The sequence below is a fragment of the Nesterenkonia flava genome, from assembly GCF_031432335.1.
GTDB classification, from domain to species: Bacteria; Actinomycetota; Actinomycetes; order Actinomycetales; family Micrococcaceae; genus Nesterenkonia; species Nesterenkonia flava.
Map to the genome: position 1 here is coordinate 1 of NZ_JAVKGT010000022.1, position 50,786 is coordinate 50,786.

The following is a 50,786-nucleotide window of genomic DNA, read 5'->3' on the forward strand; positions in this document are numbered from 1 at the left end:
TATCGGAGGTCTCCGCTCACGTCACGGACTGTTCACAACGTGTCGAGGAACTACACCTAGATCTCATCTGGTGCTGCTGTTCTCGTCGGAATAACCCGAAGAAGCGACGAAAACGGCAGCACTGGATGCTTGTGCGTAGCTTCTGGCCCGATCTCAGTACTGTGTAATGTTCTACTGATCGTGTGACGAATCGTTGTTCGGTTCCTGCTGATAGAGGCCATGCTGGACCTGCAGAAAAAGGGGTTCGTTGATCCGGTGCGCAATAAAGGCTTCCGGGTCACCGCGGTGGAACCGGCGGACCTGCAGGAGCTGATCATGCTGCGCAGCTGGCTGGAGGTCCCGGCCTTCCAGAGGGCAGCACGGACCTTCCCCAAAGAGCGGATCGGGGAGTTCCGGGAACTGGCTGATGCCATCGTGGCGGCCGTGGACCGCGGCGACATGGCCACCTGGCTCACTGCCGATGACGAGTTTCACCTAGCAGTGCTGAAGCTGACGGGCAGCAAGCGCCTCATCGAGATGGTCTCGACCCTGCGCCAACAGACGCGCATGGTCAATCTGGTGGAGATGGTGGGCACCTCTGCGGTGCGCCGCTCCGCCACCGAGCATCATCAGATGCTGGATCTGCTGATGGAAGGCGATGAGGAGGGACTCGGCCGCCTCCTGGTCTCACACATCAGTCTAGTTCTCGAAGAGCGGGCTGAGGGGGCTGCTCCACAGCGCGCTTGACCCCGTGGACCACGAGCGTGCCCGGCACCACCTCGGCGTGCACGGCGGTCACCTCCCCCACGGGATCTCCGTCGATCTGGAAGGGCATCGGCTCAGCCATGGTCACCCGCGTGGTCCGGGCCTGCCGCACCTTCATCACCGGAATATCGGAGGAGAAGCGCAGCGCCGTTTTGGCTAAGATGCGTGCCCAGTCCAGCGCGTGGCGCGGGGTGAACAGGACGGTGTCCATATGGCCGTCGTCGAACTTGGCCGAGGGCACCAGCACCATACCGGCCTGCAGTGACCCGCAGTTGGCCAGCAACACTGAGCGCACGCGGAAAGTTGCCGGTTCGCCGTCGTCGAGCCTGACGGTGACGGACTTCCGGGCACCCATGACATGGCGCAGGCCTGCCTCGCCGTAGGCCAGCCAGCCGGCGCGCTGCTTGAGCACGTCGCGAGTGTCCTCCATGACTTCCGCGTCCAGCCCGCCCCCGGCGATGACCAGGGAGACTTCCTCATCGGTCCGGCCCCCGGGACGCTGCAGCCGCAGGTGGAGGGTGTCCACCCGGTGAGACTGACCGTGGATGGCCTCGTCCACGCAGGCCTCGAGGTCCTGGTAGGGCAGTCCGATGTTGCGGGCAAATAGATTGCCGGTGCCCAGCGGCACCACTCCCAAGGCCACTTCGCTGCCGGCCAGAGTGGCGGCTACGGCGCGCACCGTTCCGTCGCCTCCGGCGGCGATGACGACGTCGGCGCCTGCTTCCACCGCGCGCTGGGTCATGAGGTAACCCGGATCCTCCGCGCTGGAGGCCATGATCAGCGGTGCGGGCATTCCGGCCTGGGAGCAGGAGGTGTGGACCAGGCGGACCACCTCATCGGCGTCGTCCTTGGTGACGTTGACGACCACGCCGACGAGCCGCTCCTCGGGCTTCTTCGGGTGAGCAGCCACCGCGGAGGCCACTTCGATGCTGTGCTCGAGCTCTGCGATGCGTGATCGCTGGTGCTGTGCCACCACCGCTAGGCGCACCACAATCACCAGCAGCACGGCAATCACCGCAGTGATGCTGATCCACACCCACCCCAGCTCGTCGGCACTCATGAGGGCCAGTGTAATCAGGGTCGCAATCCTCCCGAGCTGCTCTCAGCCTGCATCCAGGTTCTGCGGCTTGGATGCCGAAGTGGACGCGGCCCGCTCTCGCGGCTGCCAGACGTGAAGGAGCACCGTGGCGCAACTTGAGGACTTCACCCGTGGCGGACCTGTGCGCCCGGAATCGCTGGAGCCCGGGGGCCGCTGGCACCCGAGGGTCTGGTGCAGCTGTGGCGCCAGTATGGGACCGGGACTCTCGGGACTGACGCGTTTATCCGATTCCTGGACCCGCTGTACGTGGAGGAGAGACTTCGCGGAGTCTTCTCCGTTCCCTCGACGGCTGTGGTCGTCGCGGTCACCGGCCTCTCAGACCTGATCGCCTATGACCAGGGTGCCTACCTCCTGGTGAGCTTCCGGCGGGGGCTCATCGAGCCGCTGCCGCCGCAGACCTGGGAGGAGTTCCTTCCGGGGGCGGTGCGGCCGCCCGGTGGCGGGACAGCCTGGGGCCTAGGATTCCTGGCCTACCTTCCGTTCCCGGTCATCAACGTGCTAGCCGCCCTGCTGGGTGTAGGGATCTGCTTCCTCATGGCCAAGCAGCCGGTGACCTCGGCGACGGTTCGCTCGCAGGCGCGCAGCTCGCTGAACTGGCATCTCACCCTGACATTGTTCACGCTGGTGCTGCCGCCGGTGCTGGGCGTCCTGAGCTGGATCATCGCCGACGCCGCTGGCCAGCCTGACTCAGGCAGCATCGGCGCCATGATCGGGCTCATCTCTTTTTACGTGTTCTCACTGGTGGGCGGGATCTGTCATCTGGTGCTGTGCATTCGCGGACTCATCTTCGCGGGCCGTGCCGAGGTCTATCGGCCCGTGCTGGCCATCCCCTTCCTGCGCGAGCGCTGATACTTCCCTGGCTGCCCGAGCATGGCGGGCCGTATCCAGCACGTGCCCGAGGCTGTGGGCGGGATAGGCTGTAGTCGTGATCGATATCAAGGACCTCATCGAGAATCCGGAGAAGTACAAGGCCAGCCAGCGAGCCCGGCAGGCCGACGAGTCCGCGGTGGACCAGCTCATCGCCGCCTCCGAGGCGCGGTCGGCTGCGATCACCCGCTTCGAAACGCTGCGTGCCGAGCAGAAGAGCTTCGGCAAGAAGGTCGCCCAGGCCCAGGGTGATCAGAAGCAGCAGCTGCTGGCCGAGGTGAAGCAGCTCGCGGAGAACGTAAAGGCCGCTGAGGCTGAATCCAATCAGGCGCAGGATGAGCTGCGCCGCCTACAGGGGGCGTTCCCCAACCTCATCCATGAGGGCGTACCGTCTGGCGGTGAGGAGGATTCGATCACGCTGCGCCATGAGGGCACTCCTCGTGATTTCGCCGCCGAAGGGTTTGAGCCCAAGGACCACCTCGCTCTGGCCGAGTCTCTCGGAGCGGTCGATATGGAACGCGGAGCCAAGGTCTCCGGCGCCCGGTTCTACTTCCTCACCGGTATCGGCGCCCGCCTGGAGCTGGCCATGATGCAGATGGGGCTGGACCAGGCGGTTAGGGCCGGCTTCACGCCCATGATCACCCCTACTCTGGTGCGCCCGGAGACTATGGCCGGCACCGGCTTTGACGTGGAGCACGACGACGAGATCTACCGTCTCGAACGGGACGACCTCTACCTGGTGGGCACCTCCGAGGTCGCCATCGCTGGTTTCCATGCCGATGAGATTCTCGACCTCAGTGCCGGGCCTGAGCGCATTGCCGGCTGGTCCACCTGCTACCGGCGCGAGGCCGGCTCCCACGGCAAGGACACTCGCGGCATTCTGCGCGTCCACCAGTTCAACAAGCTGGAGATGTTCATCTACTGCTCCCCGGAGGACTCGGTCACCGAGCATCAGCGGCTCCTCGCGTGGGAGGAGGAGATGCTGCAGAAGATGGAGCTTCCCTACCGGGTGGTGGACATCGCTGCCGGTGACCTGGGACTGTCCGCCGCGCGGAAGTTTGACTGCGAAGGCTGGGTCCCATCGCAGTCCACCTACCGAGAGCTGACCTCCACCTCTGACTGCACCACGTTCCAGTCCCGCCGGCTGAACATCCGCGAGCGGACCACCAAGGATGACGGCAGCAAGGGCGCCACCCGGCCGGTGGCAACGCTGAACGGCACGCTGGCTACGACTCGGTGGCTTGTCGCCATTCTGGAGAACCACCAGCAGGCCGATGGCTCGGTACGGGTGCCACAGGCGCTGCGCCCCTACTTGGGCGGGCTCGAAGTCATCGAACCGCTGCGCTGAGAGCCTTTCTTCATATGGGTCAGCGTCCAGGTGACGGCCCGAAAGTACTCAGGCTTTACTCACCTTTCCTCGATTAGGTGAAGGTAGAGGAACTTCAGTTGTTCCGACGGCATGAGGACAGGCTTCTCTTGCTGGCGGAGCTTTTTCTGAGTTCTTAAGATTAAGGCGTCACGTAGTTCGTGGCACCTGCTGATCCCCATCAGCAGCCTCACCTCTCGAAGGAGTGTTGACATGACTGAGAAGTACTCCGACTACACCGTTCCTGGTCTGGCCAAGGAGAACGGCCACGAGGTCGCCGGCCTCCTTCAGGGCCGCCTGCATGCTCTGAACGACCTGCACCTGGTGCTCAAGCACATCCACTGGAATGTCGTGGGCCCCAACTTCATCGCCGTCCACGAGATGCTGGATCCCCAGACCGAGCTGGTCCGCGGCTTTGCCGATGAGATCGCTGAGCGCATCGCCACCCTGGGCGGAGCCCCCTCGGGCCTCTCCGGCGAGCTGGTGGACTCGCGCACCTGGAAGGATTACCCGCTCTTCAAGGCCGACGCGGTGACGCACTTGGCCGAGCTGGACAAGGTCTACAGCGGTGTGATTGAGGACCATCGCGACGTGCTGGGGAAGGTCGGCCAGATCGACCCCATCACCGAGGACCTGATCATCGGACAGGTCAAGCAGCTCGAGCTCTTCCAGTGGTTCATCCGCAGCCACATTGAGCGCTCCTAAGCCTCTTCAATCTCCGCGCTGAGCCCGGCGCTCGCCTCGTTCTGGGGCGGGCGCCGGGCTTTTTGCATCCTGGAAGCGGTGGTCATAGTGTGGTTCCTGCCACACAAGAAAGCGGTTTCACCGAGGCTGGCGCCTAGCGCCCCACATCCCAGGAGCACCCCTCCATGTCTGCCAATACCTCCCTGTCCTCTCCCGTCACCGGCCCGTGGAGCGACTCCACGCTGCCAGTCGCCGACCGCGTCGAGGCCCTGCTGGCCCAGATGACGCTTGAGGAGAAAGCTTCCCAGCTCGGCTCCTACTGGGAGCAGGTCGCGCCCAAGAAGGACGACGCCGGAAGCGCATCCGGCGAGAAGAAGATCGGGGAGGCAGCTCCCATGCAGGACGCCATGAGCGCGTCCCAGCTGCCGTGGGATGAGGAAATCGTCGACGGGCTGGGCCAGATCAGCCGTGTGTTCGGCACCCGGCCGGTCACCGCCGCGGAAGGCGTGGCCGCTCTGCGAGCACGCCAGCAGGAGGTTATGTCCTCCAACCGCTTCCGCATCCCTGCACTGGCCCATGAGGAGTGTCTCACCGGATTCACCGCCTTCGGAGCCACGGTCTATCCCACGTCCCTGGCCTGGGGGGCCACCTTCAACCCCGAACTGATCCGGCAGATGGCCGAACGCATCGGCGAAGACCTGCGGGCCGTGGGCATCCAGCAGGGACTCTCTCCTGTGCTGGACGTGGTCACCGACGCGCGCTGGGGGCGGGTGGAGGAGACCATCGGCGAGGACCCCTATGTCATCGGCACGCTGGCCACTGCCTATGTGCAGGGTCTGCAGAAGTCCGGAGTCATCGCGACCCTGAAGCACTTTGCCGGCTACTCCGCCTCCAAGGGTGCCCGCAACCATGCACCGGTCCACATGGGCCGACGTGAGCTCATCGACCAGATCTTCTACCCCTTCGAGCTGGCGGTGCGCGAAGGCGGTGTGAAGTCCGTGATGAACTCCTACGCCGACATCGACGGAGAAGCTCCCGCGGCCTCCCGCTGGCTGCTCACCGAGGTGCTGCGCGAGGAATGGGGCTTCGAAGGGACCGTTGTGGCTGACTACTTCGCGGTGTCCTTCCTGCAGAAGACCCACCGCGTCGCCGAGACCCTGCCTGAGGCAGCGAACAAGGCGATCAGCGCGGGTCTGGACGTGGAGCTGCCGCAGACTGCCGGCTTCCGCACGCTTCCGGAACAGGTCCGCCGTGGCCTCCTGGAGGAGGAGGTCCTCAACACTGCGGTGCGCCGCCATCTGCTGCACAAGGCCGAGCAGGGCCTGCTCGACCGGCCTGAGACGGAGCATGGCAGCAGCACGGACTGGGAGCCGCAGGTGCAGGAGAGCGTGGACCTGGACTCGGCGGAGAACCGCGCGCTGGCCCGGACCATCGCGAGCAAGTCTCTGGTGCTCCTGAAGAACGAGGCGCCTGAGCGCTCTGCTTCCAAGGCAGCCCCGATCCTCCCGCTGGATGCCGGTGCCCTGGCTGGCCGGCGGATCGCTGTCATCGGTCCCTCCGCCACCACGGGGCGGACCATGCTGGGCTGCTACTCCTTCGCCAACCACGTGATGTCCAAGTACAAAGACGACGAACTCGGCATCCACCTGCCCACCCTCCTGGAGGAGGCCCACTCCCGCCTGGGCGGCGCTGGGGTGGAGGTCACTGCTGCTGCAGGCTGTCCCATTGTGGGCTATGACGACGCCGGAATTCCGGCCGCCGCTGAGACGGCCGCGGCTGCTGACTTCGCGGTAGTCACGGTAGGGGATCAGGCCGGACTGTTCGGCCACGGCACCTCCGGTGAGGGATGCGACGCCGAAGACCTGAAGCTGCCCGGCGCCCAGCAGGAGCTCATCGAAGCTGTCGCGGCCACCGGAACGCCGGTCATTCTGGTGGTCATCTCCGGGCGTCCCTATGCCCTGGGGGCGGTGGCGCAGAAGTGTGCCGCGATCGTGCAGGGGTTCTTCCCCGGCCAAGAGGGTGCCCCCGCCGTGCTGGATCTGCTGCTCGGTGAGATCGAGCCCTCCGGCCGCCTCCCTATCGGCATCCCGCAGCACCCCGGTGGCCAGCCTGCCGGCTACATCGCCCCCAAGCTGGGGCAGCGGACCAAGGGCGTCTCCAACTTGGATCCGACTCCGCTGTATCCGTTCGGGCACGGCTTGAGCTACACCACCCTGGAGTACTCGAACCTGGTCATTGAGGCCCCCGGAATCGCGGTGGACGGAACGGTCAACATCTCGGCAACTGTGACCAACACCGGCAGCCGGCCCGCGGATGAGGTGGTGCAGCTGTACTTCGGCGACCGCGCGGCCCAGGTCACCCGGCCGGTCCGGCAGCTACTGGCCTATGCCCACGTGGAGCTGGCCCCGGGCGAGTCCAGAGAGGTGACCTTCTGGGTCCACGCAGACCGCTTCAGCTTCACGGGACTGGACTACCGGCGGATCGTGGAGCCCGGTGCTATCGACATCTGGGTGGGCCCCAGCTCCGGGGACCTGCCCCTGGAGGGGGAGCTGACCCTGGTGGGCGAAACCCGCGAGGTGACCGGTCATCGCGTGATGACGACCCCCGCGCGTGTGAGCTGAGCGCACTGCGCTCACTGCTGCACGGCCATCAAACGGCTGCTGCTGTTTTCGTCGGAATCGCCTGCAGTTCCGACAAAAACAGCAGCAGCGGATGCCTCTAGCCCAGGAGAGAGCGCAGCACGGGAACCAGGCCGTCGTTGTCGACGTCGGCGGTGACCTCGTCGGCAGCGTCCACCACCTCATCGACCGCCTGACCCATGGCCACGCCGCGGCCGGCCCAGCGCAGCATCTCGATGTCGTTGCGCCCGTCACCCACGGCGACGGTCTCCTCCTGCGGAATGCCCATCTGTTCGCGCAGGGTGTTCAGCGATGAGGCCTTGGTGACCCCCGCGGCAGAGACATCGAGCCAGGCGGACCATCCCACGGCGTAGGTGACGCCGTGCAGGCCGATGTCCTCCACGGCCCGGGCGAACTCCTGGGCGGTGGAGTCGGTGGAGTTCACCACCAGCCGCACCGCCTGGGCGTCCTTCATCTGCCGGAAGCTCACCGGCTGGGCGGAGAGCCCGAAGCTCATATCCTCGAAGCGTTCGGTGGAGAGGAATGTCCCGGCCGAGGTTTCGATGGCGAATTTCGCGGTGGGGAGCCGCTCGCTCAGCGCCTCCAGCGCCGGGGCGGGATCAAAGATCCGGCGGTCCAGCACCTCATAACCGTCTTCGAGGGAGCGGTCCACGCGCAGGGTCACCCCGCCGTTGGAGCACACGGCATACCCGTGCTCAATGCCGAAGAGCTCGATCACCGGCAGCGTCGCCGGCAGTGAACGGCCGGTGGCAATCACCACGGTGTGACCATCGGCGACGACGGCACGACCTGCCTCCTTCACCGCCTCGGACATGTGGCCATCGTGATTGACGATCGTGCCGTCCACATCCAGGCACACCATCTTCTTGCCTGGCTCATAGGCGAAGCTGCCGCCGGAGCCGGCCGCCGGGACGGAAAAGTCGGGCTGCCGCTTGTCAGCGGAGGTCTCAAGAGGGGAGTTCATGATCGTCGTCGCACTTTCCTCGTCGCTGGATGGAAGTGAGCTGTCCATTATGCCGCACAATAATCTGCCACGACTGAACGGATTCAAGACGCTGAAACTACCCATCTGATGAGGGGTTTGGATAGTGTTGAGGCGGCCTTAACCTAACGTTTGCCCTGCGGGTCCGCCCGCAGTTCCACCGGAGACCAGCCAGGAGACCAGGAGGCACTTCCATGACGTCCCCCACGGTGACGATTACAGGCGGCGGCTATGAGGCCGAGATCGCCCTGCGCGGCGGCCAGCTGCTGAGCCTGACCAGTCAGGGAGAGAACCTGGTGGTTCCGGCCGCTCAGGCCGAAGGAGCTTTTGCCGGAGCCGTGCTGGCTCCCTGGCCCAACCGCGTGGCCAAGTCCACCTACGTCTACGGCGAGAAGACGTACGAGCTGACCACTAATGAGGAGGAGACCGGCGCAGCGATGCACGGCCTGCTCTACGACCGGGAGCTGACTGTACAGTCCCAGCGCGAATCTGAGGTGCACCTGGCCGGCACCATCGAAGCCTCCGAGGGGTATCCCTTCCGCCTGGAGATCGTGCTGATCTATCGCGTGGCAGCAGATCTGGGGCTTTCCACCACCCTGATGGCCCGCTATGCGCCCGAGGTTGAAGAACTCGAGGGTGACGCCGTGGCGCCGGAGGAAGCGGTTCCCGCACCGTTCGGTGCAGGTTTCCATCCGTACCTGACCGCCGCCGGCGCTCCACTGAACACCTGCCGTTTGCGTCTTCCGGCGACGACCGCCGTCACCACCAAGGCTTCAGGCAAGGTGGTGGACCGCGCCCCCGTCTCCGGAGACCTGGACCTGACCAACGGGCCCCTGCTGGCCGGACGCAGCATCGACCACCCCTTCACGGGCCTTCCGGAGGAGGGGTGGACCGCCGAGCTCATCCACGGTCCCTCCGGCCTGGTGGTGCGTATGATTGCCGACACCCCTTGGGTGCAGGTCTACACGGGGGAGCGGATCGACCGCGCTGGCGTGGCGGTGGAGCCCATGACGTGCCCGCCGAACGCGTTCAACTCCGGCGAGGACCTCATCCACCTCACCCCCGGCGAGTGGTTCCGCGTGGGCTATTCGATTGAAGCCATCCGGCTGTGAGGTTCCGCCGGCGCGCGCAGGTCGCGCCGGCTCTCGGCGAGCTGCCGCTCGCCATCACGCCTGAAGGTCGCGTGTTACATGTGCGCCGGGTGTGGGGTGAGCCGGCTGAGAGGTGCCCCCGCAGCCGGCTGCAGGGGCACAGGCGTATCCTCTCGGATTTACGGTGCCTGACGCGGGCCGCGCACTGAAAGGGCGCCGCTAATCCGAGAATCCGTGGCCCGGTAGCCAATGCCCAGCCTGGGGATTCAGGCCGCCGGCACCCAGAGCTGCGGGGCGTCAACGACGCCGCGCAGGGCGCGTAAGGCTCCGCCGTTGACGGCGGGGGCGACGCCGGCGCCCGCCTCGCGGACGCGGACGCTCGCCCACTGGGCAGCCAGCACCCGCTGGTGCAGCTGTGCTTCGATATGCGGGCGCAGCAGATGGGTCAGCGGCCCGAATTCTCCGCCGAGCACCACTTCGTAGACATCGACGAGGTTCATGGCCCCGGCGAGTGCCACTCCGAGTGCCTCCCCTGCGCGGACCACCGCGTCCTGTGCGCGCTTGCCGTCGTCGTCGTCGTGCTGACAGATCGCCAGCAGCTCATCGACCCCCGCGTGGACGGGGAGCCCGGCGGCCTCCATGAGGCCCCGCTTGCCGGCGTAGACCTCGAGACAGCCGGTGGCCCCGCAGCCGCAGCGGGGACCGGACGGCTCCACCGTGAGGTGACCGATCTCTCCGGCCCACCCGTGCGGGCCGGCTTCAACCATGCCGTCGACGACGACGGATGAGCCCACGCCCATCTGCCCTGAGACGTAGAGAAACGTCTGCTCCTGGCCTTCGGCGACCGTGAGCTCCTGAGCCACGGCTAGGGCGGCAAGCTTGGCCTCGTTGCCTGCGGAGATGAAGCCCCCGAACTCGGCGTCGCGCTGGTTTCCCTCCCCCTGGCCTTTCTCAGGCCGGCACAGCAGGTCGACGAGGTCGATGTGATGCCACCCCAAATTGGGGGCGCGCAACAGAGAGCGTTCGTCCCCGGCGACCAGGCCCGGGACGGCCAGTACGGTTCCGACGATCTGGGCACCCAGCTGCCGAGCCTGCACGGCAACCTGCAACGCCATGGACCCGGCGGCTGGAAGCACCTGCTCCGGGTCAGAGCTGCGGTGGTCGCCCTCCAGAATCTCCTCGGCCAGCACCTTGCCCGTCAGATCCAGTGCCCGGGCGGCGGTGAAGTCCACATTGACCTCCACGCCGAGGCCGGCAAGGGTGCGCGGAGCAGGACTGAGGGGCACGGCGGGACGGCCACGGGTATGCACCGACACGGGCGAGCCCTCTCGCACAATGCCTGCCGCCAGGAGGTCATCGACCAGGCGGGAGACCGTCGAGCGCGTCATCCCGGTCCGGATCGACAGATCTGCTCGAGACAGGGGTTCAGCCGAGGCGAAGATCTCCTCCGTGATGAGCATCAGGTTGGCCTCACGCAGGCTCTCCTGACGTGCTCCGGGGCGCAGCGCCTGGTCATGCACCGGCCGGTCCCGGCGCTGAGGCCGTCGGAAGTCCAGTGGCGCGTTCGCTCCGGAGGCACCGCTCAGGGACCCAAAACCTCTGGTCAGCGAGCGCCTGCCCAGGCGCATCATCGAGCCGGGTGCAGCGCGGAATCGCGCGGGGGAGGCGCCGGCGTCGTGGGAGGACGCGGCGGAGGGCGCAGGCTCGGAGGTGGCGTGGGTCACGGACTTGATCTTAGCCGCCGCAGGCTTTAAGTTTCATCTAGAAACAAATTGAGGGGTGCGTCACACTCTGACCGCCTTCCGCCTCGAAATCCTCAGGAGACACCATGGCATCGACGCCTGCATCCGAGTACAAATTCTCCTTCGGTCTCTGGACCGTCGGGTGGGCCGCCCGCGACCAGTTCGGCGAGGCTTCCCGCCCCGAGTTTGAGCCGTGGGAGTACCTGCCCAAGCTGAAGGAAGCCGGCGCCTCCGGTGTGACCTTCCACGACGACGACGTCGCACCCTTCGGCACCGACGACGCTGAGCGGGAGAAGTACTTCTCCAAGTTCAAGCAGGTCGCCGACGAGGTGGGCCTGAAGGTGGAAATGATCACCACCAACACCTTCTCCCACCCGGTCTTCAAGGACGGCGGCCTGACCTCCAACGACCGCTCCATCCGGCGCTTCGGCCTGCGCAAGCTGCTGCGCAACGTGGACCGTGCCGCTGAGTTCGATGCAGAGACCTTCGTGATGTGGGGCGGCCGTGAGGGCTCCGAGTACGACGGCGCCAAGGACCTCTACGCAGCCCACGAGCGCTACGCCGAGGGCATCGACACCGTGGCTGCCTACATCAAGGAGAAGGGTTACGACCTGCGCATCGCGCTGGAGCCCAAGCCCAACGAGCCCCGCGGTGACATCTTCCTGCCGACCATCGGCCACGCTCTGGGCCTGATCGCGAAGCTGGACAACGGCGACATCGTCGGCCTGAACCCCGAGACCGGCCACGAGCAGATGGCGGGGCTGAACTTCACCCACGGCATCGCTCAGGCTCTTTGGGCCGGCAAGCTGTTCCACATCGACCTCAACGGTCAGCGCTCCATCAAGTACGACCAGGACCTGGTCTTCGGTCACGGCGACCTGACCTCCGCCTTCTTCACCGTAGACCTGCTGGTCAACGGGTTCCCCGGCGGTGGACCCAAGTACGACGGCTGGCTGCACTTCGACTACAAGCCCTCCCGCACCGACTACGTCGACGGCATCTGGGACTCCGCCAAGGCCAACGTCGAGATGGTTACCATGCTCGCCGAGAAGGCTAAGGCCTACCGCAACGATCCTGAGGTGCAGGCTGCATTCAAGGAGTCCGGCGTCTTCGAACTGGGAGAGTCCACGCTGGCCGAGGGAGAGTCCTTCGCCGACTTCCTGGCTGACAAGTCCGCCTATGAGGAGTTCGACGCCGAGAAGGCCGCTCAGCGCAACTTCGGCTTCGTGAAGCTGAACCAGCTGGCCATGAAGCACCTCATCGGCTGATTCCGCCAGCCTTCCACGCTGTCCTGCACGTGGTGCCCGAGCTCAGTCACCGAGCTCGGGCATCACTGTGTTCCGACTCACATAGACTGATTCCAGATGCAGCCCCTCCCGAAGGAGACCCCCATGGCACTCGTCGCCGGCATTGATTCCTCCACCCAGTCCTGCAAGGTCGTCATCCGCGACGCCGAAACCGGCGCCCTGGTGCGCTTCGGATCAGCCAAGCACCCCGAGGGCACCGAGGTGAACCCCCAGGCCTGGTGGGATGCGCTGAACATCGCCCTCGAGGAGGCTGGCGGACTGGCCGACGTTGCCGCGGCAGCCGTGGGCGGACAGCAGCACGGGCTCGTGGCGCTGGATGCCGACGGGGAGGTCATCCGCGACGCGCTCCTGTGGAACGACACCCGTTCCGCCGACGCCGCCGAAGCGCTTATCGCCGAGTACGGCGGCGGGACGGACGGCGCAGCCGAGTGGGCGCGCATGACGGGATCCGTGCCGGTGGCCTCCCTGACCGTGACCAAGCTGCGCTGGCTGGCTGACGCCGAACCGGAGAACGCCCGGCGCGTCGCCGCGGTGGCGCTGCCGCATGATTGGCTGACCTGGAAGCTCTCCGGCGCTGCCCGCTTGGAGGATCTGACCACCGACCGGTCCGAGGTCTCGGGCACCGGGTACTTTGACACCGCCCTGGGGGAGTACCGCTATGATCTGCTGGCTCGCGCCCTGCGGATCTCTGAGGAGCTGGCACGCAGCATCGTCCTTCCGCGGGTCCTCGGCCCGCGCGAGCAGGCCGGCACCGGTGATGCAGTCCGCGGCTGGGGTCACCTGGTGCTGGGTCCCGGCGCAGGCGACAACGCCGCGGCGGCGCTGGGCCTGGGTATGACCACCGGCGACGTCGCCATCTCCATCGGCACCTCGGGTGTGGTCTCCGCGGTCTCACCGCGGCCCATTCAGGACCCCTCCGGCCTGATCGCCGGTTTTGCCGATGCCACCGGGGAGTTTCTGCCCCTGGCCGTGACCCTCAACGGTTCCCGGGTGCTGGACGGTGCCGCCCGGATGCTCGGAGTGGATCACGCCGGTCTGGCTGGGCTGGCGCTTGCCGCAGCTCCGGGGGCCAATGGGCTCACGCTCGTGCCTTATCTTGAAGGTGAGCGCACCCCCAACCTGCCGCGAGCCACCGGAAGCTTCGTGGGTCTGTCCCTGGCGTCGATGAACCCGAATGATGTGGCTCGTGCCGCCGTGGAGGGTCTGCTGTGCGGACTTGCCGACGGGCTGGAGGCCATGACCGCTCACGGAGTACCGGTGAATTCGATTCAGCTCATCGGCGGCGCGGCGCGCTCGGCTGCTGTGCAGCAGATTGCCCCGACGATCTTCGGTCGAGACATTCAGGTGCCGGAGCCGGGTGAGTATGTGGCCGACGGTGCAGCGCGGCAGGCAGCCTGGGTGCTTTCCGGCTCTGATGCGGCACCGGAGTGGACCACTTCGGCCGTGCAGACGTTCAGCGCCGCACCCACCCGCGAGGTGCGCGAGGCCTACGCCGCCCGCCGGCACCTCTTCGCAGAGCGGGGTTAAAGGGCGGTCTTGTACTCGCTGACCAGCAGGTGAACGGCGTCGACGTCCTCCTCCACCTCAGAGAACCGGGGGAGTTCTTCGAGGAAGACGTTATCGGCGTCGTCGTCGTTCACGCCTGAGACCTCGCCGGCCAGCACCTGGCTGCCCTCAGCCCAGAAGCGATGGAAGACGCCGGTGGGCAGATGGATGCTCTGCCCCGGAGCCAGGCGCACCTGCTCCTGCGGGCCCACCGTGCGCGGCAGGCCGTCCACGAGAACCTCCATCGGCGCATCGCCCAGTTGCTTTCCCTCGGCCGGGCGGACCTCCAGGACCAGTTCCCCGCCTCCGCGGTTGATGATGTCCTCCGCCTTGCGCTGGTGGAGATGGAACGGGGTCTCCTGGCCCACGCCCACGCTCATGAATTTCTCCGCGTAGGTCTGCCCCTCGCCGCGGTCGCGATCGGCGAGGCTGCCGTTGCGCAGCGTGTAGAGGCACAGGCCCCGGCGCGCAAAGTCGCCGCCGCCGAAGTCAGTCACATCCCAGCCGATTCCACGTTCGATGAGAAGCCGCGCCTGCTCCTTGTGCTCGCGCCAGTCCTGGCGAGACCAGGCGGCGGTCGGCGGCAGCTCAAACCGGTGGGCCTCCGCCAGAGCCTTGGCAGCGGCGATGATGCTCTCAATCTCGGAACGCTTCATGGGCACAGAATAGCGGGCCGGCCAGGCCTGGCCCTGAACTCGCCAGACGCACTCGATCTGCTTGTCCTGCGCGGACGCAGAACGGTCCGAGCATCCTGCCAGCTTGCTTCAAGGTCCGCGTGGTCACGTCGTTTCTAAGCGCCGGGGACGCAAGCACCATACGAAATACCGCTTCACGTACACCACTGACCGCCTAGACCACACGAGCAAAGGTTGCACCCGCATGAGCTCACGCCCTGCCCCCGCCTCCGTTCAGAATCCCCTGCCTAAGGCCACCGCGTGGGAGACCCTTCAGGTTCTCCGCGATGTGGAGCTGCCCATGATCGCCAAGGGCCCGATCATCCGGCGGCCTAAGGTCGTGGGCGCGGTCGAGCGCCTCGGCATTGAGGGTCGGGCGGTGAAGCGCATGCAGGCTGTCAGCGAGAAGTACGGACGTGGCCCGCTCATGCTGGCGGTGCCCGGCAAGAACATGGCCACCGTGCTGGATCCCGACGACGTGCACCGGATCATCGAAGAGACTCCCGAGCCGTTCGCCACCGCGGAGACGCTCAAGCGCCACGCGCTGAAGCACTTTCAGCCCAAAACTTCCCTCATCTCCCACGGTGAGGAACGCACGCAGCGCCGGCAACTCAATGAACAGGTCCTCGACAATGGTCACCCCATCCACCGCATGGCCGAGAAGTTCGTCCCGGTGGTCCAGGAGGAGGCTGACGAGCTGCTGCGATTAGCCGACTCCAAGGGCGGCACGCTGACCTATCCCGACTATCTGGATGCCTGGTTCCGTGTGGTGCGCCGCGTAGTCCTCGGTGACTCCTACCGTAACGACAAGCAGCTCACCGAGCTGACGGAGCGCCTCCGCGCCCGCGGCAACTTTGCGTTCCTGCGGCCGGAGGACACCGAGGGGCGCGACGAGCTCATCCGCCAGATCCGCGCTGCCCTGGAGAAGGGCGAGCCCGGGTCCATCGCCGAGTTCATGAACAACGTGCCCAAGGGCGACGACGCCGTCCCGGAGCAGCAGGTGCCCCAGTGGCTTTTCGCCTTTGACCCCGCGGGGATGGCCAGCATCCGCGGACTGGCCCTGCTGGCCTCACACCCGGACCGCATGGCGGAGGCCCGAGAGCAGATCCAGCAGGAATCTCAGGAGAAGGCTCCTCTGCTCCAGCGGCTGCGCGGTACCGTGCTGGAGTCCCTGCGCCTGTGGGCGACGACGCCCATGATCCTTCGGGAGACCACCACCGAGGTCGAGTTTGAGCACGGCGTCATGCCCCAGGGCACCACCGTGCTGATCTTCGCTCCCTTCTTCCACCGCGATGACCGCAACCTCGAGTTCGCCCACCGCTTTGCCCCCGAAATCTGGGACAAGCCCCGGACCCGTGAGGACTGGCCGCTGCTGCCGTTCTCCGGCGGAACCGGCATCTGCCCCGGCCGGCACCTGGTGCTGCTGCTGACCAGCAACTTCCTGGCCACAATCATCAGCAAACGCCAGGTAGAGCTGACCAGCCACAGCCTGGAACCGGGCAACCTCCCGAGCCTGCTGAACAACTACCGGCTGGAGTTCCAGCTGCGGCCCTGAACCCTGCGGTCACCGCCGGGGCCTGAGGGCGCGCCCTGTCCTGCAAGGCCGTAGGACCTGTTCGGTCATATGTCCAACGGGCGCGGGGACTGCTTGCGGACCGGTAATGTCGTGAGGCATGACCGAGAGCTTCCGCGTGCGCGCTGCCGACCCGGATCAGGACCTGGAGGAGCTGTGGCCACCGTTCGGCCTGCGCATCGTCTCCCCGCGCCTGATGCTACGGGTGCTCCGAGAGGCAGACTTCCCGCAGTACGTGGCGGCGGCGACCGCAGGGGTGTGCCGCACGGAGCGGAACCCCTTCTCCTACGCCTGGAATGAGAAGACCCCGGCGGGGCTGGTGCGCAACTCCTTACCGTTCATCTGGTCCACCCGAGCCAGCATCGGGCCTGAGGACTGGCACCTTCCCCTCGGTGTCTTTCTCCGCGAGGAGGGGGCCGAGGGGGGAACCCTCATCGGTATGCAGGACTGCTTTGCCCGGGACTGGACCGTCCTGCGGCGCATCAGCTCCGGAAGCTGGCTGCGCACCGATCAGCAGGGCAGGGGGTATGGGACAGAGATGCGCGCGGCCATGTTGCTCTGGGCCTTCGATTACTTCGGCGCCGAGCACGCAGAGTCGGCAGCGTACGACTGGAATGTGCCCTCACACAGGGTCTCTGAAGCCCTGGGCTATCGAGTCACCGGTACCCGGCGCGTAGTCGATGCCCACGGTGAGGAGCCTGGCGTCGAGCAGATGTTCGCACTGACCCATGAGGATTTCCTGCGTCCTGACTGGTCGGTCCAGGTCACCGGCAGCGACCGGCTGACGAGCTTCTCCTCCTACTGAAGCTCTACTGTGCCGCAGGCTGCCCGGCGTCCGGAGCCGGTGCGACGGTGAGGAGGTCTCCTGGCTGACAGTCCAGGACGTGGCACAGAGCCACAAGAGTGGAGTAGCGGATGGCTTTGGCGCGGTTGTTCTTCAGCGCGGAGAGGTTGGCGTAGGTAATGCCCACCCGTTGGGAGAGCTCGGTGAGTGTCATTCCCCGGTCCTGGAGCAGCCGGTCCAGGTGGCAGACCACCATCAGACGAGCCCTTCCAGTTCATCCTGAGCCTGTTTCCCCTGACGCAGTGTCTGGGCTATGACTGTCAGGACACCGATCAGGGCGATGCCCACCACAAAGTGGTTGCCCCAGACTCCGCTGAAGACGGGAGCCTGCGCGTCCAGGTCACGGGCCACCATATTCGCGCCCAGGTGCAGCAGCCCCAAATGTCCGATCCAGGTTGTCAGAGCTACGGGGGTGAGCCAGAAAAAGAGCTTCAGGAAGAACTCAACCAGGTGGAAGCTGAGGAATATCACCGGCAGGAGCATCCACAGATAGGTCGCGGGATGTGGTGCGGGCTTGCGGGTGAATGGAGTCTGGTGCGGCAAGGGAGCCTCCATCTCATATCGTTCTTCGATATATCGCTCTTCGATACTCTATCGATTGTCGATATAAGTCAAGAGTGGTGCGCTCTCCCTGTCCAGGGCGGGTGGCACACTGTGCTCATGCCCAGCACCACTGTCACCGTCACGCCTGAGTGGGTGCGCACCGCCGTTGTGGCCGCCCAGCACATCCCCGACCCGGCAGGCCCGGGCTCCTACCGCAGTGCCGCCGAGGTGCTGCGCGGCATCGGGCTCATTCAGCTGGACCCGTTGATGCGGGTCTCGACGGCCCAGCGCCTGACCTCGCTCACCCGACTGCCGCGCAGTCATCGGGCGGAGACGGTGGACGCCGCGCTGTGGCCTGGCAGTGTGGAGGCTCCGGCGGCGCCGGTGTCCTTTGAAGCGTTCACCAAGGTGGCGTGCGTCTTTCCACTCCAGGACTGGCCGCTGCTGCAGCTGCGCCGTGAACGGGTCCGCGAGCAGGTGGGGCAGACGCTCACGCCCGGGCTGCGCGAGCAGATTCTCGAAGTGGTGGCCTCCCAGCCCCGCGGTGTCCAGAGCGGCACCATCGAATCCGCGGTGGGAACGGGCCGCACCACCGGCTGGAACTGGTCAGAGGTGAAGAAGGCCGCCGAGCTGATGGTCCGCACGGGAGACCTCGTGATCACTGCCCGTGAGGGGGTGGCGCGCCTCTTCGACCTCCCCGAACGAGCCCTTCCCGCGCCGCTGCGGGAGGCTGAACACCTGCCGCCTGATGAGCTGCGGGCGGCTCTGGCCCGCAGGGCTGCAAGCACGCTGGCCGTGATGACCGTGGCGGACTTCGCCCATCACTACCACCTCAGCCGGGCGGACGCGGCCCTGGGTGTGGATCTCGCTGGCCTCACCCCGGTGGCCGTGGAAGGCTGGAAGGACACCGCTTATGTCCTGCCGGAGCTCCTTGAGGCGGAGTACGACGACGTCGGCATCGACGCGGTGCGTCAGGCACGGCTCATCGGACCGTTCGACCCGCTGCTGCGCGAACGGGGCCGCGCTCGCCGTATCTTCGGATTCGACTACACCTTTGAGGCCTACGTGCCGCGTGAGAAGCGCGTCTACGGACACTACGTGATGGGGGTGCTCTCGGGGACTGAGCTCATCGGGCGGGTCGATCTGCAGCGCAGCGGCGAGGTGCTGCAGGTCAATGAAGTCTGGGCGGAGGCCGATTACGCTCCACGCAGCGTGCGCGCACGCGCCAAAGCGGCCGCCTCGACCCTGGCCCGGCAGCTGGGTGTCTCCGTGCAGATGCCGGAGTGAGCGCCCGGACGATTCACCGCCGGACTAGGCTGAGTCCATGGACTTTGCCGCCACCCCGATGATGGAGAACGACTGCGTCCGGCTGGAGCCGTTGGACCATGCCCACGCGGGGGCCCTGGCCGAGGCTGTCGCCGAAGGTGAACTCTGGCGCACCTGGTACACCCGTATTCCCTCTCCCGAGGCGATGGGTGAGGAGATCCAGCGCCGCCTGGACCTCCAGGAGCAGGGACGCATGGCACCCTACGCCGTGGTGACCCCCGACTCCGGGGCCGCGGTGGGCATGACCACGTTCATGAACCTGGACCCGCAGAACCGGCGCCTGGAGATCGGTTCCACCTGGCTGGGCAGAGCCAGCCAGGGTACCCGCATCAACCCCGCCGCCAAACTGCTGATGCTTGAGCGGGCTTTCGATCAGCTGGGATGCCTCGCCGTGGAGTTCCGCACGCATTGGTTCAACCACCAGTCTCGCGCGGCGATCGCCAAACTGGGAGCCAAGCAGGACGGAGTGCTGCGGCGCCACATCATTCTGCCCAACGGCACGGTGCGCGACACCGTAGTCTTCTCCATCATCGACGCCGAGTGGCCCACCGTTCGCGTCAGCCTCGAGCACCGGCTCGGCCTGCGCGTTTGAGCGCAAAGGTCCGGCAGGAAGCGCCGTCCCCGACGGCGTCGTAGTAGTCTCAGAGGCGAGTCAACACAGACGTATACCCAGGAGGAAACGTGGCTATTGTCCGCGACGTGACCATCGAGATCCCCGCCGGATCCCGTGTGAAGTACGAGATCGATCACGAGACGCACCGTCTGCGTCTGGACCGCGTACTCTTCACCCCCATGCAGTACCCGACCCACTACGGGTACTTCGACGACACTCTTGGTGAGGACGGCGACCCGCTGGACGCCCTCGTCTACATCCCAGACGTGGACCTCATCCCCGGCGTGGTGGTCGAGGCACGCCCCATCGGCGTGCTGAACATGACTGACGACGGTGGTGGAGACGCCAAGCTCATCTGCGTCCCTGACGACAAGCGTTTTGACCACATTCAGGAGCTTGAGGACCTGGGCGAGTTCCTCAAGCAGGAGATCGAGCACTTCTTCACTCGCTACAAGGATCTTGAGCCGGGCAAGTGGGTCAAGATCGACGGCTGGGCCGGACGCGAAGAGGCTGAGGCCGAGCTGAAGCGGTCCATCGAGCGCTTCAGCGAGTAAGCAAGGGCTGACCAGGGAGGGCCTCTCCGTCACCACGACGATGGCGGGGCCCTCCCTGTGCGCTCTACTTGGGTTTGCGGGCCACCACGATGATCTCGGGGGAGTCTTCCTCCAGAGGGCTGCGGTCCCAGTCTCCCCACACGGATTCCACCTCGAACCCTGCTTCCCGCAGCGATGACTCCAGAATCTCCCAGGGGCGGTACCGCAGAGTCTCCTCTGCGGTGAGGTGCCGACCATCAGCGGTGAGGTGATGAGCGCGGCAGGTGATGAGTTCGCCGTCGTCGTCGGTGACGACCCCAGTCACCTCCAGCCACGAGGTCATCTCCCCGCCCTCGGGATGCGGGGAGGTCTCGCGGGTGTTCTCCTCACTCCAGAGCTCAAGATCCACCGCGCTGGGATTCTGCGACTCGAACGCCAGCCGACCACCCGGTACCAGGGCTCGGAAGCACTCGGTTAGGGCGTGCTGCCAGTCCGCGCGCTGAAGGAAGTACTGGGCGACGTGACCCACCATGAGCGCCGCATCCGCCGACGACGACGCCAGCTCGGCCGCCGTGCCCTGAGTCAGGCCTACGAGCGAGGAGACCTCAGCGGCGGCAACCCGCTCCCGTGCCACCTCCAGCATGGCGTCGGCCGGGTCCACGCCCTCGACCTGCACGCCGCGACGCGCCAGCTCCACGGCGAGCACCCCGGTGCCGCAGCCGACGTCGGCCACTCGCGCTGCCCCCAGCTCCCGCACCAGCTCCAGATAGAAGCCCACGTCCTCTAAGCCCTGGTTCTCGAGGTCATAGATCCGCACAAACTCCGGATCCTCGGTCCACGGACCCTGAGTCGTGCTTGCAGAAGGCTCGGAATCGGCGCCACTGGCCATGCCGGGGAAACTCATAGCGCCCAAGCCTACGCGGGCCCCTGCCGCCTGTGATGTGATGGACGCATGACTGCCGAGCAGACCACGTCCACCGAGGCCGCAGATCTGATGATCAACTGGGAGCTGGTGCGCACCACGGCCGCCACTCTCGCCGCCCCCGGTCCGCGACTGACCGCGGCGGAGGCCGCCGCCGAGGTCCAGGCGCTGCGCAGCGCGGCGGCGGAGGCCGTGGGGCATGTGCACCGCATCACCGGGATCGACGCGGCCAAAGGTCTCGGCGAGGACCTCAGCGATGTGCTGATCGTGGACCGCGCCGGCTGGTCCGCGGCCAATGCGGAGAGCTTCCGGCGCCTGCTGGCACCGGCTCTCAGTGTGGCCCTGGCCAACAAGCCTGAGCTGGGCAAGGAAGGCTCTACCGCGCAGGTCTTCGGGTCTGCGGCCGCCGGGGCTGAGCTCGGGGCCATCCTCGCCTACCTCTCCGCCAATGTGCTGGGGCAGTTTGAGCCCTTCCACCAGTCCCGCCTGATGCTCGTGGCCCCGAACGTGGTGGACATCGCCGGCCAGCTCAACGTGGAGCGGGCTGACTTCCGACTGTGGGTATGCCTGCATGAACAGACCCACCGCGTACAGTTCGCCGCTGCTCCGTGGCTGGCCGATCACCTGAAGACTAAGATCACGGAGCTCTCGGTCAGCACCATGGGACAGGCCGATTCCCTGCCCCAGAAGCTCGCCGAGGCCGCCAAACAGCTCGGTGCTGAGCTCAAAGGCAGAAAGTCCGACGGCGAGACTGCCGCCGCAGAATCGGATCAGCCCCGTCGCAATCGTCTGCTCGAGGCCCTGCAGTCTCCGGAGGACCGCGCCACCATGTCGCATCTGACTGCGGTCATGAGCCTGCTCGAAGGCCACGCCAACGTGGTGATGGACGCGGTGGACTCCTCCATTGTGCCGACGGTCAAGACCATCCGACGCCGGTTCGAGGACCGTTCCGAGCGCCGGAGCCCCCTGCAGAAGCTGATTCGACGGCTGCTGCAGCTGGATGTCAAAGCGGCCCAGTACCGCGACGGTCAGAAGTTCGTGGGGCACATTGTTGAAGCCGTTGGAATGGAGCAGTTCAACCGTATCTGGGAGGCCCCGGAGTACCTGCCCACCGAGCACGAGCTGCACCACCCCCAGGAGTGGATCGAGCGCATGGAGCTGCGGTAGTGGCCGCACCCGCAGCGCTGCACGCGGCCCGGCGTGCGGTGGGCCAAGTGCTGGACCCAGAGGGTCTGACGCTGGTGGCCTGCTCCGGCGGGGCCGATTCGCTCGCCCTGGCGGCCGCAGCGGCCTGGTGCCAGCAGCGCGAGGCGGCTGAGGCCACCGGCGCCAGGGTGGGTGCCGTCGTCGTCGACCATCACCTGCATCCTCGCAGCGTGGAGGTCTCTGGCCGCGCGGTCCAGCAGCTCAAAGGACTGGGTCTGGATCCGGTGCGGATCGTCCCGGCCTCCGTGGACCCGGATTCCCCCGACGGGCCCGAGGCCGCGGCGCGCACCGGGCGGTACCGGGCCTTCGCCCAGGCGATGAAGGACCTTGGGGCCAACCGTGTGCTGCTGGCCCATACCAAGGACGATCAGGCCGAGCAGGTGCTGCTGGGACTGGCCCGTGGTTCCGGCACACGGTCGCTGGCGGGGATTCCACCCCGGAGGGGCCCCTACCACCGTCCGCTGCTGGGGCTGAGCCGGCGGGACACCGAGGCGATCTGCGCTCACCACGGACTCACTCCGTGGGACGACCCGGCCAACCGCGATCCCCGCTTCCTGCGCTCACGCATCCGCACCCGGATCCTTCCGTTCCTCGAGGAGGAGCTGGCGCCGGGAATCCGTGATTCCCTGGTACGCACGGCTGCGGTTGCCGCCGACGATGCCGCCTATCTGGAGGACGTGGCGCAGCGGAGATTCTCAGCGCTGCTGGAGGACTCGCGTGAGGACGGTGCCCTGCAGCTGCGTCTGGACCCCCTGCGGGAAGAACCCCCCGCGATCAGGCGCCGAGTGATCGGACGCGCCGTCGTCGCCCTCGGGGCTCCGCCGCCGAGCTTCGAGCGACTCTGTGCCGCCGAGCGCCTGGTGACCGGTAGCGCCTCGGCCGGGCCCGTGCAGATGGAGGGTCACGTGAGTGTCTTCCGCGGCGCGCGAGGATCCGCAGAGTATGGGAAACTGGTCATCGTCCCCGCCACGCCGTCATTGTGAATATCAAGGAGCAGCCCAGGCCCATGGATGCCCAGGACGTCAAGAACGATCTCACCGAGGTGCTCTACACCGCCGAGGAGATCGACGCGAAGATCAAGGAACTTGCAGCCCAGATCGACCGCGACTACGCAGATAAGGACGTCCTGCTGGTGGGCGTGCTCAAGGGAGCCGTCATGGTGATGGCCGACTTGGCCCGCGCCATGCACATCCACGCCCCCATGGACTGGATGGCCGTGAGCTCTTACGGCTCCGGGACCAAGTCTTCCGGCGTCGTGCGGATCCTGAAGGACCTCGACGCCGACCTCACCGGCCGCCACGTGCTGATCGTTGAGGACATCATCGACTCCGGCCTGACGCTGTCCTGGCTGAAGGCAAACCTGGAGTCCCGCGGCCCTGCCTCGGTGGAGATCTGCACCTTGCTGCGCAAGCCCGAGGCCCAGAAGGTTGAGATCGACGTGAAGTACGTCGGCATGGACATTCCCAACAAGTTCGTGGTCGGCTACGGCCTGGACTTTGCGGAGAACTACCGCAACCTCGACTGCATCGGCATTCTCGCCCCCCACGTCTACGAGTAGAACTCCTCTGCGGCAGCGCGGGTGGGCGCCCGTGCCCTTGGTGCATACCGGCGTCCGGTCCGCGACTGAGGCGCACGTCACACCCTGATAGGATGCGGGTCAATCCGCCGTCCACCTCGGGAGAGTGTCCGTGAGTCCTGCCGCCGTCCAGCCGGTGAGCAAAGCCGCCGCCGCCTACACCTCGCTGCGGCGCAGCATCCTCACCGGCGAGCTTGCCCCTGGGCAGCGCGTGACCCTCAAGGAGCTCTCTGAGCTGCTGGGCATGAGTCTCACGCCCGTCAGGGAGGCTCTGAGCCGCCTGGTGAGCGAGGGTTACGCCGTCCACGATCCACATCACGGAACATTCATCGCCGAACAGACCGCTGAACGGATCGAACAGATCTACCGTCTCCGCGGGGTGCTGGAACCTATGGCGGTCCGGCTCGCCGCGGAGCGGATCGCAGGTCTTCCCGAGGCGGAGCTCGAGGGCGCTGCGCAGCTGCGGGATCTCCTGGACCGCAGCGCCTCTCTGACCGATCCGGTGGCGCGCACCGAGCTCAACGTGGAGCTGCACTTCGCGCTCTATCGGCTCAGCGACGATCCGCTCCTGCTCGGGTTCATCGAACAGCTCTGGGCCGGTATGCCCTATCCCTCTCAGCGCATCTACCTCGATGCGTCCCAGGGGGAGGCCTCTCGTGCCGAGCACCAGCGCGTGGTGGAGGCCGTTCTCGCCGGTGACCCCGACGCCGCCGACGATGAGATGAGTCAGCACATTGAGCGCGGACGTGAAGCCGCGCTGCGCAGATTCCACACCACCTGAGGCGAGCCTCGCCCTGCCTCTTCTGGCGCCTTGGCGTTTGACCTTTTATAAAATACAAACTACTGTAACGCGGGTCACTCACCGTGACCTGGGCAACATCGCCTGTGTCACATCCGCTGATGAAACCATGAGGAGACCCGTGAGCTCTCAGTCCGTCGAGCAGCCCCGCGCTGCTGAGAAGACCGAGCAGCCGGACGCTGCACCCCAGGCCGCCACGGCGGAGTTCGACAAGCCCGAGAGCTGGACCCGCATCATGGGCCTGCCCATCGGCTGGTTCGCTCTGCTCTTCGCCATCGTGGTGGCCACTGCCCTCCTGGGCGCTCTGCCCAACGCCATGCTCGCCGGGTTCGCCGTCGTTATCCTCATCGGCGGCTTGCTGAACTGGCTCGGGGGCCGCGTGCCGGTGCTGCGCAACTACGGGCTGCCCACGGTGCTGTGCATCTTGGCTCCTGCGATCCTGCTGCACTTCGGGCTGTTCCCGCAGTCGTTGGCGGAGAACATGGAGATCTTCACTGACGGCTCCCAGATCGGCTTCATCGACTTCTACGTGGCGAGTCTCATTGCGGGATCCATCCTCGGCATGCCGCGCGCCCTGCTGCTGAAGGCCGGCGCCCGCATCGCCGTGCCGCTGCTGGGCACCATCGCCGTGGTCTTCATCGGACTGGGCGTCGTCGGTGCAGCGCTGGGCTACGGCCTGCGTGAAGCCGTGCTCTTCGTGGCGGCCCCCATCATGGGCGGCGGCGTGGGCGCGGGCATCGTGCCGATGTCCCAGATCTATGAGTCCCAGATGGGCGGCGAGGCCTCCTCCTACGTGGCGACCCTGATCCCCGCGGTCATCATCGCCAACGTGCTCACCATCTTCTGCGCCGGTATCTTCAACGGCATCACCTACAAGGGCCAGCAGTTCTTTGTCGGCTTCAACGGCAACGGCCAGATCGTGCGCGTCGAGGGCAAGGCCGCAGACTTCAAGGCCAAGCCCAAGCCCACCGGCGGCACCTTCAACGTTCTGGCCATCGGTCTGACCACCGCTGCGGTGCTGTTCCTGGCCGGCAGTCTCATCGCCGAGTTCGTGCCGGGACTGCACGCCTACGCCTGGACCATCCTGCTGGCCGCGGCCATCAAGATCTTCGGCCTGCTCCCGGAACCCTTCGAAGACGCCGTTTCCACCTGGTTCGGCTTCGTCTCCGGCACACTCACCCCGGCGCTGCTGGTGGGCATCTCCATCACCTTCTTCGAGTTCGACGAACTCGGCGCGCTCCTCTCTGACTGGCGTTACCCCGTCCTGGTGGTCCTGGCCGTGCTGCTGGCGGTCACCGTCTCCGGCGCGCTCGGCTGGCTCGTGAAGATGTACTACGCCGAAACCTCGATCGCCGTGGGCATGGGCATGACCGATATGGGCGGCACCGGTGACGTGGCGGTGGTCTCCGCGGCCAACCGCCTCGAACTCATGCCGTTCCTGCAGGTCTCCTCCCGCATCGGCGGGGCACTCGTGCTCCTGCTGGTCAGCCTCCTCGTTCCGGTGCTGGGAGGCTAGCCCCAGCCGGTCGGCCGACCCATCCGTTCGGTGATGGATTGTGAGGCTATCTGGGGGCCTATTGGCCCCCAAATACCGCAAAAATCCAGCACCGAACGGTGAGGTGGAATCCTGCCTGGGTTCCTGAGAGCCGGGTGAGGAGTGCTCAGCCGCTCATGGTCGAGGACCAAGCGGCATGCAGCTTGGAGAAGTAGCCGCCGGCGGCGATGAGCTCCTCGGGCGCGCCGTCCTCGACCACCTCACCGGCATCGATCACCAGCACCCGATCGGCGATCGCCACCGTAGAGAGCCGATGGGCAATGATGAGCGCTGTGCGGTTCCCCAGCAGCCGCTCGAGCCCTTCCTGGACGAGCGCCTCCGAGGGAAGGTCCAGCGACGACGTCGCCTCGTCCAGTATGAGCACCGCCGGATCCGCCAGGAAAGCCCGGGCGAAGCTGATGAGCTGCCGCTGTCCCGCGGAGAGACGGCCGCCGCGCTTGTTCACGTCCGTGTCATAACCCTCAGGCAGCGCGAGGATGAACTCATGAACCCCCACCGCCTTGGCGGCGGCGACGATCTCCTGCTCCGAGGCGTCGGGGCGGCCTAGCGCAATGTTCTCCCGGATGGTGCCGGAGAACAGGAAAGCCTCCTGAGTGACCATGGCGACGTGCCGGTGATGGTCCTCGGCAGCCAGCTCGCGCAGGTCCACCCTGTCCAGAGTGACGGTTCCGGATGTGACGTCGTAGAACCGCGCCAGCAGCTTTGCCAGGGTGGTTTTGCCCGCACCGGTGCGTCCGACCACGGCCACGGTCTGCCCGGCCGGAATGTGCAGGTCCAGCTTCTTCATCACCAGCGGCCCGCCGGCCTGGTATCTGAACTCCGCTTCCCGGAACTCGATCTCGCCGCGGCACTCGGGCATACGCACCGGATTCGGCGCCTCGGTGACCTTCGGCTTCTCCTCAAGCAGACCGGAGACCTTCTCCAGGGCGGCCACGGCAGACTGCAGGGAGTTGTAGAACATCGCGATCATGTCCAGGGGCTGGAAGACGCGCTTGGTCGCCAGCACTACGGCCACCAGCACGCCTACGCCCAGATCGCCGTCGAGAACCCGGAAACCGCCCCAGAGCAGAACAGCCGTGACGCTGAGGTTGCCCACCAGCACCAGGGAGGGCTGCAGAATGCCGAACAGGCCGATGGAGCGGACCATGTCATCGCGGTAGATCTTCGCGAGCTTCCGGTACTGCCGGTCGCGGGCATGCTCGCGCCGGAAGGCCTGCACCGCACGGATGCCCGTCATGGTCTCGACGAAGTGGACAATCATGCGCGCCGAGGAGATACGGGTGCGGCGATATGCGACCTCGGAGTTCTTCTGGTACCACCGGCCCAGCAGCAGGATCGGCACTGCAGCTGCGAGCAGCACTAACCCGGAGCGCCAGTCCATCAGCCAGATGGAGAGAGTGGTGAAGAGCATGAACATCAGCCCCTGCACCAAGGAGTTGATGCCACCGTCGAGCAGCTCGCGCAAAGACTCCAGGTCAGAGGTCTGGCGGGAGATCACCTTGCCCGAGGTGTACTCCTCATGGAAGTCGAGGCTGAGCTCCTGGGTCTTGCGGAAGACTTCGTCGCGCAGGGTGAAGAGCATCTGCTGGGAGGCCTCGGCGGTCATGCGCGTGTAGAAGAAGATCATGATCCCGGCGGTCACGGCGCAGCCGATGTAGAGGGCGCCGGGAATCCACAGTCCGCTGGCCTCGCCGTCAACCACCCTGGGCAGTCCCCAGTCGATGGCAAGGGCGACGACGACGGGAGTGGCGGCCTGGCAGGCCTGAGCCAGCACCACGGCCAGGGCGGTGAGCAGCAGCTTCAGTCGCACGCCGCGCGAGGTTCGCGCCAGGAGGCGCCAGGACCGGCGCCGGATGAATTTCCGCTCCTCGCGGTTGAGGTCCACCTGCTCCTCACCGGCAGTGCCGCGCAGATGCGCAAAGGCGTCGGTGCTCGCCCGACCCTCATCGGGGGCGCTGCTCCCGCGGGCGGCCTCGTGTCCCGCCCGTTCCTGGCTAGCTGCCGTGGCGCCGGGCTGCACGTGATTGGTCCCGGAGGTCATGAGCGGCCCTCCTCGGCGGTGACGGCGTCCATCAGCTCCTCCCCGGAGGGGACAGGCGGGGTCATAATGCTGCGATAGTGCTTGCTGCGGGCCAGCAGCTCAGCGTGAGTGCCGACCTCGACGATGCGCCCCTGATGCAGCAGAGCGACCCGGTCGGCAAGAGCCACGGTCGAGGGCCGGTGGGCCACAATCAGAGTCGTGGTGCCGGCGAGCACTTCGCGCAGGCGCGCGGTCACACGCTCTTCGGTGCGCACATCCAGGGCTGAGAGCGGGTCGTCCAGCAGCAGCACGGACGGCTTGGCGGCGATGGCCCGAGCCAGCGCCAGGCGCTGCCGTTGTCCGCCGGAGAGGCTCATGCCCTCTTCGCCGATGCGGGTGTCGACCCCGTCGGGCAGGTTCTCCACGAACTCTGCGTCGGCGGCATGCAGCGCCTCAGCAAGCACAGCGTCCAAGTCGGCCTCAGCGGTGGAGGAGGGGCGCGCGGGGGCACCGGGATCGTCGTCGTCGCGCTGGTGGTTGGTGCCCAGCAGCACGTTGGCGCGCACCGAGGTGGAGAAGAGGATGGGGTCCTCGAATGCCACGGCGATGCGGGAGCGGAGGTCCGGCAGGGACATCTCGCGCACATCTACTCCGTCAAGGCGCACGCTGCCGCCAGTGACGTCGTAGAGCCGCGGAATGAGGTTCAGCAGCGTGGAGGTGCCGCCGCCGGTCCCGGAGACCAAAGCCATGGTTTCTCCGGGTTCGATGCGCAGACTGACGCCGTCTAACAGGTCCGGATCGCCGGCGCGCTGGTCGGGGAACCGGAAGTGGACGTCGTCGAGCTCCACCAGGCCCTTCTCCGGCGCGGTCACCGGATTCTCGGGGGAGGTGATGGCCGGCGGAGTGTCCATGACATCCACATGGCGGTCGATCGCGGTCTTGGCCATGAAGACCATGCCCAGCAGCATGCCGATGCCTTCAATGGGCTGCTTGAGGATGACTGCCGTGGTGAAGAACGCCCCGAGTGCACCGACCGTCAGGTCCCCCTGGGCGGTGAGGTAGAGGCCCACCAGCAGACAGACCCCCAGTGCGGTCTCCGGGATGAGGATCATCAGCATCTGGAAGCGCGCCAGGGTGTAGGCCTTGCCGACTTCGAGCCCGCGCAGCTGGGCCGCCTGCTCCACGAACCCCTTCCGGGCGTGGTCACTGCGGCCGAAGGCCTTGAGCACGCGGATGCCGTGCACCGACTCCTCCACCAGGGTTGCCACGTCACCTGCCTTGTCCTGGGAGGCGCGGGAGAAGTGGACGAACTTCTTGCGGAAGGAGGGGCCGATGATCAGCACCGGTAGCGCGGCGCACAGGAACATGAAGCCGAGCAGCCCCGAACGGCTGAACATCAGCGTGAAGCCGACGACGAGGATGACAGAGGAGGTCACGAGCATCAGCGAGCCGAAGGCGAAGAACCGCCGCAGCATATTCAGGTCCGCGATGGCGCGGGACTGCAGCTGCCCGGCGTCCCAGACCGCGTGGAAGCCGGCAGACTGGTGGATGAGGCGCCCGTAGAGGGTGGTGCGCATAGCGGTTTCGGCGTCGGAGGCCGGGGGAATGACAAAGACTCGTCTCAGCAGCACCAGCACGGCCTCGAGTACGCCGAGGCTCAGGATCACGCCGAAGGCCATCCACACGACGCTGGCACCCACATTGTCCCCGGCGAGGCGGTCCACCAGGGAGCCGAGGACCTGGGGAATGGCCAGGGCCATAGCGCCGGCTCCGATGGCGGCGAGCACGCCGAGTCCCCACCTCAGGCGCAGGCCCTCCAGATAGGGGCCGAGCCGCTTCATGGCTTGCCAGAGAGTACGACGTCGCCCCGTCTCGTACCGCGCCTGCCCCTCAGTTCGTTGCATATCGCAACTAACTCTACTCCTCGGTGTGGCCGGGAACCAGGGCCTTTCCGGAACCGCCGGGCGCCGGTGTGCGCGAATCGCGGCACCGACACTGCGATCAGCGGGGGACCAGAGTGAGAAGGGTCGCTTCCGGGGGGCAGTTGAATCGGATGGGGGCCTTCGCCGAGGTGCCGATGCCGGCGGAGACATGGAAGGGAACGGGTGTGCCGTCAACGGCGGTGCGGTAGTGCAGTCCCTTCACCTGGGAGGTCGGCAGGTCACAGTTGGTGACCAGAGCGCGCTCACCGGGCAGGCAGACTTGACCTCCGTGGGTGTGCCCGGCCAGAACGAGGTCTGCGCCGGCGTCGGCGAAACTCTGCAGCACCCGCTGCAGGGGCGCATGGGCCACGCCGATACGCAGATCTGTGGTGCCGGAGGGCCAGCCGGTGAACTCGTCGCGGTCGATGTGGGGATCATCAACCCCGGAGAGACCTACGCGCAGGCCGCCGACCTCGGTGCTCGCGTGAGTATTGGCCAGGTTGATCCACCCTGAGGACTCGAAGCCTGAGAACAGCTGCGAGGTGGGGAGGGACTCCGCCTCGGGGTGCAGGCGGGAGGGTCCCTTGAAGTAGCGCAGCGGGTTCTTGAACCGGGGCGCGTAGTAGTCGTTGGAGCCCGGCACAAAAGCTCCTGGGAACGCGCGCAGGGGCTCCAGGGCTTCTAGAACCTCCGGTACGGCGCGGCGGTGGGAGAGGTTGTCGCCGGTGTTGATCACGAGGTCGGGTTCAAGACCCGCCAGGCTCTGCAGCCACGCCAACTTCTTCCGCTGCCCCGGCACATAGTGAATATCGGAGATGTGCAGAAGTCGCAGAGTCCCGCGGTGGTCGGCCGGCAGTACCGGGACGTCTAGCTGGCGCAGGGTGAAGCGGTTCAGGCCTACGGTGCCGGCGTAGAGGCCGATGCCGAGTCCGGCTGCCGCGGACCCGGCTGCTGCCAGGCCCGCGGCGTGTAGCGGATTAATCGTCGTCGTCCGAATCGTCATCGTCGTCGCTGTTGTTGTTGCCTCCGCCGCCGGTGGGGTTGTTGTAGCGGAAGCCGCGACGATCATCGAAGGGGGAGTTCGGCGAGCTGCGGAAGTCACCGGTGGGATAATCCGCGGCGGCGTCGTTCATGTACCGGTACCACATGGGGGCGGCAATGGTGGAGCCGTAGACCCAGTCGTCCCGGTGCTGACCCGAAATGGTCATGCCGCGCAGCGACTCGAGGTCTCGCCAGTTGCCCACATGGGCAACTGTGGCCATGCCCTCGGTGGAACCGGCGAACCAGGTGTTGGAGCCCTCGTTCGAGGTACCCGTCTTGCCCGCCATCGGGAAGGGCGGGTTGCCGGCGTTGAAGGGCACTCCTGCCGTGTTGGACGGGTACTCGGCGATGTTGATCATGGTGTCGTTGACCTGGGCCGCCACATCGGGGTCCAGTGCGTCTTCGCAGTCCCGTTCAGGCACGGGGTAGCTGGTGCCGTGACCGTCGGTGATCTCCACCAGCGCGCGCTCCTGGCAGACCACGCCGTCGGCGGCGAAGGCTGCGTAGGCCCGGGCCAGGGCCATCGGCGAGAGGGTGGCGGCGCCGAGGACGAAGGAGGGGGTGTCGGCACGCAGGGCCTGCATTTCTCCTTCGGCGGGGTTGTACTCGGTGATGCCCAGGCGGTTGGTGACATCGGTGATGGCGCAGAGATCCATCTCGTGGGCAGTGGCCACGGTCGCGGTGTTCACCGAGTAGTAGAGGCCGTAGTCGATGGTCATGCGCTGGAGGAAGTTCTCACCCACGTTAGTGAGTTCCCAGGTGTCATCGTTGGAGTCCGGAGGGGGAAGCAGGGTGATTTCGCCTCCCGGCATGCAGCTGGCCTCCCATGTCTCGCCGTACTCATACTCGTCGACGGAGGCGTCGACGACGTCGTCCATGGAGCCACCCTCTTCGATCCAGGCAGCGGCGACGAACGGCTTCAGAGTTGAACCGACGGGGAAGCCTCCGGACTCGCCCCAGGCGTAGTCCACGTTGAAGTTCATGGTGGTGCGGCGGGGGTCATCGGCGTCGTCAGGGTCGTACTGGGTCGACTGCGCCATGGACAGGATGTCGCCGGTGCCAGGCTCGAGGGAGGTCAGAGTGGCGACCACCTTCGGGTCATCTTCCTCCACGACGGTCTCGTAGACAGCCTCCTCGGCCTCAGCCTGGGCGTCGGGGTCCAGTGTGGTGACGATGTTCAGACCGCCGCGCAGCAGCAGCCGCTCGCGGTCCTCTTCCGTCTCGCCGAAGGTGTCGTCAGCCAGGATCTGGCGGACCACGTAGTCGCAGAAGTAGGGAGCCAGGTCGGCGCCGATGCAGCCGGAGGGCTCGTGGTTGGGCTCGACGCCCAGATCGGAGGCGACTGCCTCGTCGTACTCCTCCTGTGTGATGAAACCGTTGCTGAGCATCGTGCCCAGGACCACGTCACGACGGGCTTTGGAGGCCTCCGGGTTGTGCTCGGGGTTGTAGGCGTTGGGGGACTGGACCATTCCGGCAAGCACTGCAGCCTGCTGGATGTTCAGCTCGCTGGCGGGAATGCCCCAGTAGTACTGGGCCGCGGCTTCGACACCGTAGTTGCGTCCGCCCAGGAGCACAATGTTGAGGTATCCCTCGAGGATCTCCTCCTTGGTCATCTCCTGCTCCAGGGAGACCGCGAGCTTCATTTCGCGCAGCTTATCGCCGTAGGTCTTGTTGCCCGAGATGGTCAGGCGTTCCTCGCCGCGGAGGTAGTCCGCGTTGATCAGCACGTTGTTCACGTACTGCTGGGTGATGGTGGAGGCGCCCTGCTGGGTGGGGCTGGTGATGTTGTGCACCAGGGCGCGGCCCAGGCCGCGGGCGTCCACGCCACCGTGCTCGTAGAAGCGCTCATCCTCGATGGAGACGATGGCGTCCTTCATTGCCTGGGAGATCTGGTCGTACTCCACAGGCTGACGGTTCTCGTCGTAGAACGTGGCAATCTCGGTTTCGCCGTCGCTCGCGTAGATGGTCGAGGGTACCGAGAGGGGCTCTTCGCGCAGCTCTGCGGGCAGGTCCTCAAGAAGGTCGCTGCCGGCCGAGGCCGCGGCACCGCCGGTGGCTGCAAGGGGGAAGATGAGCCCCGCTGCGAGAATGCCGCACAGTGCGCTCACGCCCAGGAAGGACATGATCTTGCCCACCGTGGTGGCAGTGTCAAAGAGGGGGGATTTACCAGACGCCATAGCTTCCATGGTAAAGCGAGCGTCAAATACTGTATGGAGCTCTCTTCAAGCTCAGGTCCAGGAAGCGGCGGCTCCCTCAGGGCTTGCGTTAGTCTGACCGTATGGCCGAACTGACTCAGTGGGAATACGCCACGATTCCGCTCATCATTCACAACACTAAGGGCATCCTCGACCAGTGGGGCGAGGACGGCTGGGAGCTGGTGACCGTGCTCCCCGGTCCCGACGGGAACGCCCCCGTGGCGTACCTGAAGCGCCCCAAGCACTAGTCACGTCGGACGAGGAGCTAATACGCAGCATGTCAGCGGTTGAGAAGCGTCTGGCCGAGCTCGGCCTGACGGTGCCCGAGGTGGTCCCCCCGGTGGCGGCCTACCAGCCCGCCGTCGTCGTCGACGGAGTGGTCTACGTCTCCGGGCAGCTGCCCCTGGTCGACGGCAAACTGCCCCTGACCGGCAAGGTAGGGGCTGAGGTCACCCCGGAGCAGGCTTACGACCTGGCCCGAACCTGCGGACTGAACCTCATCGCCGCGCTCAAGCACGCCGTCGGTGATCTGGACCGCATCGCCCGCATCGCCAAGGTCGGGGGCTTCGTCGCCTCCACACCGGACTTCACCGGACAACCCGGCGTTATCAACGGCGCTTCCGAACTGCTGGGGCAGGCCTTCGGGGATGCTGGCCAGCACGCTCGCAGCGCGGTCGGCGTGCCGGTGCTGCCCCTGGACACTCCCGTGGAAGTCGACCTGATCGCTCATGTCGCATAACCGGGCCGGCGGGAAGTTTGTCCCCGTCATCGTCGGTACCGACCTGAACGCCTACCACATGGCGGCCTCCTTCCATGAGGCCTACGGCGTCAAGCCTCACGTTGTGGGCAAGGTGCGGATGGGATTCACCCACTACAGCACCATCATCGAGTCGGTCACCCTGGTGGAGAACCTTGACGACGCAGGGATCTTCGTCGATGCGCTGTTGGACTACGCCGCGCAGTTCGACGCCGAGACCCCCTTGGTGCTGGTGGGTACCAATGACCACTATGTGCGGCTGATCATTGAGCACGGCGAGGCGCTTAAATCCCGCTACCTCTTCAACTACCCGAGTGAAGACCTGCTGAACACCCTGCAGGTCAAAGAGGCCTTCTACCCGCTGGCCGCCCAGCACGGCCTCGACATTGCGGAGACCCATATCCACCGGGTGGGGGAGCCTGTGGACCTGGAGATTTCCCGGTACCCGGTCATCATCAAACCCAGCAACGGGGTGGAGTATTACCGCAACAAGTTCGAGGGCCAGGAGAAGGTCTACCGGGTCTACTCGATGGCCGAGGTCCGCGAGGTAGTGGAGCGCATTGAGGCCAGCGGCTACCGTGACACCCTGATCATCCAGGACTTCATCCCCGGAGACGACACCTATATCTGGGACTCAGTGCTTTACCTCAACACCGAGGGGCGAGCCGAATTCGTCAACTTCGGCCAAGTGGTGCTCCAGGAGCACGAGGCCAGTGCCATCGGCAATTACACGGCGATCATCTCGCGGTTCAATCGTGAGGTGATGGGTCAGCTGAAGGACTTCCTGGAGGCGATCGGCTACACCGGTATCGCCAACTTTGATCTGAAGTATGACTCCCGTGACGGGGTCTTCAAGGTGCTCGAGGTCAACGTCCGGCAGGGACGCTCCAGCTATTACGCCACGCAGCAGGGCCACAATCTGGCCGGATACCTCGTGGAAGATCTGGTGTGCGGCAACCGCGGCACCGACTGCGTCTTCGTGGACAAGGACGTACTCTTCAGCGTGGTGCCCAAGTACATCCTGCGCGAGTACGTCACCGAACCCACCGTGAAGCAGGACGTGACGCGGTTCATCAGGGAGAAGAAGTTCGGCAACCCCCTGCACTATGCCGGTGACAGATCTCTGCTGCGTAAGGCATGGCTGGCAGTCCGGGCCGCCCGGTACCGCAAGAAGTACGCCAATGCCACGTGGCGAGACAAGCTCACCGACTGATCGGTTGCTAGAAGGTCGCGGTGGTCAGCCTCCCAGGGCGGCGGGCAGCATGCTGATCACCACCGGCAGTACTCCCAGCAGAATGAATGCCGGCAGGAAGCACGCCCCCAGGGGCAGCATCATCTTCACGCCCAGCTCCGCGGCCGCCCGCTCGGCCGCGTGACGGCGCTCGGCGCGCGCCTGAGATGCAGCGGCCTGCAGCATCTCGGCGCTGGGCGCCCCCGTCTCATAGGCGAAGGACAGGTGGTGGCAGAAGGTGCGCAGCTCGGCACGCTCCTGCACCATAGCGGTGGCGCGCTTCCAGGAGGCCCCGCTCGCGAGCGCCTGGTGGGCTGCACCTAGCGGCCCGGCACCGGGGACCGAGCGTGAGAGCCGGTCGAGCGCGGCTTCGATGCCGACTCCTGCGTTGAGAAGAGCCGCTGTGAGGTCCAGGAGGGTGGCTGCATCCGCACGGGAGGACTCGTCCTCATCCGCGTGCGACGCGCTACCCCGTGTGACGCCGTTTCGCCTCCGAGTCGGCAGGACCTGACCTACCGGCGCGGGTAGCAGGAGCAGGGCCAAGGCGGTGCTGAAGAGGCCCGCGGTCCCGACGGCGGCGATCGTCGCGAAGCTCACAAGGACGCCTCGACGCGCTGAATCATCCGCCTGCTCCAGAGGCGACCCAGCAGCAGGACAAGGACCCCGGTGATCAGGCACAGCAGTCCGAATCCGCCCTCCAGCAGCGCCTTCACGGGTGCGGCGCCCATCAGCTGCCCCAGGATGATGCCCCCTACCGGGAGCAGGCTCAGGATCAGCTGAGTCACCTTCGGCCCAGCGCAGGCCGTCCGGACTGCCGCGTCCAGGGAGTCCGCCTCATCTGCGGAGGCGGCCATCTGCTGAAGCAGCTGGGACATGGGCGCGCCCGTCTGCTCTGACAGGGCAACTGCGGCCCGGAGACGGTCCAGCAGAGACCTGACCTCGCGCCCGGTGCGGTGGTTCAGCGCGCCTGCTCGCCGCGCAGGGCCTGCAAGAAGGTGGTTACCGGCCCGACGCAGTCCTTCCGCGGTGCCCAGTCCTGTGCGTTCTGCAGTGACTGCGTGAGCGCAGATCCGCGCCAGTGGGTGCTCGGCGTCGGCCTCGGTCCAGTGCTGATGAAGATCGGCCCAGGCCTGAGCCTCCGACCTTCCGGACTGCAGCAGAGCCGAGAGCTGACGGAGCAGGGTCGCCGACTGTAACCGCAGCTGGGCGGCATCTGGTCCTCGCCGCCGCCTCAGCAGCACCTGGAGCCCACGGGTCGAGCTTCGGGACTTGGGATGGGCAGGTGCCGTCCCGGTGCGTTCCGGGGTCACGGCCAGGATGACGGCTGCGCTGAGTGCCGAGGCTACGGCGACGGCTGTGAGGAGCTGGCTCATGCGTGGAAGGCCTCCCATCCCGGCCCTCGGGAAGTCCCTCGGTGGGTGGAGATGAGTACCGGGGCCATCTGGAGCCGTCCTTCGGCGTAGTGCACCGTGGACAGCTCCACGGGCATGCGGCGTCCCGCTCGCCGTTCGACATGGATGACTGCGTGCAGCGCGGCGGCCACCTGCAGCCCCACTGTCTCAGGCGCCATGCCTGCCAGTGCTCCCATGGCGACCAGGCGCGCGGGGACCGCGGAGGGCGAGTTGGCGTGCACCGTGCCTCCGGCGCCCTGGTGGCCGGTGTTCATGGCGGTGAGGAAGTCGCGAAGCTCGCCGCCTCGGCACTCTCCCACAATCAGCCGGTCCGGGCGCATTCGCAGGGACTCCCTGACCAGCTCGCCCAGTTCTACACGGCCAGCACCCTCAACGTTGCCCTGACGGCCCTGCAGATGCACCACGTGCGGATGCGAGGGCATGAGCTCAGTGGTGTCCTCCACGATCAGGATTCGTTCATTGGGCCCGGCCTCTGCCAGCATCGCCGCGAGCAGAGAGGTCTTTCCGGAGCCGGTGGCTCCCGAGACCAGGCAGTTTTTGCGCGTGCGGATCAGGTGTCGGATGACGGCTAACCACTGCTCCGCGTCCCGCCACTGCTGGGAGAGCTCCGACAGCGAGGCGGTGGAGCCACGAGCTACTCGCACAGAGATGAAGGTGCCCTCAACGGCCACCGGAGGGATGACCGCGTGCACGCGGAAGTCTCCGATCCGTCCGTCTGCACACGGATGTCCTTCGTCCAGGCGCCCGCCGGCCACCGAGATCAGGCGACGAGCCAAGGCTCGGGCCTGTTCCTCGCCCTGCAGGCGGGTGCCCGTCGGCTGCAGGCCTTCCTCCCCGTCAGTCCAGACCTCCCCTTTCCCGTCGAGCACCACATCCGTGACGCCGGGCTGCTCAACGAACTGCTGCAGCGGACCCAGCCCCACCAGCTCATGCCGAAGCGCCCGGGCCACCTGCTGAGCGGTTCCAGATCCCAAGGCCAGCCCCGACGTTCGCACAGCGTCAGCGATGCGGGCGGGGGTCACGACGTCCCCGGAGGAGCTCAGCTGCTCCCGCAGCGAGGTCAGCTGGGCCTCATGCACCGGCGCTCACCCCCGCCTCCATAAGAAGCCCCGCGATGAGGCGCTCGCCCCGGTGGGAGCGCAGCAGCTCATAGGCGGAGCGCAGCTCATCGTCCCGTGCCAACCACCGTTGTTCGGGGAGATCCGCGGCCAGCTGCAGTCCGGCCGCCGTGGCCGTCTCTGCAGCCGAGTGCCCTGGCGCCCATCGTCTGTTGACCACCAGTGACTGTGGCAGCCCAGGGCACCGCCGTGCCACCTGTCGTGCGGACTCTGCGCCCCGGGCCGAGGCGCGTGTGACGAGCAGAAGGTGGTCTAGCAGGTCCTTCAGCGGTGGGAGTGCCTCAGCCCGAACCCCTACGTCCAGCACCACCACGTCGAATGCACGGCGGCCCGCCTCGAGGGCGCGAGCTGTGAGTGCGGGTTCTGGAAGGGCCACTGGTAGGGCTGACGCGGAGGAATCAAACTCTTCGGTCTGGGATGAGGCGTCTGGGCACAGCAGATGAATGCCGTCCACGCAGGGCACGGCCTCGTAGAGGTGCGCCGGAGAAATCTCCCCCTCCGTGCTGCTCAACTGACGCCAGTCCAGCACGCCGCCCTCGGCCTCATGAGCCGCCCTGGCTTCTGCGAGCAGGCTCTGCACTCCGCTTCCGGTCCCGGATGTGCCGTCCATCAGGAGCACCCGCAGCCCTCGGGCCGCTGCCTCGGCGCCCAGGAGGTAAGAGATCGTGGTGGCGCCGATGCCCCCGCAGCTTCCGGCCACCGCGACGATGCGCCCCGATCCACGCGCCAACACCACTGTGCTGAGATGTTCGCCCAGCCACGCCTCGCCTTCCGGCAACGGTACCGGTCGAAGTTGGGCGGAGGTGGCCGCGGCCTGCCACAGTAAGGCGGTTTCGCGTCCCACCAGCAGGACTTCGCGGCCGGGCTCCACAACTGGTGCATCGGGCAGCGGCAGAGCCTCAGGGGTGCATATCACCGCGGCACACCCGCCCCGAGGTGCGGGGTCGTGCTGGTCGGCGGTTCGACGGCGTCGTGCCTCGGACCATGTGCGGTGGTGCTCCAATCGTGCCCCGACTACTGCGGTGAGCAGTGCGAGGTCCTCCACTACCGCGGAGTCCTCGCTAACCAGCAGGACAGCCGGCTCCGCAGTCTCGGCGTTAAGGTAGGCGCGGTTCTCAGACCAGGAGGGGCTCATGGCTCCAGCATCGTTCCGGCCCGAGGCCCCAGCAGCTGATCCCAGCTCAGCTGGGGAGACCAGGGGGCGTCGTCGCAGGCCCGTATGGGGTGGGGAAAACACCCCGGGAAAGTATCTCGAGGCGCCGAATCAGAAGGGGCTGACTTCCTGACTGGTGTCCCACGGCTGCTCCCAGCCCAGGCGCGCGATGATGCGGTCCAGGAGGATTCCGGTGAATCCCCAGACCAGCACGTCGTCGTGGAGGAACGAGGGGCCGCGGAAGGTCATGCCGCCCCGCTGCATCATGGAGGTGCGTCGTCGTTGGGGATCCCGCAGGTGGGCCACCGGGGCACGCAGCACGCGCGCAACCTCGCCGGACTGCGGCGTGAGCACTCCCGGATCGGAGGTCACGGCCAGCACCGGCGTGACCATATAGCCGCTCACCGGAACGGGGGCCGGGGGCAGGGTCCCGGCGATCTCCACTCTGACGGGGTCCAGACCGATTTCTTCCTGCGCCTCGCGCAGGGCGGTGGCCGACGGGTCCGGATCAAAGTCCTCGCTGGCCCCACCGGGAAAAGAGATCTGACCGGGGTGTTTGGCCAGTCCTGCGGCGCGTTCGGTGAGCAGGACGTAGGGCGCAGGGGTGTGGGGTCGGTGCTCCTGCGTACAGAACAGCACCAGCACCGCGGCTTCCCGCGCGCGGGCGGGATCCATCACGAACTCAGGCGGCAGCTGGCTCTGCGGCACGCGTCCGGAGAGGGGATCCCACCAGTCCCCGCGGGCCGCTGCCTTCGGCTGCGCGCGACGGTACAGATCACCCTGGTGCAGCAGATCCTTCAAAGCGGAGTGCAGCTGCCCGGGCGAGGAGGGCAGCTGTGCCGGCGTCGTCGCGGGCTTCTCAGCTGAGGGCTGGTCAGGGGGGCTCTCAGGCACTGAGGGGGTATCCCTGATCCCGTAGCTGGCGGCGTGAATAGCCGGCGCGCATCTTCTCCAGCAGTTCCTCGCGCCCGGGAGCCAACTCGTATTTCAGCAGCGCCTGTGCCGCCTCATGATTGACCTCGCCGATACCGAAGGAGGGGCACCACTGGGCGATGGGGCAGGCGCCGCAGGCCGGGCGGCGGGAATGGCAGATCCGTCGGCCGTGGAAGATTAGCCGGTGGGAGAGCATGGTCCAGTCCTTGGGCTCAAAGAGCTGCGCTACCTCCTTCTCCACCTTCACCGGATCCTCCTGCTCGGTCATGCCCAAGCGGCGGGCCAGACGCCCAAAATGGGTGTCGACCGTCAGTCCCGGATGGCCGAACGCATTGCCCAGCACCACAAAAGCGGTTTTGCGCCCGACGCCGGGCAGTTTCACCAGCGCATCGAGGTCCTCGGGCACCTGGCCGCCGTGCTCGGCCACGAGCGCGGCGGCCAGGCCCAGCAGTGCACGGGCCTTGGCCTTATAGAAGCCGGTAGGCCGGATGATCTCAGCGAGCTCCTCTTCAGAGGCGCCCGCCATGGCTGCGGCATCGGGATACCGGGAGAAGAGCTCGGGGGTGATGGAGTTGACCCTGACGTCTGTGGTCTGGGCGGAGAGTACCGTGGCGACCAGCAGTTCGAAGGCGTTGGTGAAGTCCAGCTCCGCGACGGCATAGGGATAGACCTCCCCGAGCACGCGGTTGATCTTGCGCACTCGGCGCTTCTTCGCCAGTAGGGTCTCCTCAGCCATCCTCGTCATTCTAGGAGACGACGACGCCCGGCCTCGGCTCTACCCGCCTCAGGTCCGCCAGGCGGTGACATGCAGCGATACGAGGAAGCCGACAGCGCATGAACACCCGATCCGACCGTTGATGGACGAGTACTGACCGTTGAGACATCAGAAGTCGCCAAAGAATGTGATCTACGTCTCGCTTGCCCAAAATTTTCACGCTAAGGTGATTCGTAGAGCACATACCTCACCCTAGGAGGAGCGCATGACCACCACCGAAGCGTCCGAGAACGTCCAGGCCTTCCCTCCCAGTGAGGACTTCGCCGCAGCAGCGGTGGCGACGTCCCAAAGATACGACGACGCCCAAGCGGACCGCCTGGGCTACTGGGCTCAGCAGGCGCGCAGTGTGCTGAGCTGGGACAAGGACTTCACCGAGGTGCTGGACTGGTCCGAAGCGCCTTTTGCGAAGTGGTTCATCGGCGGAGAGGTCAATGCCGCCTACAACGCCGTTGACCGCCACGTGGAGGCCGGGCACGGAGGCCGGGTCGCCATTCACTTTGAAGGAGAGCCCGGGGACACCCGGACTCTCACCTACGGGGAACTCAAGGATGAGGTCTCCCGTGCGGCCAACGCCTTCGAGTCGCTCGGCGTGGTCAAGGGCGATCGCGTGGCCATCTATATGCCCATGATTCCCGAGGCCGTGGTGACGATGCTGGCCTGCGCCCGCATCGGCGCCATTCACTCCGTGGTCTTCGGCGGCTTCTCCTCCGATGCGCTGCGATCCCGCGTGGATGACGCCGAGGCCAAGCTTGTGGTGACTGCCGACGGCTCCTACCGCCGTGGCAAGCCCTCGCTGCTGAAGCCCAACGTGGATGAGGCGCTCGCCAAGCCCGGGCACACCGTGGAGCACGTCGTCGTCGTCAAGCGCAATGGTGAGGACGTGGAGATCAGTGAGGGACGGGATCTGTGGTGGCATGACCTGGTTCCCGGCCAGTCCGCCGAGCACGCCTACGTGCCGCACGACTCGGAGCACCCGCTGTTCATCCTCTACACCTCCGGTACCACCGGAAAGCCCAAGGGCATTCTGCATACGACCGGCGGTTATCTCACCCAGACGGCGGTCACGCACCGGGACACCTTTGACCTGAAGCCTGAGAGCGATATCTACTGGTGCACCGCCGACGTCGGATGGGTCACCGGCCACTCCTACATCGTCTACGGGCCCATGGTTAACGGCGCTACCCAGGTGATCTACGAGGGCACCCCGGACACCCCGCACAAGGGGCGGCTCTGGGAGATCGTGCAGAAGTACGGCGTCACGCAGCTCTACACCGCCCCCACCCTCATCCGTACCTGCATGAAGTGGGGCCGCGAAATTCCCGACGAGTACGACCTGTCCTCGCTGCGGGTGCTCGGCACCGTCGGCGAAGCCATCAACCCCGAGGCATGGCTGTGGTTCCGCGAGGTCATTGGAGCCAACAACGGACCGGGCAAAGAGCCCAAGGAACACCCGGCGCCCATTGTGGACACCTGGTGGCAGACCGAGACCGGCGCCCACATGATCGCCCCGCTGCCGGGTGTCACCGCCACCAAGCCCGGCGCCGCCCAGACCCCCGTTCCCGGCGTGGAGATCGGCATCGTGGACGAGATGGGCGAACCCCTGGGCAAGGGGCAGGCAGGACTTCTGGTCATTAGGGAGCCCTGGCCCGCCATGCTGCGCGGTATCTACAAGAACCCCGAGCGCTACAAGGAGACCTACTGGTCCCGTTTCGGGAATCTCTACTTTGCCGGCGACGGTGCCCGCTACGACGACGACGGCGATATCTGGCTCATGGGCCGGGTCGACGACGTCATGAACGTCTCCGGGCACCGACTCTCCACCACCGAGATCGAATCCGCCCTGGTGGCCCATGAAGCAGTGGCCGAGGCCGCCGTCGTCGGCGCGAAGGACGCCACCACCGGAGAGGCCGTCGTCGCCTTCGTCATCCTCCGCGGCAACCATGAGGGCGATGATCAGGATGCTCTGGAGCAGGAGCTGCGGGCCCATGTGGGCCGGGAGATCGGGCCTATCGCGAAGCCGCGCAACGTGCTGGTGGTGCCCGAGCTGCCCAAGACTCGTTCCGGCAAGATCATGCGGCGCCTGCTGAAGGACGTGGCCAACGGCAACGAGGTCGGGGACGCCTCCACTCTGGCCGATCCCACGGTCATGATCCAGATCGCGGAGGACATGCGCGCCAAGCACGGCAGCGCGTAACTTCGCAGCGCAGCAGGGGCGGCGGGCTGAACCCTCGAGGTCGGCTCGCCGCCCCTGCTGTGTCCTGGCTCACCGGTGTGTACTGTGGGAGGCATGACGACTGGACGGCTGCTCATCGTGCACGGACCCAACCTCAACCTTCTGGGGACCCGTGAGCCCGAGATCTACGGTGCCGAAACATTGGAGGACATCAATGAGCTCTGCCGCAGCACGGCTGCCGAGCTCGGATTCTCCGTGGACGCGGTGCAGTCCAATCACGAGGGCGAGCTGGTGGACGCTATCCAGGCGGCGCGGGGCGCCCAGGAGGGCATCGTCATCAACCCTGCCGCCTATACCCACACCTCGGTGGCGATCGCTGACGCGCTCAAAGCCGTGGCGCTACCCGTGGTGGAGGTCCATCTCTCCAACGTCCATGCCCGGGAGCCCTTCCGTCAGCACTCCTACGTCTCCCCGATCGCGGAGGCCGTCTTCGCCGGCGCTGGAAGCACCGGGTACCGCTTTGCGATCGAATACCTGGCCGGGCTGCTGAAGGACTCCTGAGGCGGCTGTGGCTGTGCACCCGCTCAGCCACAGGACCTGCCGGCTGCAGTCTCAGCGCTCCACACACTGACCGGTGCTGACGGTGTCAACGAAGCCTTCGGGCTCCGTGAGCACCTCGCCGGCGGCCTCCGCCGTGATGGCAAAGCCCACCGCGTTGCCTTCCATGGCCCGGGCGAAGATGACGCCCACAACGTTCCCGTCGGTGTCCACCAGTGGACCGCCCGAGTTGCCCTGTCGGACATCGGCGTTGACCTGGTAGATCTCCAGCGTTGAGGGGGAACCCCCGTAGATGCTGTTGATCTCGGAGACGTCGCGGGCCTGGACCAGTGCCGAACCGGCGGAGAAGGGACCTCCCGCCGGGTACCCCATGACAAACCCGGGAGCGCCGGGATCCAACGGGGCGCCCAGGTCCACCGACGGCACATCCACCGGATCCACGGCCAACAGTGCCAAGTCGGTGTTGGGGTTGAAGTACACCGCCCGGCCGGTGACCACCTGCCCTCCCGGCAGTTCAACGGAGGGCTCACCGACTCCGGCGATCACGTGTGCGTTGGTCACCACCCGGGTAGGGGTGATGGCGAAGCCGCTGCCGGACTGAGACTGCCCGCACTGGTGCGCAGTGCCGGTGATCCGAGCCACGGCCCCTGCTGTCTCCTCCGCCGCAGCGGTCAGGTCCATAGTCTCGGGCGCCTCGGAAGACTCCGGCACCAGCAGCTGGGCGATCTCCGGGATGTCAGAGGCCATGACCGTTCCGCGCAGTTGGGCGAACCAGGACTCGGTTGCTTCGGGCATCACGCCGTTGATGGTCTGCAGCACCGCCGATTGGCGCATGTGCTGATTCACCGCGGGGAAGCCCATGGCCTGCACGGAGAAGGACAGGGCGGAGATGACGACGACGGCGACCACCAGGTTCAGCACTCCGCCCACCAGGGAGCCCAGGCGCTGCAGCGTGGGGTTCTTGAACATGCGCTGCATCTCTGTGCCCGCGGCCGAGCCCAGCGCGTGGCCGGCGACCACCAGCACGATGGCCGCTCCAATCACGGCCACCACCCGCCACACCGGGTCCGGCACCCAGCCGGCGACTACGGGAATGGCGAAGAAGGCGGCGCTCGCCCCGATGAGGAAGCCGACAACGCCTCCCAGGGTGATCCAGATGCCGCGGGCCAGTCCCACGCCGAAGAAGCCCAGGATCACCAGCACCAGAATCACATCAAGAAGAGTCACGCTCACCGACACAGAATTTCATAATTTCAGCGGGCTGGGGGTGCTGAGCGGTGCAACACTCCGCGCGAGTTGAAGGTGATGTTTCCACCAACCTGCGTGAGCCTGGTAACTTCAGTAGAAGCCAGACTCTTTTTGACACGCCTTAGCTGAAGGGATCGCCATGGATCTCGATGTGCTGCGCCGCGCACCGCTCTTCGCCACCCTCGACGACGACGTCTTCACCGCGCTGACCAAGGAGCTCACCGAAATCGAGCTCTCACGCGGTGCCTCCATCTTCCACGAAGGCGACCAGGGCGATGAGCTCTACTTCATCGTCTCCGGCAAGATCAAGCTGGGGCGTTCCACCCCCGATGGCCGTGAGAACCTCCTGGCGGTTCTTGGCCCCGGCGAGATCTTCGGCGAGATGGCGCTGTTCAACCCCGCCCCGCGCACGGCCACCGGCACCGCGGTCTCCGAGACTCGCCTGGCCGGACTGAAGCACGAGAACCTCAAGGAAGTCATTACGACCAACCCAGAGGTGTCCGTGCAGCTGCTCCAGGCATTGGCCAAGCGTCTGACCCGCACCAACGAGTCTCTGGCTGACCTGGTCTTCTCCGATGTGCCCGGCCGCGTGGCCAAGGCGCTGCTGGACCTCGCCGACCGCTTCGGCCGTCCGGCGCCCGACGGGATCCTGGTGGCCCACGAGCTCACTCAGGAGGAACTCGCCCAGCTTGTCGGCGCCTCCCGCGAGACGGTGAACAAGGCATTGGCCGAGTTCGTGCAGCGCGGCTGGCTGCGCCTGGAGGCACGCGCCGTCGTCATCCTCGACATTCAGCGCATTCGTCAGCGCTCCCGCTGAGCCTCAGCCGCGGAGGTAGCGGCGCAGGTGCTGGCCGGTAAGCGTCTCCGCCTCGAGAAGCTGCGCCGGGGTGCCGGTGAACACCACCTCTCCGCCCTCGTGGCCCGGCCCTGGTCCGAGGTCCAGGATCCAGTCAGCGTGTGCCATCACGGCCTGATGATGCTCGATGACGATCACGGTCTTGCCTGCCTCCACCAGCCGGTCCAAGAGTCGGAGCAGGTTTTCCACATCGGCCAGGTGGAGTCCCGTGGTGGGCTCGTCCAAGATGTAGATCCCGCCGTCGCCGCCCATATGGGTGGCCAGCTTCAGGCGCTGGCGTTCACCTCCTGAGAGGGTGTTCAGCGGCTGGCCCAGTCTGATGTAGCCCAGCCCCACGTCCTGCATCCGGTCCAGGATCTTCATCGCTGCAGGCAGGGCAGCCGTGGAGGAGAAGAACTGGGAGGCTTCGGCCACGGAGAGGTCGAGCACCTCGGGAATGTTCCTCTCGCCTAGGCGGTACTCCAGAACGTCGGGACGGAAGCGGCGGCCTTCGCACTCCTCGCAGGGAGAGGTGACCGAGGCCATGACCCCCAGCTCCGTCTCGATAACTCCTGCGCCACCGCAGGCGGGGCAGGCGCCTTCGGAGTTGGCGCTGAACAGCGCAGGCTTCACGCCGTTAGCCTTGGCAAAAGCCTTTCGAATGGGTTCCAACAGGCCGGTGTAAGTGGCGGGATTGGACCGCCGGGATCCCTTGATCGGTGACTGGTCCACGGCCACGACGCCGTCTCGGGCCGCGGCATGCCCGTGGATGAGCGAGGACTTGCCAGAGCCGGCGACGCCTGTGACGACCGTCAGCACTCCCAGGGGGATATCGGCGTCGACTCCTTTGAGGTTGTGGGTGCTGGCTCCGCGGATCTCGAGCTGGCCCGTCGGCCGCCGGGGAGATTCCTTCAGCTGAGCTCGGTAGCTCAGGTGCGTGCCGGTCAGGGTCTGAGAGGAGCGCAGTCCTGCCAGATCACCTTCGTAGACGACCTGGCCGCCCTGGTTGCCGGCCCCGGGACCCATATCGATGACATGGTCGGCAATGGCGATGACCTCGGGCTTGTGCTCCACCACCAGCACGGTGTTGCCCTTGTCCCGCAGGCGCAGCAGCAGCTGGTTCATCCGTTCGATGTCATGCGGGTGCAGTCCGGCGGTGGGTTCGTCGAACACGTAGGTCACATCAGTCAGGGCCGAGCCCAGGTGGCGAATCATCTTGATGCGCTGGGCCTCGCCTCCGGAGAGGGTTCCGGACGGGCGGTCCAGGGAGAGGTAGCCCAGACCGATCTCTGTGAAGTGGTCCAGGGTCTCGCCCAGGGAATCCAGCAGGGGACGCACCGACGGAGCGTCGAGACCGCGCACCCAGTCGGCCAAGTCGCTGATCTGCATGGCGCAGGCCTGGGCGATGGTGATTCCGGCAACGGTGGAGGACCGTGCCGAGGCGTTGAGCCGGGTCCCCTCACAGTCGGGGCAGGGAATGAAGGTCACGGCCCGGTCCACGAACTCACGAATATGCGGCTGCATCGCCTCCCGGTCCTTGGAGAGGAAGGACTTCTGGACCGCCGGGATGAGGCCCTGGAAGGTCATGTTCGTGCCCGATATCTTGACCTTGGTGGCTTCCCGGTGAAGCAGATCATGTAGCTCGGTGTCGGTGTACTGGGCCACGGGCTTGTCGGGGTCGAAGAACCCTGACTCGGCGTAGAAGCGGACCGACCAGCCCCCGGGCTTGTATCCGGGGATGGTGATGGCGCCCTCGTTCAGCGACAGGGACTTGTCGACCAGCTGGTCGATGTCCAGGTCTGTCACGCGCCCGGTGCCCTCGCAGCGGGGACACATTCCGCCCAGCACGGTGAACTCTGCACGTTCGGGTTTCTTGGACGCGGAGGCCTTCTCCACTACGAGACCACCTTTGCCGTGAGCGGTGGCCACATTGAAGCTGAAGGCATTGGGGGAGCCGATGTGAGGCTCACCTATGCGGGAGAAGAGAATGCGCAGCATGGCGTTGACATCGGTGACCGTGCCTACTGTGGAGCGGATATTGGCGGCGAGCCGCTCCTGGTCCACGATGATGGCGGTGGTCAGCCCCTGCAGCACATCGACGTCTGGCCTGGCGAGGGTGGGCATGAACCCCTGGAGGAAAGCGGAGTAGGTCTCGTTGATCATCCGCTGAGACTCCGCGGCGATGGTCCCGAAGACCAAGGAGGACTTACCTGAGCCGGAGACACCTGTGAACACCGTCAGACGGCGCTTGGGAATCTCCAGGCAGATGTCCTGCAGATTGTTCTGCCGGGCGCCCTGGACGCGAATCATGTCATGGGCATCAGCCGGATGCGCAGTGGTGCTCATGGGGCTGAGTGTAGTGCGCCCACTCCCTTGCGAGGAGGCGCGGTGCGAGCGCGTCGTTCCGGGACTTCAGGCGCTGGGGGAGCGCTCGGCCCGCCGTTGACGCAGCGGGACCCGAAGCCCGGAATCACGCAGAATCCGCGCTAACTCCTTGCCGCTAACCTCCACGGCTCCGCAGCTCACCAGCAGCTCATACCGGTAGGCGGGCACATCGTAGTGATCCCGGTCGAAGGCACGGGGACTGATACCTGCGGCCCCGGCGAAGGAATGAAGCTCCGTGAGGGACTCATCGGAGATCAGATGCCCGAACGTGGTGCCATGGGCCGGCCACACGGGCGGATCGATAAAGACAGTCATCAGGCCAAGGAGCATAGCTCATCAGTCCGGGAGTTCTCCGGCCAGCGGCAGGCGTTCCAGGGTGGTGTGCAGCGGACCCCCGGAACGACCGCGACCCAGTTCGGAGATCACCAGCTGGGCTTCGGAAGCATGCCAGGAGGGGCCCTCGTAGACGGAGAGTGGCTCTGCGCGCAGGCGAAGCTGATCTGCGCCTGCGCGGCGGTCTCTAGCGCGGGCGAGGGTCACGTGAGCCCGCCGGCGCCCTCGGTGCGCCACCGGGTCCGGGTTCAGGCTGTGTGGGGCGCCGATCTGCTCGCACTGAGCCATCACCCTCGTCAGCAGGGTGAGACTGCTGCTGTGCGGGCTGGACGTCAGTTCCTGCACGCCTACCCACAGGACGCTGTGGGTGAACACTCCGGCCCCACGCAGCCTGATGGGCAGCGGCGGGGTCCGGCGCAGGGCCTGGGCCAGCTCACCGGCGAGATCCTCGACTGCTCCGTCGGGGACTTCGCCGAAGAACGCCAAGGTGATGTGTCGTTGCTCGGCGGGGACCCACCGCAGGGCGGGGCGGCCCCGCCCGCTCGGCCATGGCGCGGATGCCTCCACGGACCGGATCGCAGAGTCCAGGTGCTCGGCGACTGACTCCGGCAGCCGCAGGGACGCGAAGAGTCTCACCACCCCACGCTAAACGAGCAGCGCAGTGCGTGGCGACCCTCTTCCCGTGAACCGGCTCGGAAGGCCAGGTCCGCCGCTGGATCATTTCAGAGCTTCCGGCGGCCCCGCGCGTGATGTGCTGCGAGCCTGCAGCGGTGGAAGCGAAAGGTGCTCCGCGAAGGCCAACAGAACCACCGGGCGGCTCACCGTGAGGGTCACTTCAGTAGGAAACTCGCCCCCGACCCGGCACTCCTCCAGTGTGACGTCGTTGCGGGCAGCAGTCTGCTCCGCCACGGTGCACGGATCTCCCGAGAGCAGGCCGCGAGCTGCGTCGGCCCCGGCGAGCGCGGCGAGATCGGAGGCTCGGCTGGCATGCGTGGAAGCTGCCGAGCCAGCGCCGACGGCATAGACCATGGCAAGCAGCACTAGCAGGGCGCTGATGAGCCCCAGGGCGAGGACCGTCCCGGAACCGCGTTCACGCTCGGCCGCCGTGCCTACGCGGTTTCTCATGGGCGAGGGTCCTTCGGCAGGTGTTCCACCCGTGCGCGGGCCTGAGCGCTGTGCTCTGCCCTGAGAGTCACCAGACCCAGCAGCTCCACGGGGCGGGTCACGGTGACGTGGGCGTAGGGACCATCGGAGGTGACCTGAACAGCGGCATTCTTGCCGGCGGTAGTGCGGGCGACCTGCTCCGCGAAGGCTGGCGACTCCCCGCGGGCCAGCTCGCGAGCAGCGGCCCGCGCAGCATCCTCAACAGCCACACGGGCCGCCCCATGCGTCCCGACGCCCAGCACCAGAAGCAGCACTAGGATCACGGCGGGGACGGCCATCGCAAACTCCGCGGCGATGGATCCCCGTTCGTGACGCTCCCGATGAGCGCTACGCATCTCTGGGTACTTTCTGCTGAGATCTGAGTCAGTGGCTCAGGGCGTTCTGCACCACAGACTCCAGAAGCCCCCGAACGGTGTCCGAGGTCAGGATGGCTGTCAGCAGACCGGCGAACCCGACGGCGGCGAGCATGACGATGCCGTACTCTGCCGTGGCCAAACCCTCCTCGTCGCTGTGCAGGGACTTCAGGGCCTTCTCCGCCTGTTCACGTAGCAGCGGCACCGGCCATGCGGTGTTCTTCATGAGTTCACTCCTTCTGGTGGGAAAACCCCGGCCTCACGCCGAGGCCCTTCCAGCTTCGGCAACGACGCGCAGGAGCGGTGCAGAGTTCACGGGGAATGTGCAGGCGCCCGCGCGTTGACGGTGCGCTCACCTGGCTGGGGAACAGTGCCTCAACACCCCTCCGCAGCCGGGCACTAGGCTGAGTTCATGCCCGCTGCAGGACGCCTTCCAATAATCCGCCCCGCGAGGCCCGGAGAACTCGACTCTGCCGCTGAGGTTTTGACCGAGGCATTCCACGATTACGCCTGGACGCGGTACGTCATCCCTGAGACGGGTTACGAAACCCGGCTGTGGAAGCTTCAGCGGCTCTACCTCGGGCACGCTCTGCGCCACGGGGTCGTCGTCGTAGATGAGAGTCACGACGGTGTGCTTGCGGCACTTCCGCCCGATGCGCCGCAACCGTCGACCTCTTTCATGGAGCGCGTGGTGGATCTGCATGGACCATCAGTATGGCGGATGAGTACCGCGCTCTCGGGTGGTGTCGAGTAGAGAGTCGTAGCCGTCAGCAAGAGGGAGCTCCCAGTGCTGTCCCCTGCCGACGGAGCCCACGGCACGGCCCGAGGTGCCACCTTCCCCGGTATGAACGATTTCGAGGATCTGCGTGCCTGGGCGCAGAACGTCATGACTAGCTGTAGTTCCTCGACACGTTGTGAACAGTCCGTGACGTGAGCGGAGACCTCCGATA

Annotated in this window: 49 protein-coding genes; 25 read left to right on the top strand and 24 right to left on the bottom strand. The window is 66.4% G+C overall.

All coding sequences use genetic code 11. The annotated features are described in order from the left end of the window. The first annotated feature begins 219 nt into the window (after window positions 1-219). Window positions 220-726 (top strand): GntR family transcriptional regulator, encoded by a 507-nt coding sequence (locus RH857_RS09045; RefSeq protein WP_310537654.1) that lies wholly within the window; start codon window positions 220-222, stop codon window positions 724-726. Here RH857_RS09045 and RH857_RS09050 read toward each other — a convergent pair. Beyond that, window positions 674-1,804 carry a diacylglycerol/lipid kinase family protein gene (locus RH857_RS09050; RefSeq protein ID WP_310537655.1) on the bottom strand — a complete coding sequence of 377 codons (1,131 nt, stop codon included), beginning with the start codon at window positions 1,802-1,804 and terminating at the stop codon, window positions 674-676. The genes RH857_RS09045 and RH857_RS09050 overlap by 53 nt on opposite strands. A gap of 210 nt (window positions 1,805-2,014) precedes the next feature. Between RH857_RS09050 and RH857_RS09055 the strand changes: the two genes are divergently transcribed. The 4 genes from RH857_RS09055 (at window position 2,015) to RH857_RS09070 (ending at window position 7,381) form a co-directional block, all read left to right on the top strand. After that, a complete protein-coding gene (locus tag RH857_RS09055; protein ID WP_310537656.1) occupies window positions 2,015-2,692 on the top strand; it encodes a magnetosome magnetite crystal formation protein family in 678 nt (225 codons plus the stop codon). 76 nt (window positions 2,693-2,768) lie between these two features. Next, window positions 2,769-4,058 carry a serine--tRNA ligase gene (serS, locus tag RH857_RS09060; protein WP_310537657.1) on the top strand — a complete coding sequence of 430 codons (1,290 nt, stop codon included), beginning with the start codon at window positions 2,769-2,771 and terminating at the stop codon, window positions 4,056-4,058. Between the two features lie 231 nt (window positions 4,059-4,289). Continuing rightward, window positions 4,290-4,781 carry a Dps family protein gene (locus RH857_RS09065; protein WP_310537658.1) on the top strand — a complete coding sequence of 164 codons (492 nt, stop codon included), beginning with the start codon at window positions 4,290-4,292 and terminating at the stop codon, window positions 4,779-4,781. A gap of 164 nt (window positions 4,782-4,945) precedes the next feature. Further along, entirely contained in the window at window positions 4,946-7,381 is a 2,436-nt protein-coding gene (locus RH857_RS09070) for a glycoside hydrolase family 3 N-terminal domain-containing protein (protein WP_310537659.1), read from the top strand. Between the two features lie 97 nt (window positions 7,382-7,478). Here the strand turns inward: RH857_RS09070 and RH857_RS09075 are convergent, their stop codons facing one another. After that, a complete protein-coding gene (locus RH857_RS09075) occupies window positions 7,479-8,261 on the bottom strand; it encodes an HAD family hydrolase (protein ID WP_310537700.1) in 783 nt (260 codons plus the stop codon). 314 nt (window positions 8,262-8,575) lie between these two features. On the opposite strand from RH857_RS09075, the gene RH857_RS09080 reads away from it, so the two are divergent. Next, window positions 8,576-9,493, top strand: coding sequence for an aldose epimerase family protein (locus RH857_RS09080; protein ID WP_310537660.1), 918 nt, complete (start codon window positions 8,576-8,578; stop codon window positions 9,491-9,493). A gap of 245 nt (window positions 9,494-9,738) precedes the next feature. Here the strand turns inward: RH857_RS09080 and RH857_RS09085 are convergent, their stop codons facing one another. Beyond that, the gene (locus RH857_RS09085) at window positions 9,739-11,196 is read right to left on the bottom strand and encodes an ROK family transcriptional regulator (RefSeq protein ID WP_310537661.1); all 1,458 of its coding nucleotides are present in this window, start codon (window positions 11,194-11,196) and stop codon (window positions 9,739-9,741) included. Window positions 11,197-11,300: 104 nt separating this feature from the next. Here RH857_RS09085 and xylA point away from each other — a divergent pair, with 104 nt between their 5' ends. Together xylA and xylB are read left to right on the top strand one after the other, a co-directional pair. After that, a complete protein-coding gene (gene xylA / locus RH857_RS09090; RefSeq protein ID WP_310537662.1) occupies window positions 11,301-12,482 on the top strand; it encodes a xylose isomerase in 1,182 nt (393 codons plus the stop codon). Window positions 12,483-12,605: 123 nt separating this feature from the next. After that, the gene (xylB, locus tag RH857_RS09095) at window positions 12,606-14,048 is read left to right on the top strand and encodes a xylulokinase (protein WP_310537663.1); all 1,443 of its coding nucleotides are present in this window, start codon (window positions 12,606-12,608) and stop codon (window positions 14,046-14,048) included. Here xylB and RH857_RS09100 read toward each other — a convergent pair. After that, a complete protein-coding gene (locus tag RH857_RS09100) occupies window positions 14,045-14,722 on the bottom strand; it encodes a D-lyxose/D-mannose family sugar isomerase (protein WP_310537664.1) in 678 nt (225 codons plus the stop codon). The two genes, xylB and RH857_RS09100, sit on opposite strands and share 4 nt — an antisense overlap. A gap of 223 nt (window positions 14,723-14,945) precedes the next feature. On the opposite strand from RH857_RS09100, the gene RH857_RS09105 reads away from it, so the two are divergent. Beyond that, complete coding sequence (locus RH857_RS09105) at window positions 14,946-16,295, top strand: cytochrome P450 (RefSeq protein WP_310537665.1); 1,350 nt, start codon at window positions 14,946-14,948, stop codon at window positions 16,293-16,295. Between the two features lie 118 nt (window positions 16,296-16,413). Beyond that, window positions 16,414-17,118, top strand: coding sequence for a GNAT family N-acetyltransferase (locus RH857_RS09110; RefSeq protein WP_310537666.1), 705 nt, complete (start codon window positions 16,414-16,416; stop codon window positions 17,116-17,118). Window positions 17,119-17,122: 4 nt separating this feature from the next. Here RH857_RS09110 and RH857_RS09115 read toward each other — a convergent pair whose 3' ends face one another. Further along, window positions 17,123-17,353: a helix-turn-helix domain-containing protein gene (locus tag RH857_RS09115; protein WP_310537667.1), complete on the bottom strand. Its 231-nt coding sequence runs from the start codon at window positions 17,351-17,353 to the stop codon at window positions 17,123-17,125. Next, window positions 17,353-17,700: a hypothetical protein gene (locus RH857_RS09120; protein ID WP_310537668.1), complete on the bottom strand. Its 348-nt coding sequence runs from the start codon at window positions 17,698-17,700 to the stop codon at window positions 17,353-17,355. Before RH857_RS09120 ends, RH857_RS09115 begins: the two co-directional genes overlap by 1 nt. 117 nt (window positions 17,701-17,817) lie before the next feature. Between RH857_RS09120 and RH857_RS09125 the strand changes: the two genes are divergently transcribed. The 3 genes from RH857_RS09125 to ppa all read left to right on the top strand — a co-directional run bounded on the left by RH857_RS09125 (window position 17,818) and on the right by ppa (window position 20,193). Then, a complete protein-coding gene (locus RH857_RS09125; protein WP_310537669.1) occupies window positions 17,818-18,987 on the top strand; it encodes a DNA glycosylase AlkZ-like family protein in 1,170 nt (389 codons plus the stop codon). 37 nt (window positions 18,988-19,024) lie between these two features. Further along, the gene (locus RH857_RS09130; protein WP_310537670.1) at window positions 19,025-19,618 is read left to right on the top strand and encodes a GNAT family N-acetyltransferase; all 594 of its coding nucleotides are present in this window, start codon (window positions 19,025-19,027) and stop codon (window positions 19,616-19,618) included. 95 nt (window positions 19,619-19,713) lie between these two features. After that, a complete protein-coding gene (ppa, locus tag RH857_RS09135; RefSeq protein WP_310537701.1) occupies window positions 19,714-20,193 on the top strand; it encodes an inorganic diphosphatase in 480 nt (159 codons plus the stop codon). A 64-nt stretch (window positions 20,194-20,257) separates the two neighbouring features. Here ppa and RH857_RS09140 read toward each other — a convergent pair whose 3' ends face one another. Further along, entirely contained in the window at window positions 20,258-21,076 is an 819-nt protein-coding gene (locus tag RH857_RS09140) for a class I SAM-dependent methyltransferase (protein WP_310537671.1), read from the bottom strand. Between the two features lie 48 nt (window positions 21,077-21,124). Here RH857_RS09140 and RH857_RS09145 point away from each other — a divergent pair, with 48 nt between their 5' ends. From RH857_RS09145 to RH857_RS09165, 5 genes are all read left to right on the top strand, one after another. Continuing rightward, window positions 21,125-22,261, top strand: coding sequence for an Rv3626c family coenzyme F420 biosynthesis-associated protein (locus tag RH857_RS09145; RefSeq protein ID WP_310537672.1), 1,137 nt, complete (start codon window positions 21,125-21,127; stop codon window positions 22,259-22,261). After that, on the top strand, window positions 22,261-23,283 hold the full coding sequence (gene tilS, locus RH857_RS09150) for a tRNA lysidine(34) synthetase TilS (protein WP_310537673.1): 1,023 nt from the start codon (window positions 22,261-22,263) through the stop codon (window positions 23,281-23,283). Before RH857_RS09145 ends, tilS begins: the two co-directional genes overlap by 1 nt. A 23-nt stretch (window positions 23,284-23,306) precedes the next feature. Beyond that, on the top strand, window positions 23,307-23,858 hold the full coding sequence (gene hpt / locus RH857_RS09155; protein WP_310537674.1) for a hypoxanthine phosphoribosyltransferase: 552 nt from the start codon (window positions 23,307-23,309) through the stop codon (window positions 23,856-23,858). A gap of 130 nt (window positions 23,859-23,988) precedes the next feature. Continuing rightward, window positions 23,989-24,657 (top strand): GntR family transcriptional regulator, encoded by a 669-nt coding sequence (locus RH857_RS09160; protein WP_310537675.1) that lies wholly within the window; start codon window positions 23,989-23,991, stop codon window positions 24,655-24,657. Window positions 24,658-24,796: 139 nt separating this feature from the next. Further along, complete coding sequence (locus RH857_RS09165) at window positions 24,797-26,191, top strand: 2-hydroxycarboxylate transporter family protein (RefSeq protein ID WP_310537676.1); 1,395 nt, start codon at window positions 24,797-24,799, stop codon at window positions 26,189-26,191. Between the two features lie 145 nt (window positions 26,192-26,336). Here RH857_RS09165 and RH857_RS09170 read toward each other — a convergent pair whose 3' ends face one another. The 4 genes from RH857_RS09170 to RH857_RS09185 form a co-directional block, all read right to left on the bottom strand. Continuing rightward, window positions 26,337-28,271 carry an ABC transporter ATP-binding protein gene (locus tag RH857_RS09170; protein WP_310537677.1) on the bottom strand — a complete coding sequence of 645 codons (1,935 nt, stop codon included), beginning with the start codon at window positions 28,269-28,271 and terminating at the stop codon, window positions 26,337-26,339. Next, window positions 28,268-30,154, bottom strand: a complete 1,887-nt coding sequence (locus RH857_RS09175) for an ABC transporter ATP-binding protein (protein ID WP_310537678.1) — start codon at window positions 30,152-30,154, stop codon at window positions 28,268-28,270. Before RH857_RS09175 ends, RH857_RS09170 begins: the two co-directional genes overlap by 4 nt. A gap of 97 nt (window positions 30,155-30,251) precedes the next feature. Continuing rightward, a complete protein-coding gene (locus tag RH857_RS09180) occupies window positions 30,252-31,175 on the bottom strand; it encodes a metallophosphoesterase (protein WP_310537679.1) in 924 nt (307 codons plus the stop codon). Beyond that, window positions 31,150-33,390: a transglycosylase domain-containing protein gene (locus RH857_RS09185; RefSeq protein ID WP_310537680.1), complete on the bottom strand. Its 2,241-nt coding sequence runs from the start codon at window positions 33,388-33,390 to the stop codon at window positions 31,150-31,152. The genes RH857_RS09180 and RH857_RS09185 overlap by 26 nt, the downstream gene beginning before the upstream one ends. Before the next feature lie 101 nt (window positions 33,391-33,491). Between RH857_RS09185 and sp36 the strand changes: the two genes are divergently transcribed. The 3 genes from sp36 to RH857_RS09200 are packed head-to-tail and all read left to right on the top strand — an operon-like array spanning window position 33,492 to window position 35,378. Continuing rightward, on the top strand, window positions 33,492-33,656 hold the full coding sequence (sp36, locus tag RH857_RS09190; RefSeq protein ID WP_310537681.1) for a Sp36 family protein: 165 nt from the start codon (window positions 33,492-33,494) through the stop codon (window positions 33,654-33,656). 29 nt (window positions 33,657-33,685) lie between these two features. Further along, window positions 33,686-34,147: a RidA family protein gene (locus tag RH857_RS09195; protein WP_310537682.1), complete on the top strand. Its 462-nt coding sequence runs from the start codon at window positions 33,686-33,688 to the stop codon at window positions 34,145-34,147. Further along, window positions 34,137-35,378 carry a carboxylate--amine ligase gene (locus RH857_RS09200; RefSeq protein WP_310537683.1) on the top strand — a complete coding sequence of 414 codons (1,242 nt, stop codon included), beginning with the start codon at window positions 34,137-34,139 and terminating at the stop codon, window positions 35,376-35,378. Before RH857_RS09195 ends, RH857_RS09200 begins: the two co-directional genes overlap by 11 nt. Window positions 35,379-35,402: 24 nt before the next feature. Here the strand turns inward: RH857_RS09200 and RH857_RS09205 are convergent, their stop codons facing one another. From RH857_RS09205 to nth, 6 genes are read right to left on the bottom strand one after another with little or no spacing between them, the layout of a single operon-like run. Further along, a complete protein-coding gene (locus RH857_RS09205; protein WP_310537684.1) occupies window positions 35,403-35,993 on the bottom strand; it encodes a type II secretion system F family protein in 591 nt (196 codons plus the stop codon). Further along, window positions 35,990-36,769 (bottom strand): type II secretion system F family protein, encoded by a 780-nt coding sequence (locus tag RH857_RS09210; protein ID WP_310537685.1) that lies wholly within the window; start codon window positions 36,767-36,769, stop codon window positions 35,990-35,992. The genes RH857_RS09205 and RH857_RS09210 overlap by 4 nt, the downstream gene beginning before the upstream one ends. Further along, window positions 36,766-37,887: a TadA family conjugal transfer-associated ATPase gene (locus RH857_RS09215; RefSeq protein WP_310537686.1), complete on the bottom strand. Its 1,122-nt coding sequence runs from the start codon at window positions 37,885-37,887 to the stop codon at window positions 36,766-36,768. Before RH857_RS09215 ends, RH857_RS09210 begins: the two co-directional genes overlap by 4 nt. After that, a complete protein-coding gene (locus RH857_RS09220; protein ID WP_310537687.1) occupies window positions 37,880-39,163 on the bottom strand; it encodes a CpaE-like family protein in 1,284 nt (427 codons plus the stop codon). The genes RH857_RS09215 and RH857_RS09220 overlap by 8 nt, the downstream gene beginning before the upstream one ends. A gap of 27 nt (window positions 39,164-39,190) precedes the next feature. Further along, window positions 39,191-39,973 (bottom strand): NUDIX hydrolase, encoded by a 783-nt coding sequence (locus tag RH857_RS09225; protein ID WP_310537688.1) that lies wholly within the window; start codon window positions 39,971-39,973, stop codon window positions 39,191-39,193. Continuing rightward, entirely contained in the window at window positions 39,966-40,748 is a 783-nt protein-coding gene (gene nth / locus RH857_RS09230; protein WP_310537689.1) for an endonuclease III, read from the bottom strand. Before nth ends, RH857_RS09225 begins: the two co-directional genes overlap by 8 nt. A 244-nt stretch (window positions 40,749-40,992) precedes the next feature. Here nth and acs point away from each other — a divergent pair, with 244 nt between their 5' ends. Beyond that, window positions 40,993-42,981 (top strand): acetate--CoA ligase, encoded by a 1,989-nt coding sequence (acs, locus tag RH857_RS09235; protein WP_310537690.1) that lies wholly within the window; start codon window positions 40,993-40,995, stop codon window positions 42,979-42,981. Window positions 42,982-43,074: 93 nt separating this feature from the next. Next, a complete protein-coding gene (aroQ, locus tag RH857_RS09240) occupies window positions 43,075-43,521 on the top strand; it encodes a type II 3-dehydroquinate dehydratase (RefSeq protein WP_310537691.1) in 447 nt (148 codons plus the stop codon). A gap of 51 nt (window positions 43,522-43,572) precedes the next feature. Here the strand turns inward: aroQ and RH857_RS09245 are convergent, their stop codons facing one another. Beyond that, window positions 43,573-44,751: a MarP family serine protease gene (locus RH857_RS09245; protein WP_310537692.1), complete on the bottom strand. Its 1,179-nt coding sequence runs from the start codon at window positions 44,749-44,751 to the stop codon at window positions 43,573-43,575. Between the two features lie 154 nt (window positions 44,752-44,905). On the opposite strand from RH857_RS09245, the gene RH857_RS09250 reads away from it, so the two are divergent. Next, window positions 44,906-45,583 carry a Crp/Fnr family transcriptional regulator gene (locus RH857_RS09250; protein ID WP_310537693.1) on the top strand — a complete coding sequence of 226 codons (678 nt, stop codon included), beginning with the start codon at window positions 44,906-44,908 and terminating at the stop codon, window positions 45,581-45,583. Window positions 45,584-45,586: 3 nt separating this feature from the next. Here the strand turns inward: RH857_RS09250 and RH857_RS09255 are convergent, their stop codons facing one another. The 6 genes from RH857_RS09255 to RH857_RS09280 form a co-directional block, all read right to left on the bottom strand. Continuing rightward, window positions 45,587-47,947, bottom strand: coding sequence for an ATP-binding cassette domain-containing protein (locus RH857_RS09255; RefSeq protein ID WP_310537694.1), 2,361 nt, complete (start codon window positions 47,945-47,947; stop codon window positions 45,587-45,589). 66 nt (window positions 47,948-48,013) lie between these two features. Next, a complete protein-coding gene (locus RH857_RS09260) occupies window positions 48,014-48,301 on the bottom strand; it encodes a DUF4031 domain-containing protein (protein WP_374761145.1) in 288 nt (95 codons plus the stop codon). 21 nt (window positions 48,302-48,322) lie between these two features. Next, window positions 48,323-48,955 carry an RNA 2',3'-cyclic phosphodiesterase gene (gene thpR / locus RH857_RS09265; RefSeq protein WP_310537695.1) on the bottom strand — a complete coding sequence of 211 codons (633 nt, stop codon included), beginning with the start codon at window positions 48,953-48,955 and terminating at the stop codon, window positions 48,323-48,325. Window positions 48,956-49,036: 81 nt separating this feature from the next. Further along, window positions 49,037-49,444, bottom strand: a complete 408-nt coding sequence (locus RH857_RS09270; protein ID WP_310537696.1) for an Rv3654c family TadE-like protein — start codon at window positions 49,442-49,444, stop codon at window positions 49,037-49,039. Further along, window positions 49,441-49,818: a TadE family type IV pilus minor pilin gene (locus RH857_RS09275; RefSeq protein WP_310537697.1), complete on the bottom strand. Its 378-nt coding sequence runs from the start codon at window positions 49,816-49,818 to the stop codon at window positions 49,441-49,443. The genes RH857_RS09270 and RH857_RS09275 overlap by 4 nt, the downstream gene beginning before the upstream one ends. A gap of 28 nt (window positions 49,819-49,846) precedes the next feature. Beyond that, the gene (locus RH857_RS09280) at window positions 49,847-50,062 is read right to left on the bottom strand and encodes a DUF4244 domain-containing protein (protein ID WP_310537698.1); all 216 of its coding nucleotides are present in this window, start codon (window positions 50,060-50,062) and stop codon (window positions 49,847-49,849) included. A gap of 186 nt (window positions 50,063-50,248) precedes the next feature. Here RH857_RS09280 and RH857_RS09285 point away from each other — a divergent pair, with 186 nt between their 5' ends. Next, complete coding sequence (locus RH857_RS09285; RefSeq protein ID WP_310537699.1) at window positions 50,249-50,590, top strand: hypothetical protein; 342 nt, start codon at window positions 50,249-50,251, stop codon at window positions 50,588-50,590. Window positions 50,591-50,786: the final 196 nt, after the last annotated feature.

Coding starts and splice junctions, on each gene's coding strand:
- RH857_RS09070 (WP_310537659.1), top strand. CDS start 4,946: ATGTCTGCCAATACCTCCCTGTCCTCTCCCGTCACCGGCCCGTGGAGC.
- RH857_RS09100 (WP_310537664.1), bottom strand. CDS start 14,722: ATGAAGCGTTCCGAGATTGAGAGCATCATCGCCGCTGCCAAGGCTCTG.
- RH857_RS09145 (WP_310537672.1), top strand. CDS start 21,125: ATGACTGCCGAGCAGACCACGTCCACCGAGGCCGCAGATCTGATGATC.
- RH857_RS09285 (WP_310537699.1), top strand. CDS start 50,249: ATGCCCGCTGCAGGACGCCTTCCAATAATCCGCCCCGCGAGGCCCGGA.
- RH857_RS09170 (WP_310537677.1), bottom strand. CDS start 28,271: ATGACCTCCGGGACCAATCACGTGCAGCCCGGCGCCACGGCAGCTAGC.
- RH857_RS09125 (WP_310537669.1), top strand. CDS start 17,818: ATGCCCAGCACCACTGTCACCGTCACGCCTGAGTGGGTGCGCACCGCC.
- RH857_RS09140 (WP_310537671.1), bottom strand. CDS start 21,076: ATGAGTTTCCCCGGCATGGCCAGTGGCGCCGATTCCGAGCCTTCTGCA.
- xylB (WP_310537663.1), top strand. CDS start 12,606: ATGGCACTCGTCGCCGGCATTGATTCCTCCACCCAGTCCTGCAAGGTC.
- RH857_RS09255 (WP_310537694.1), bottom strand. CDS start 47,947: ATGAGCACCACTGCGCATCCGGCTGATGCCCATGACATGATTCGCGTC.
- RH857_RS09115 (WP_310537667.1), bottom strand. CDS start 17,353: ATGGTGGTCTGCCACCTGGACCGGCTGCTCCAGGACCGGGGAATGACA.
- RH857_RS09105 (WP_310537665.1), top strand. CDS start 14,946: ATGAGCTCACGCCCTGCCCCCGCCTCCGTTCAGAATCCCCTGCCTAAG.
- aroQ (WP_310537691.1), top strand. CDS start 43,075: ATGACGACTGGACGGCTGCTCATCGTGCACGGACCCAACCTCAACCTT.
- RH857_RS09275 (WP_310537697.1), bottom strand. CDS start 49,818: ATGCGTAGCGCTCATCGGGAGCGTCACGAACGGGGATCCATCGCCGCG.
- nth (WP_310537689.1), bottom strand. CDS start 40,748: ATGGCTGAGGAGACCCTACTGGCGAAGAAGCGCCGAGTGCGCAAGATC.
- RH857_RS09175 (WP_310537678.1), bottom strand. CDS start 30,154: ATGCAACGAACTGAGGGGCAGGCGCGGTACGAGACGGGGCGACGTCGT.
- RH857_RS09210 (WP_310537685.1), bottom strand. CDS start 36,769: ATGAGCCAGCTCCTCACAGCCGTCGCCGTAGCCTCGGCACTCAGCGCA.
- RH857_RS09200 (WP_310537683.1), top strand. CDS start 34,137: ATGTCGCATAACCGGGCCGGCGGGAAGTTTGTCCCCGTCATCGTCGGT.
- RH857_RS09130 (WP_310537670.1), top strand. CDS start 19,025: ATGGACTTTGCCGCCACCCCGATGATGGAGAACGACTGCGTCCGGCTG.
- sp36 (WP_310537681.1), top strand. CDS start 33,492: ATGGCCGAACTGACTCAGTGGGAATACGCCACGATTCCGCTCATCATT.
- RH857_RS09080 (WP_310537660.1), top strand. CDS start 8,576: ATGACGTCCCCCACGGTGACGATTACAGGCGGCGGCTATGAGGCCGAG.
- RH857_RS09195 (WP_310537682.1), top strand. CDS start 33,686: ATGTCAGCGGTTGAGAAGCGTCTGGCCGAGCTCGGCCTGACGGTGCCC.
- RH857_RS09110 (WP_310537666.1), top strand. CDS start 16,414: ATGACCGAGAGCTTCCGCGTGCGCGCTGCCGACCCGGATCAGGACCTG.
- RH857_RS09250 (WP_310537693.1), top strand. CDS start 44,906: ATGGATCTCGATGTGCTGCGCCGCGCACCGCTCTTCGCCACCCTCGAC.
- RH857_RS09045 (WP_310537654.1), top strand. CDS start 220: ATGCTGGACCTGCAGAAAAAGGGGTTCGTTGATCCGGTGCGCAATAAA.
- RH857_RS09180 (WP_310537679.1), bottom strand. CDS start 31,175: ATGACGATTCGGACGACGACGATTAATCCGCTACACGCCGCGGGCCTG.
- RH857_RS09065 (WP_310537658.1), top strand. CDS start 4,290: ATGACTGAGAAGTACTCCGACTACACCGTTCCTGGTCTGGCCAAGGAG.
- RH857_RS09050 (WP_310537655.1), bottom strand. CDS start 1,804: ATGAGTGCCGACGAGCTGGGGTGGGTGTGGATCAGCATCACTGCGGTG.
- RH857_RS09280 (WP_310537698.1), bottom strand. CDS start 50,062: ATGAAGAACACCGCATGGCCGGTGCCGCTGCTACGTGAACAGGCGGAG.
- RH857_RS09185 (WP_310537680.1), bottom strand. CDS start 33,390: ATGGCGTCTGGTAAATCCCCCCTCTTTGACACTGCCACCACGGTGGGC.
- hpt (WP_310537674.1), top strand. CDS start 23,307: ATGGATGCCCAGGACGTCAAGAACGATCTCACCGAGGTGCTCTACACC.
- RH857_RS09075 (WP_310537700.1), bottom strand. CDS start 8,261: ATGGTGTGCCTGGATGTGGACGGCACGATCGTCAATCACGATGGCCAC.
- acs (WP_310537690.1), top strand. CDS start 40,993: ATGACCACCACCGAAGCGTCCGAGAACGTCCAGGCCTTCCCTCCCAGT.
- RH857_RS09270 (WP_310537696.1), bottom strand. CDS start 49,444: ATGAGAAACCGCGTAGGCACGGCGGCCGAGCGTGAACGCGGTTCCGGG.
- RH857_RS09260 (WP_374761145.1), bottom strand. CDS start 48,301: ATGACTGTCTTTATCGATCCGCCCGTGTGGCCGGCCCATGGCACCACG.
- xylA (WP_310537662.1), top strand. CDS start 11,301: ATGGCATCGACGCCTGCATCCGAGTACAAATTCTCCTTCGGTCTCTGG.